The sequence below is a fragment of the Duganella sp. S19_KUP01_CR8 genome (genome assembly GCF_036688705.1).
GTDB lineage: Bacteria > Pseudomonadota > Gammaproteobacteria > Burkholderiales > Burkholderiaceae_D > Rugamonas.
The window spans coordinates 1-57210 of record NZ_JAQQPR010000036.1 but is presented as its reverse complement, the minus strand read 5'-3'; the positions used below and the strand labels follow the sequence as shown (position 1 = coordinate 57210).

General features: G+C 63.5%; 52 protein-coding genes (1 of these 52 only partly in view). 36 read left to right on the top strand and 16 right to left on the bottom strand.

Translation table 11 applies throughout. The annotated features are described in order from the left end of the window. The 11 genes from V6M89_RS27095 to V6M89_RS27045 form a co-directional block, all read left to right on the top strand. Positions 1–392 carry the 3' portion of a hypothetical protein gene (locus tag V6M89_RS27095; protein ID WP_332856126.1) on the top strand. Its footprint begins 190 nt before the window's first position, so the window shows 392 of its 582 coding nt (coding positions 191–582); its start codon lies off the left edge, out of view; the stop codon is at positions 390–392. Beyond that, positions 389–1228, top strand: coding sequence for a type II secretion system protein (locus V6M89_RS27090; RefSeq protein WP_332856125.1), 840 nt, complete (start codon positions 389–391; stop codon positions 1226–1228). Before V6M89_RS27095 ends, V6M89_RS27090 begins: the two co-directional genes overlap by 4 nt. After that, a complete protein-coding gene (locus V6M89_RS27085; protein ID WP_332856124.1) occupies positions 1225–1659 on the top strand; it encodes an agglutinin biogenesis protein MshP in 435 nt (144 codons plus the stop codon). Before V6M89_RS27090 ends, V6M89_RS27085 begins: the two co-directional genes overlap by 4 nt. 10 nt (positions 1660–1669) lie before the next feature. Further along, positions 1670–4813: a DUF6701 domain-containing protein gene (locus tag V6M89_RS27080; protein ID WP_332856123.1), complete on the top strand. Its 3144-nt coding sequence runs from the start codon at positions 1670–1672 to the stop codon at positions 4811–4813. Between the two features lie 149 nt (positions 4814–4962). After that, positions 4963–5901 carry an agglutinin biogenesis protein MshI gene (locus V6M89_RS27075; RefSeq protein ID WP_332856122.1) on the top strand — a complete coding sequence of 313 codons (939 nt, stop codon included), beginning with the start codon at positions 4963–4965 and terminating at the stop codon, positions 5899–5901. Next, complete coding sequence (locus V6M89_RS27070; protein ID WP_332856121.1) at positions 5898–6563, top strand: MSHA biogenesis protein MshI; 666 nt, start codon at positions 5898–5900, stop codon at positions 6561–6563. The genes V6M89_RS27075 and V6M89_RS27070 overlap by 4 nt, the downstream gene beginning before the upstream one ends. Beyond that, positions 6560–7366 (top strand): type II secretion system protein GspM, encoded by an 807-nt coding sequence (gene gspM, locus V6M89_RS27065; RefSeq protein ID WP_332856120.1) that lies wholly within the window; start codon positions 6560–6562, stop codon positions 7364–7366. The genes V6M89_RS27070 and gspM overlap by 4 nt, the downstream gene beginning before the upstream one ends. Continuing rightward, on the top strand, positions 7351–7734 hold the full coding sequence (locus V6M89_RS27060) for an MSHA biogenesis protein MshK (protein WP_332856119.1): 384 nt from the start codon (positions 7351–7353) through the stop codon (positions 7732–7734). Before gspM ends, V6M89_RS27060 begins: the two co-directional genes overlap by 16 nt. Next, positions 7731–9533 carry a pilus (MSHA type) biogenesis protein MshL gene (gene mshL / locus V6M89_RS27055; RefSeq protein ID WP_332856118.1) on the top strand — a complete coding sequence of 601 codons (1803 nt, stop codon included), beginning with the start codon at positions 7731–7733 and terminating at the stop codon, positions 9531–9533. The genes V6M89_RS27060 and mshL overlap by 4 nt, the downstream gene beginning before the upstream one ends. Next, positions 9534–10427, top strand: a complete 894-nt coding sequence (locus tag V6M89_RS27050) for an ExeA family protein (RefSeq protein WP_116990963.1) — start codon at positions 9534–9536, stop codon at positions 10425–10427. Next, positions 10424–11572 carry a tetratricopeptide repeat protein gene (locus tag V6M89_RS27045; protein ID WP_332856117.1) on the top strand — a complete coding sequence of 383 codons (1149 nt, stop codon included), beginning with the start codon at positions 10424–10426 and terminating at the stop codon, positions 11570–11572. The genes V6M89_RS27050 and V6M89_RS27045 overlap by 4 nt, the downstream gene beginning before the upstream one ends. Before the next feature lie 108 nt (positions 11573–11680). Here V6M89_RS27045 and V6M89_RS27040 read toward each other — a convergent pair whose 3' ends face one another. The 3 genes from V6M89_RS27040 to V6M89_RS27030 all read right to left on the bottom strand — a co-directional run bounded on the left by V6M89_RS27040 (position 11681) and on the right by V6M89_RS27030 (position 14396). Next, positions 11681–12670 carry an HD-GYP domain-containing protein gene (locus V6M89_RS27040; protein WP_332856116.1) on the bottom strand — a complete coding sequence of 330 codons (990 nt, stop codon included), beginning with the start codon at positions 12668–12670 and terminating at the stop codon, positions 11681–11683. Positions 12671–12686: 16 nt separating this feature from the next. Then, positions 12687–13877, bottom strand: a complete 1191-nt coding sequence (locus tag V6M89_RS27035) for a pyridoxal phosphate-dependent aminotransferase (RefSeq protein WP_332856115.1) — start codon at positions 13875–13877, stop codon at positions 12687–12689. 69 nt (positions 13878–13946) lie between these two features. Continuing rightward, positions 13947–14396 (bottom strand): putative toxin-antitoxin system toxin component, PIN family, encoded by a 450-nt coding sequence (locus V6M89_RS27030; RefSeq protein WP_332856114.1) that lies wholly within the window; start codon positions 14394–14396, stop codon positions 13947–13949. Between the two features lie 35 nt (positions 14397–14431). On the opposite strand from V6M89_RS27030, the gene yaaA reads away from it, so the two are divergent. Beyond that, on the top strand, positions 14432–15202 hold the full coding sequence (gene yaaA / locus V6M89_RS27025; protein WP_332856113.1) for a peroxide stress protein YaaA: 771 nt from the start codon (positions 14432–14434) through the stop codon (positions 15200–15202). 57 nt (positions 15203–15259) lie between these two features. Here the strand turns inward: yaaA and V6M89_RS27020 are convergent, their stop codons facing one another. Continuing rightward, the gene (locus V6M89_RS27020; protein ID WP_332856112.1) at positions 15260–16060 is read right to left on the bottom strand and encodes an outer membrane protein assembly factor BamD; all 801 of its coding nucleotides are present in this window, start codon (positions 16058–16060) and stop codon (positions 15260–15262) included. An 89-nt stretch (positions 16061–16149) separates the two neighbouring features. On the opposite strand from V6M89_RS27020, the gene V6M89_RS27015 reads away from it, so the two are divergent. Together V6M89_RS27015 and pgeF are read left to right on the top strand one after the other, a co-directional pair. Further along, positions 16150–17181 (top strand): RluA family pseudouridine synthase, encoded by a 1032-nt coding sequence (locus V6M89_RS27015; RefSeq protein WP_332856111.1) that lies wholly within the window; start codon positions 16150–16152, stop codon positions 17179–17181. Next, a complete protein-coding gene (gene pgeF / locus V6M89_RS27010) occupies positions 17181–17969 on the top strand; it encodes a peptidoglycan editing factor PgeF (RefSeq protein ID WP_332856110.1) in 789 nt (262 codons plus the stop codon). Before V6M89_RS27015 ends, pgeF begins: the two co-directional genes overlap by 1 nt. Before the next feature lie 17 nt (positions 17970–17986). On the opposite strand, the gene V6M89_RS27005 is transcribed toward pgeF, so the two are convergent. Continuing rightward, on the bottom strand, positions 17987–18211 hold the full coding sequence (locus tag V6M89_RS27005) for a hypothetical protein (protein WP_332856109.1): 225 nt from the start codon (positions 18209–18211) through the stop codon (positions 17987–17989). Between the two features lie 46 nt (positions 18212–18257). On the opposite strand from V6M89_RS27005, the gene phaC reads away from it, so the two are divergent. From phaC to V6M89_RS26965, 8 genes are all read left to right on the top strand, one after another. Then, the gene (gene phaC / locus V6M89_RS27000; protein WP_332856108.1) at positions 18258–19994 is read left to right on the top strand and encodes a class I poly(R)-hydroxyalkanoic acid synthase; all 1737 of its coding nucleotides are present in this window, start codon (positions 18258–18260) and stop codon (positions 19992–19994) included. Between the two features lie 201 nt (positions 19995–20195). Further along, entirely contained in the window at positions 20196–20759 is a 564-nt protein-coding gene (gene phaR, locus V6M89_RS26995; RefSeq protein ID WP_020706485.1) for a polyhydroxyalkanoate synthesis repressor PhaR, read from the top strand. A gap of 172 nt (positions 20760–20931) precedes the next feature. Beyond that, a complete protein-coding gene (locus V6M89_RS26990; protein ID WP_332856107.1) occupies positions 20932–22308 on the top strand; it encodes a GH1 family beta-glucosidase in 1377 nt (458 codons plus the stop codon). Between the two features lie 57 nt (positions 22309–22365). After that, on the top strand, positions 22366–23613 hold the full coding sequence (locus V6M89_RS26985; RefSeq protein ID WP_332856106.1) for an ABC transporter substrate-binding protein: 1248 nt from the start codon (positions 22366–22368) through the stop codon (positions 23611–23613). 3 nt (positions 23614–23616) lie between these two features. Then, a complete protein-coding gene (locus tag V6M89_RS26980) occupies positions 23617–24501 on the top strand; it encodes a carbohydrate ABC transporter permease (protein WP_332856105.1) in 885 nt (294 codons plus the stop codon). Positions 24502–24533: 32 nt separating this feature from the next. Further along, positions 24534–25472: a carbohydrate ABC transporter permease gene (locus V6M89_RS26975; protein WP_332856104.1), complete on the top strand. Its 939-nt coding sequence runs from the start codon at positions 24534–24536 to the stop codon at positions 25470–25472. A gap of 2 nt (positions 25473–25474) precedes the next feature. Then, positions 25475–26560, top strand: coding sequence for an ABC transporter ATP-binding protein (locus V6M89_RS26970; protein WP_332856103.1), 1086 nt, complete (start codon positions 25475–25477; stop codon positions 26558–26560). 155 nt (positions 26561–26715) lie between these two features. Next, positions 26716–29136, top strand: a complete 2421-nt coding sequence (locus V6M89_RS26965; protein ID WP_332856102.1) for a TonB-dependent receptor — start codon at positions 26716–26718, stop codon at positions 29134–29136. 31 nt (positions 29137–29167) lie between these two features. On the opposite strand, the gene V6M89_RS26960 is transcribed toward V6M89_RS26965, so the two are convergent. Together V6M89_RS26960 and V6M89_RS26955 are read right to left on the bottom strand one after the other, a co-directional pair. After that, a complete protein-coding gene (locus V6M89_RS26960) occupies positions 29168–31024 on the bottom strand; it encodes an alpha/beta hydrolase (protein ID WP_332856101.1) in 1857 nt (618 codons plus the stop codon). Positions 31025–31209: 185 nt separating this feature from the next. Continuing rightward, positions 31210–32214, bottom strand: a complete 1005-nt coding sequence (locus V6M89_RS26955; protein ID WP_332856100.1) for a LacI family DNA-binding transcriptional regulator — start codon at positions 32212–32214, stop codon at positions 31210–31212. A gap of 140 nt (positions 32215–32354) precedes the next feature. Between V6M89_RS26955 and rimO the strand changes: the two genes are divergently transcribed. The 6 genes from rimO (at position 32355) to V6M89_RS26925 (ending at position 39039) form a co-directional block, all read left to right on the top strand. Then, positions 32355–33746, top strand: coding sequence for a 30S ribosomal protein S12 methylthiotransferase RimO (rimO, locus tag V6M89_RS26950; RefSeq protein ID WP_116990945.1), 1392 nt, complete (start codon positions 32355–32357; stop codon positions 33744–33746). Between the two features lie 192 nt (positions 33747–33938). Next, positions 33939–35660 (top strand): response regulator, encoded by a 1722-nt coding sequence (locus V6M89_RS26945; protein ID WP_332856099.1) that lies wholly within the window; start codon positions 33939–33941, stop codon positions 35658–35660. A gap of 65 nt (positions 35661–35725) precedes the next feature. Further along, the gene (locus V6M89_RS26940; RefSeq protein WP_332856098.1) at positions 35726–36313 is read left to right on the top strand and encodes a response regulator; all 588 of its coding nucleotides are present in this window, start codon (positions 35726–35728) and stop codon (positions 36311–36313) included. A gap of 26 nt (positions 36314–36339) precedes the next feature. After that, positions 36340–37509, top strand: a complete 1170-nt coding sequence (locus tag V6M89_RS26935; protein WP_332856097.1) for a cystathionine beta-lyase — start codon at positions 36340–36342, stop codon at positions 37507–37509. Then, positions 37506–38570 carry a histidinol-phosphate transaminase gene (hisC, locus tag V6M89_RS26930; protein WP_332856096.1) on the top strand — a complete coding sequence of 355 codons (1065 nt, stop codon included), beginning with the start codon at positions 37506–37508 and terminating at the stop codon, positions 38568–38570. The genes V6M89_RS26935 and hisC overlap by 4 nt, the downstream gene beginning before the upstream one ends. 7 nt (positions 38571–38577) lie before the next feature. Continuing rightward, entirely contained in the window at positions 38578–39039 is a 462-nt protein-coding gene (locus tag V6M89_RS26925) for a hypothetical protein (protein ID WP_332856095.1), read from the top strand. Between the two features lie 3 nt (positions 39040–39042). Here V6M89_RS26925 and V6M89_RS26920 read toward each other — a convergent pair whose 3' ends face one another. From V6M89_RS26920 to V6M89_RS26910, 3 genes are all read right to left on the bottom strand, one after another. Then, the gene (locus tag V6M89_RS26920; RefSeq protein ID WP_332856094.1) at positions 39043–39411 is read right to left on the bottom strand and encodes a DUF4870 family protein; all 369 of its coding nucleotides are present in this window, start codon (positions 39409–39411) and stop codon (positions 39043–39045) included. Between the two features lie 73 nt (positions 39412–39484). Further along, positions 39485–40375 carry an alpha/beta hydrolase family protein gene (locus V6M89_RS26915; RefSeq protein WP_332856093.1) on the bottom strand — a complete coding sequence of 297 codons (891 nt, stop codon included), beginning with the start codon at positions 40373–40375 and terminating at the stop codon, positions 39485–39487. A gap of 10 nt (positions 40376–40385) precedes the next feature. Further along, the gene (locus V6M89_RS26910; RefSeq protein WP_332856092.1) at positions 40386–41354 is read right to left on the bottom strand and encodes an AraC family transcriptional regulator; all 969 of its coding nucleotides are present in this window, start codon (positions 41352–41354) and stop codon (positions 40386–40388) included. An 80-nt stretch (positions 41355–41434) separates the two neighbouring features. Here V6M89_RS26910 and V6M89_RS26905 point away from each other — a divergent pair, with 80 nt between their 5' ends. The 4 genes from V6M89_RS26905 (at position 41435) to V6M89_RS26890 (ending at position 44334) form a co-directional block, all read left to right on the top strand. Further along, positions 41435–41920 (top strand): YfbM family protein, encoded by a 486-nt coding sequence (locus tag V6M89_RS26905; protein WP_332856091.1) that lies wholly within the window; start codon positions 41435–41437, stop codon positions 41918–41920. 9 nt (positions 41921–41929) lie between these two features. Beyond that, complete coding sequence (locus V6M89_RS26900) at positions 41930–42406, top strand: low molecular weight protein-tyrosine-phosphatase (RefSeq protein WP_332856090.1); 477 nt, start codon at positions 41930–41932, stop codon at positions 42404–42406. 93 nt (positions 42407–42499) lie between these two features. Then, complete coding sequence (locus V6M89_RS26895) at positions 42500–43891, top strand: serine hydrolase (RefSeq protein WP_332856089.1); 1392 nt, start codon at positions 42500–42502, stop codon at positions 43889–43891. 14 nt (positions 43892–43905) lie between these two features. Then, positions 43906–44334, top strand: coding sequence for a GNAT family N-acetyltransferase (locus tag V6M89_RS26890; protein WP_332856088.1), 429 nt, complete (start codon positions 43906–43908; stop codon positions 44332–44334). Positions 44335–44347: 13 nt separating this feature from the next. Here the strand turns inward: V6M89_RS26890 and V6M89_RS26885 are convergent, their stop codons facing one another. Beyond that, positions 44348–45301 carry a retroviral-like aspartic protease family protein gene (locus V6M89_RS26885; RefSeq protein ID WP_332856087.1) on the bottom strand — a complete coding sequence of 318 codons (954 nt, stop codon included), beginning with the start codon at positions 45299–45301 and terminating at the stop codon, positions 44348–44350. A 235-nt stretch (positions 45302–45536) separates the two neighbouring features. Here V6M89_RS26885 and V6M89_RS26880 point away from each other — a divergent pair, with 235 nt between their 5' ends. Next, positions 45537–45869 (top strand): DUF3471 domain-containing protein, encoded by a 333-nt coding sequence (locus V6M89_RS26880; protein ID WP_332856086.1) that lies wholly within the window; start codon positions 45537–45539, stop codon positions 45867–45869. Between the two features lie 206 nt (positions 45870–46075). Here V6M89_RS26880 and V6M89_RS26875 read toward each other — a convergent pair whose 3' ends face one another. The 4 genes from V6M89_RS26875 to V6M89_RS26860 all read right to left on the bottom strand — a co-directional run bounded on the left by V6M89_RS26875 (position 46076) and on the right by V6M89_RS26860 (position 52308). Next, positions 46076–46735 (bottom strand): hypothetical protein, encoded by a 660-nt coding sequence (locus V6M89_RS26875; protein WP_332856085.1) that lies wholly within the window; start codon positions 46733–46735, stop codon positions 46076–46078. A 114-nt stretch (positions 46736–46849) separates the two neighbouring features. Continuing rightward, on the bottom strand, positions 46850–47692 hold the full coding sequence (serB, locus tag V6M89_RS26870) for a phosphoserine phosphatase SerB (RefSeq protein WP_332856084.1): 843 nt from the start codon (positions 47690–47692) through the stop codon (positions 46850–46852). Positions 47693–47763: 71 nt separating this feature from the next. After that, positions 47764–51216 (bottom strand): transcription-repair coupling factor, encoded by a 3453-nt coding sequence (gene mfd, locus V6M89_RS26865; RefSeq protein ID WP_442882004.1) that lies wholly within the window; start codon positions 51214–51216, stop codon positions 47764–47766. A gap of 135 nt (positions 51217–51351) precedes the next feature. Continuing rightward, a complete protein-coding gene (locus V6M89_RS26860; RefSeq protein ID WP_332856082.1) occupies positions 51352–52308 on the bottom strand; it encodes a 5'-nucleotidase in 957 nt (318 codons plus the stop codon). 199 nt (positions 52309–52507) lie between these two features. On the opposite strand from V6M89_RS26860, the gene V6M89_RS26855 reads away from it, so the two are divergent. Both V6M89_RS26855 and V6M89_RS26850 read left to right on the top strand, forming a co-directional pair. Further along, a complete protein-coding gene (locus tag V6M89_RS26855; protein WP_332856081.1) occupies positions 52508–53485 on the top strand; it encodes a choice-of-anchor A family protein in 978 nt (325 codons plus the stop codon). 121 nt (positions 53486–53606) lie between these two features. Continuing rightward, a complete protein-coding gene (locus V6M89_RS26850) occupies positions 53607–54740 on the top strand; it encodes a GGDEF domain-containing protein (protein ID WP_332856080.1) in 1134 nt (377 codons plus the stop codon). A gap of 16 nt (positions 54741–54756) precedes the next feature. On the opposite strand, the gene V6M89_RS26845 is transcribed toward V6M89_RS26850, so the two are convergent. After that, on the bottom strand, positions 54757–55347 hold the full coding sequence (locus V6M89_RS26845; RefSeq protein WP_332856079.1) for a DUF4337 domain-containing protein: 591 nt from the start codon (positions 55345–55347) through the stop codon (positions 54757–54759). A 167-nt stretch (positions 55348–55514) separates the two neighbouring features. Between V6M89_RS26845 and V6M89_RS26840 the strand changes: the two genes are divergently transcribed. Then, positions 55515–57210: methyl-accepting chemotaxis protein (locus V6M89_RS26840; RefSeq protein WP_332856078.1), on the top strand; the 1696-nt coding region annotated here is incomplete at its 3' end.

Below are 57210 nucleotides of genomic sequence, written 5' to 3'. Positions count from 1 at the left end.
GGCTGGCCCGCTACACGTTTTGCGATGGCAGCGATCCGAAAGCCGAGGATCCAACCACCGACAGCCCCGCCAAATGCGGAACGGCGGAAGGTGTGGGCCAGGAGGCCGGCAATAGCCGTCCCTACGACAACGTCAACGATTACGTGAACGCCTTCGGTACGCCGCTGGCCTACACCACGGACGCCACCGGCAACGCTTTCCCTGCCGGCTACACGGCCACCGTTTCCATCGTCCCGGACAACACCCTCGGTCCGGCCGGCGCCCAGATTGCATCCGATGCCACGGCAGCCAATATGAACGTGCTGCGCATCACCGTGACGGTCAGCTACAGCGGCGGCGACAACGTGGTGCTGGACAGCTATCGTACGCGCTATGCGCCGAGGTCGCCATGAACGGACTGCGAAGCGCGCGCGGTTTCACGCTGGTCGAAGCCATCATCGTCATGGTCGTCACCGGCATCCTGGCCGGCATGGTGGCGGTGTTCCTCAAGACGCCGGTGCAGAACTACGTCGACACGGCGGAGCGGGTCGACATGACCGACGTCGCCGACCTGACGCTGCGCCGCATGACGCGTGAACTGCGGCTGGCGCTGCCCAACTCCGTGCTGGTGTCGGCCGACCGCCGCACCCTGCAATTCCAGCTGACCAAAACCGGCGGCCGCTACATCGACGTTGGCGACTCGCCGCCGGCCACGCTGCTGCCGCTGGACTTCAGTCCGGCCGCCAGCCTGCAATTCGACATGGCCGGCGCCGCGCCCACCGGCCGCCAGCAAATCCTGGCCAACGACTGGATCGTGGTGTACAACGTCGGCGTGGCGCCGGCCGACGCCCGTACCTTTGGCAATGCCGCGCGCGTCACGGCGGTGGCCGGCACGCGCATCACGCTGGCCAGCAATCCATTCGCGACCGCGTCGCCATCGATGCCGTCGCCGAACTCCCGTTTCCAGGTCGTGAGCGGCACCGTCACCTATGTCTGCGTGCCGGCGGCGGGCGGTGGCGGCACGCTGACGCGCAGCTTCACCAACCAGATTATCGGTTTGAACGGACTGGGCGCGCCACCGTTCGGGGCCCCGGCGTTGCTGGCCAACCTGGTATCGAGTTGCAGTTTCGATTACACGGTGCTGGCCAATACCAACGCGGCGCTGGTCAGCTTGTCGTTGGCGCTGGCGCGCAGCAACGGCGAGAGCATCAACCTGGCACGCCAGGTTCACGTGGATAACACACCATGACGACGATCCGCACAGCGCCACGGCGCGCCACCGGCCTTTCCATCGTCACCGCGTTGTTCCTGGTGGTGGTGCTGTCGGCGCTGGCCGTGGCGATGATGACCTTGAACACCACCCAGCAGACCAGCTCGGCATTGGACTTGCTGGGCGCGCGCGCCTACGAGGCGGCCCGCTCCGGCGTCGAGTACGGCCTGTACCAGCAGCAGATCAACAGCAGTTGCGTGGCCAGCCGCAGCTTCACGCCCGGCGGGACCTTGTCGGCCTTTACCGTCACGGTGCAGTGCACCGTCAACGCCACCCCCGGCATGGGCGCCAGCATGAACCGGATCGTCGTCACGGCCACCGCCTGCAACCAGCCGGCCGGCGGCGCTTGTCCGAACGCCGCGCCCACCAGCCCGGATTATGCCCAGCGCACGGTCACGGTGCAGTTCTGAGGAGGCGACCATGCGAGCGACCATCCATTCCCCGAACCCCGCGCTGCGCTGGCTGGCCTGTCTGCTGGCGCTGCTGTGCTGGCTGGCCGCCGGCGCGGCGCGCGCCGATTCGCCGATCACCTTGTTCAAGAGCTTTGCCGGCAACGTCAGCTTCACCGGCGCCCAGACCACCATGCGCGCCAAGGACAACGACACCGATCCCTGCGCCCTCAAGAACGGCCAGCAGCAGCTGAAGTTGTCTGGCGTGCCGCACGGCGCAACCATCCTCAACGCCCAGTTGTATTGGGCCGGCTCCAGTTCGACCCCGGACTACGACGTGACCTTCGACGACGTCGCCGTGACCGCGCCCAGCAACCGCCGCTACACCTCGGCCACGGTAGGCTATGATTTCTTTGCCGGCGCGGTGGACGTGACGGCGCAGGTGATCGCCAAGGGCAATGGCAACTACAAGATCGACGACCTCAACATCAATAACGGCAGTCCCTACTGTGCGGTGCAGGGCGTGCTGGGCGGCTTCCAGCTGCTGGTGGTGTACTCGGATCCCACGGAAACGTTCCGGGTGCTCAACGTCTACGAAGGTTTCCAGTACATCCGCAATTCGGCCGTGACGCTGACGCTGGCCAACTTCAAGATCCCCACGCCGATCGGCAGCCTGACCGGCAAGATCGGCCACATCACCTGGGAGGGTGACACCACCTTGTCGGGCGGTGGCGAAATCCTGCGCTACAACAGCGTCGAGATGGTCGATGCGCTGAACCCGTCCGGCAACCAGTTCAACTCGGTCTCCAACATCGATGGCGACACCAAGTCCTACGGCATCGATTTCGACGCCTACACCGTCGCGTCGCCGACCATCAAGGCCGGCCAGACCTCGGCCCGCAGCGACTACCAGTCCGGCCAGGATCTGGTGTTGATGAACGCCGAGGTGATCGCCGCGCCGAATGTGCCGGCGGACGACCGCGCCGTCTCGATGACCTTGCAGACGCCGCTGCAGCCCTCGCAGGTCAGCAACTACATCATCAGCGTCAGCAACAACGGCCCGCTGACCGAGGGCGGGCCGACCACGGTGGTCGATGTGCTGCCGGCCGCGCTGATCTTTTCCAGCGCCACCGGCACCGGCTGGAATTGCAGCATGGCCGGACAAAAGCTCACCTGCACCTACAGCGGCGCGATGGCGGCCGGCGTCACGCTGCCGCCGATCACGCTGCGGGTGACCACGGCCGCCGCCGCCAGCGGCCTGGTGACCAACAGCGCCACCGTCAGCGGCCAGCTGTTCGACTACTACGACGGCAACGACACGTCGACCGTCAGCTCGCTGGTGGGCGCGTCGGCGTTCACGCCGAGCTATGTCTTCACCGACCTGCCATGTGAAAACGGCCTGGCGTTTGGCAATGCGGGACAACTGTGCAAGCTCATCGATTTCACCACCGTGCAATACCTGGCCAACAAAGACATCCCGGTGTACCTGACTTTCGTGGTGTCGAACGTGCCGACCGCGCTGTCGAACTCGGATAGCACGATCCAGATGAAATATGCCTTGTCCTGCCACGACCCGATCCAGGATGCCGGCGTGCGCGCCACCTTCGCCAAGGTCGGCGGCGCCGCCAGCACGCTGCCGCTGTGCGCCAGGTCCGGCGCGCTGCCGGCGCAGAACTCGTCCACCTGGACCGGCCTGAACAACGTGGTCATGACCGGCGGCAAGGCCAGTTCGGCCGACCAGTACAATTTCCACTACGCGGACGTGGGCCGCATCGAGTTCCTGGTCAGCGACAATACCGCCCGCTTTGGCACTAGCGGACCCTTCGTCGAGCGGCCCGAGCGGCTGGTGCTGGTGGCGCCGGCGTCCAACCTGGCTGGCACGCCGGCTTCTCCCACCGATCCCAAGTTCGTCACCGCCGGCACGCCGTTTAGCCTGACGGCCAGCGCGCTGATGTATGGCGGCGCGGCGGCGCCCAATTTCGGCAGGGAGAGCACGCCGGTGCAGATCCAGCTGATCACCAAGGCCGCCAAGGACCAGACCGGCGACCGGCTGGACGACATGCACGCCGGCCCCGGCGACCCGCCCAACTCGCTCGACCCCACCGATCCGGAGGCGGAGCTCGTTTTGAGCGGCAGCTTCGGCGCCTTCAGCGGCGGCAGCGCCAGCGGCAGTGCGTTTTCCTACGCCGATGTGGGGGTGCTGGAGATTACGCCGAAGATTCTCCCGCTAGCCCCTGCCACCACAGGGAACTATCTTGGCACTGGCGACGTGCAGTCGGTATCGATCAACGTCGGTCGTTTCGTGCCGGACCATTTCGATACGGTGCTGACGGGCCTGATGGCCTGCGATCCGGCCGGCATGAGTTGTCCGGCCTCGGTGAGCGGCATGGCGTATTCGCGCCAGCCGTTTGCGACGAGAGTGACGGCGTATAACTTGCAAGGCGCCGTCACGCTCAACTACCGGCGCACCCTGGCGCGCGCGGTGCAATTGTCGGCCTGGTCGGCGCCCGGCACCGCCACCACCGCCAACCCGCCTGCCGCGCCGGCCGGCTCGGCGCTGAGCGCCAACAACATCGCCGCCACCGATTTCGTCATGGGCGTGGCCAGCGCCAGCCCGCTCTACACCTTGCCCAACGCCTATGTCGCCACCGCGCCGTACGCCAACAACTGGGTGCCGCCGACCATGGTGTATGTGCGCGCCACCGAGACCGGCACGCCCAACGACGGCGTCAGTTCGCTGCGCACAGGGGCGGTTGAAGGCGGCGTGGCGGTGGTGGCCGGCCGCCTGTTCGTGCCGAATGCCTACGGCTCGTCCAGCCTGTCGGTGGCGCTGGCATTGGGCGCGCAATACTACGGCCAGAGCACCGTCGGCGGCGCCACCGTGCTGGCCTGGCGCAACAACGCCAGCGACAGCGTGACCGTGGTGACGCCGGCGACGAACTTCCAATACGCGAGTTGCCTGCTGGCCTGTCCGGCGCCTGCGCCCAATTCGGCGGCGTCGTTGACGATGCTGTCCGGTGCGGCCACCGCCGCGCTCAAGGCCGGCAGCACCACCGGCAAGAGCGGCGCCAACGTTACCGTCATCAACGGGCCGGTTTGGCTGCCGACCAGCCAGGGGCGGGTAACCTTCGGCGTTTATCGCAGTCCGGTGATTTTCTTGCGGGAAGTGTATTGAATCCGCGTCACTTTATTTGGGTTCCGAGCAATAAGAGGGCAAACTGGAGGCAAGGCTGGAAATTGACACGGTAGTGCAATGAAACTTGAATATAATCAACGATGTGCGGCGATTATTGAATCTCGTGCTTAATCATTTGAGACAGTCGGATGCGTTTATTTGGAAAAGCGGAGAAAAAGAATGGCTGGCTGGCGATCGGCCTGACGGCGGACGGCGTGCAGGCGGCGGCGATCGAGCGCCGCGCCGGCGGCTTGCCGCGCGTACTTCTGGCCACGTCCTACCCCGGCCAGGCCGACCAGGCCGGCGCCAGCCTGGCGCGCCTGGGCAAGGAATTGCAGGCCGGCCGCTATCGCTGCACCACGCTGCTCGGCGCCGGCGGCTACCAGCTGCTGATGGTCGAGGCGCCCAATGTGCCGGAAGCGGAACTGAAGACCGCGCTGGGCTGGCGTGTCAAGGACATGATCGATTTCCCGCTTGAGCAAGCCACCCTCGACGTGGCGATGGTGCCGCAAGCCAGCGGCTCGAACCAGGCGCGCCAGGCGTTCGCGGTGGCGGCCCGCAACAGCGTGCTGCAGCCGTACCAGCAGCTGTTCGCCGACAACAAGATCGCGCTGTCCGCCATCGACATCGGCGAAATGGCGCAGCGGAATATCTCGGCGCTGCTGGAGCCGGAAGGACGCGGCCTGGCGCTGCTGGCCTTCGACGCCGACGGCGGCCTGCTGACCGTCAGCTATCAAACCGAACTTTATCTGGCGCGCCGCATCGACATCACCCTGAACCAGCTGCTCGATCCCGACACGGACCGCGTGCAGCATCTGCACGACCGCATCACGCTGGAGCTGCAGCGCTCGCTGGACCACTTCGAGCGGCAGTTTTCGTCGGTCGCCGTGGCCAAGCTGATACTGGCGCCGGTGGGCGAGGGCGCCTTGCGCGCCTATCTGGCCAGCAATCTGTACCTGCCGGTGGAACAGCTGGACTTGGCCAGCGTGCTGGACCTGGAACAAGCGCCGGTGTTGCAGGACCCGGCGCAGCAGGCCGGCTTCCTGCGCACCCTGGGCGCGGCCCTGCGCGAGGAGGCGAGCGCATGAGCCAGCAAATCAACCTGTTCAGCGCCGCCAGCCAGCGCAAGACCAATTACGCCGGCACGCCGGTGCTGGTGGCCGGTCTCGGCGTGCTGGTGCTGGTCTTGACCGGCATGTCGGCGTTGGCCAAAGCCGAGCTGGCGGCGCTGGAGAGCGAGGCCGCCACCGTCAAGGCCGGACTGGACCGTGGCGAGGCGCGCCGGACCGCCGCCACCGCCGCCTTCGTGGCGCCGCGCAAGAGTGAAGCGCTGCAGCAGGAACTGGACCAGACCGGCGCGCAATACCGCAATCTGCAACAGGTGGCGGCGATATTGGAGCAGGGACAGCCGGGCGCGACACGCGGCTATTCGGCTTACTTCCGCGCCTTCGCGCGGCGCGGCGTGGAAGGCTTGTGGCTGACCGGCGTGACCATCCAGGGCAGCGGCGACGCGATCGGCCTGCAGGGGCGGGCGCTCAAGGCCAGCCTGCTGCCGGGCTATCTGAACGGCCTGGCCGGCGAGGCCGTGTTGCGCGGCAAGACCTTCGGCCAGCTGGTCATGAACGAACCCAAGCCTGAGGCCGCGGCCGCCGAGGCCGCTTCGGCATCGACGTCGGTGGCGCCGCGTTATGTGGAATTCAGCCTGCAATCGGCCGCCGCCGGCGAGCGCGGCAAGGTGGAGCAGCCATGAAAGCCTATTGGATCAGATTCGATACCTGGCTGATGGCGCTGAGCCAGCGCGAACGCCTGATGGTGGTGGGCGCCACGGCGGCGATGCTGGTGTACCTGGTGTTCCAGCTGGTGCTCGACCCGGCCTACACGCGCCAGCGCACTTTGCGCGCCACCATGCAGCAGCAGCGGGTGCAGATTTCAGGCATCGATTCCGAGCTAATGCAACTTGATGTGGCCGCGCGCCGCGACCCCGACCGCGAAGTGCGCGAGCGGCTGGCAACGCTACAGCGAGACAGCGCCGACTTGCGCACCAAATTGCGCGGCGCGCAAAAAGGCCTGGTCGCGCCGGACCGCATGGGCGCACTGCTGCAGCAGATGGTGCAAGGCCACGGCAAGCTGCGCCTGGTGTCCTTGAAGACGCTGCCGCCGCAAGGCACGGTGGACGGCACTTTCGCCGCGCTGGACGCGCCGGAGCCGGCGCCGGCGAAGGCAGCCCCGGCACCACAACTGACGCCAGCGGCCGTGTTGCAGGCGGCAGCGGCCTCGGCCAAGCAGCAGACCGCCGGCGCCGCTCCCGCCAGCACGCCAGCGGCAGCACCCGCAGCCCCAGCCGCGCCCACGCCGCTGCTGTACCGCCATGGCGTGCAGCTGGTGCTGCAAGGCAGCTACCTGGAGATGATCGATTACCTCGAAGCGCTGGAAGCCATGCCTACCCAGCTGCTCTGGGGTGCCGCCGCGCTCGACGCCGGACAATTTCCCCAGGCCCGGCTGACGCTGACCCTGTACACCCTGAGCCTGGACCAGAAATGGATAGCACTATGAACCGCCGGCTGACATGGCTGCTGCCGCTGATACTGCCGTTGATGCTGGCGCTGCCGGCGTCCGCGCAGAAGCTGGCCGACCCGACCCGCCCACCGGCCCAGATGGCCGCGCCCGAAAGCGAGGCCGCAGCGGAAGGCGTCGTGGCCGGACCGCGACTGCAATCGATCCTGATCGGCCGCGCGCCCGGCGGCCGCCGGCTGGCGGTGATCGACGGCGCCACCCTGCGCACCGGCGGCAAGGTGGGCGACGCGGTGCTCGAACGCATCAATGACAATTCGGTGGTACTCCGCCGTGGCAAGAATCTGGAAACCCTGACCCTGTTTCCCAAACCGGCCGAGGCCGCTGACCCGACAGGGAAAACTAAATGATCAAACGTAAACACGCCCTGCACCAATTGATGCGATGGGCCGGCATATTGGGCGCGGCCGCCGCGCTGGGTGGTTGCCAGACCCAGGCGCCGCGCGACACCTACAACACCATCGACCAGCAGGTGCGCGAGGCCGCCGCCAAAGCCCACGCCCAGTCCGCCAGTTCGGCGGCGGTGGAGGCGGCGCTGCTGCCGCCACCGGCCGCGACCATGGCGGCCGAGCTGCCCAAGGCGCGCACGGTGATGGAGGAGCGCTTCAATGTGTCGTTCAACCAGGTGCCGGTGCAGCAGTTCTACAATTCCATCGTGGCCGGTACGCGCTATAACATGCTGATCCACCCGGACGTCAGCGGCACCGTGACCGCCAACCTGAAAGACGTGACGCTGTTCGAGGCGCTCGACGCCGTGCGCGAGATGTACGGCTACGACTACAAGGTGGAAGGCACGCGCATCTACATCCGGCCGCTGACGATGCAGACCCGCATCTTCCAGGTCAACTACCTGAGCGCCTCGCGCAAGGGCACGTCCAATGTGCGGGTGTCGTCGACGTCGGTCAACACGGTGGGCTCGGTGGTGTCCGGCCAGAGCGGGCAGAGCGGCAGCGGCGGCAACAGCCAGGGCAACCAGCCGCAGCAGCCGGGGCAGGGCCAGCAATATTCAATGGAAGACTCCAGCAACGTCAAGACCTCGTCGGCCACCGATTTCTGGACCGAGCTGAAGGAGGCATTGGTGGCCCTGGTCGGCGGCGTCGGCGAAGGCCGCAGCGTGGTGATCAGTCCGCAGTCGGGCGTGGTGGTGGTGCGCGCCTTGCCGGAACAGCTGCGCAGCGTCGACCAGTATCTGAAGGCGACCCGCCTGGCCGTCGAGCGCCAGGTGATCCTGGAGGCCAAGATCCTCGAAGTCCAGTTGAACAGCGGCTTCCAGAGCGGCATCAACTGGGCCAGCTTCGCCTCGTTCGGCGGTGGCGGCAGCAATCGCTTGTCGGCTGGCTTCCTGGCGCCGGGCACCGGCCTGGCGCCGCTGCCGGCCGGCGGCGGCACGCCGGCGCCGCTGGTCAGCGGCGGCACGGCGGGTATCGGAGCCATCACCGGTTCCGCGCTGGCCAACGCCGCCAACAACGCCGGCTCGCTGTTCGGCCTGGCGTTCCAGACCAGTAATTTCGCCGCCATGATTTCCTTCCTGGAGTCGCAGGGCTCGGTGCACGTGCTGTCCAGCCCGCGCATCGCGACCATGAACAACCAGAAGGCCGTGCTGAAGATCGGCACCGACGAGTTCTATGTGACCGGGGTCAGCACCACCACCAACTCCAACGTCAGCGGCAACACCACCAGCCCGAACGTGACCTTGCAGCCGTTCTTCTCCGGCGTGGTGCTGGACGTGACGCCGCAGATCGACGACGAAGGCAACATCATGCTGCACGTGCATCCGTCGGTCAGCCAGGTGTCGACCGTGAACAAGATCGTCAACCTGGGCAGCGCCGGCTCGCTGCAACTGCCGCTGGCGGCGTCGAGCACGTCGGAGATGGACAGCATGGTGCGCGGCCAGGACGGGCGCATCGTCGCCATCGGCGGCCTGATGCGCCAGTCCAGCGTCGACGACAACAGCCAGGCGCCCGGCATCAGCAGCCTGCCGGTGGTCGGCGCCTTGTTCCGCAACACCGAGCGCAGTACGCAGAAGCGCGAGCTGGTGGTGTTGATCAAGCCCACCATCGTTGATGGCGCGGCCAGCTATGCGCAGGATCTGGACGACGCCAGCCGCCGGGTCCAGCAACTGGCGCCGCCTGCCGGAGGAGGCAAATAAATGTACCAGGCCCATTTCGGCTTGGGCGAGATGCCGTTCGGGATCACGCCTGACACCAGCTTCTTCTTCACCAGCCCGCATTCGCAGCAGGCGCTCAACACGCTGCTGGTGGCGGCGCGCAGTGGCGAGGGCTTCATCAAGATCACCGGCGAGGTCGGCACCGGCAAGACGCTGCTGTGCCGTAAATTCATGGCGACCCTGGGGCCGGGTTTTGTCACGGCCTACATCCCCAATCCCTACCTGGAGCCGCGCACGCTGATGCTGGCGCTGGCCGATGAACTGGAGTTGCCCTTGCAACGCGACGTCGACCAGCATCAGTTGCTGAAGTCGCTGACCTTGCGGCTGATGGACCTGGCGCGCGAAGACAAGCAGGTGGTGATGTGCCTGGACGAGGCGCAGGCGATCCCGCTGGAGAGCCTGGAAGCCTTGCGCCTGCTGACCAACCTGGAAACCGAGAAGCGCAAGCTGTTGCAGATCGTGCTGTTCGGGCAGCCGGAGCTGAACCAGCATTTGCAGACCAACTCGATCCGCCAGCTGGCGCAGCGCATCACTTTCCACTACCACCTGGGGCCGCTCAGTCGCGACGATCTGGAATATTACCTGGCCCATCGGCTGCGCGTGGCGGGCTATACCGGCAGCCGCTTGTTCAGCCGCAGCGCCATCGGCCGCCTGTTCAAGGCCAGCGGCGGCATACCGCGCTTGGTGAACATTATGGCAAACAAGTCGTTAATGCTATGCTTCGGCGAAGGCAAGCAGCAGGTGACGCGGCGTCATGTGGATATGGCGGCGGTCGATACCGTGCCGTCGAGGGCGGGCTTGCGGTGGCAATGGCTGATGGCCGGCGTCAGTTTGCTGATCGCCGCATGCGGCCTGACTTGGGCGTTGACGAAATGAGTTTGATTAATAAAATGTTGCAGGACCTGGATGCGCGCGGCGGGGCGGGCGATGGCGCATTGCGCCAGCAGCAATTGCTCGCGGTGAGCGGACAGGTGCGCGACAAGCGGCCATTGATCATCGGCGGCGTGCTGGTTTTGGTGACGGTGGTGGTGGGCGGAGGCTGGTATGGCTGGGAATATTGGCAGGCCCATCGCGCTGCGGCGGCACAGCCCGCTGCCGTGACTGCCGCGCCGGTCAAGGCGCCCGAGCGCGCGCCGGCTCCTGCAACCGCACCAGTCCAGGCTAGCGCGCCAGCGCCGGCCGAGGCGCTGAATCCAGTGCCAGCGCCAGTGGAAGCGTCGGCGCAGGCTCCGGCTGGCCACACGGCCCCGGCGGCTCCTGCTGGCGAGCGCGTGTCGTCAAGTGCACCTGCGGCGGCGAAAGTCAAAGTCGCGGCGATGCCGGATATGGAAGCGGCCGAAGCCGCGCCACGCAAGCCCGCCGCAGCGCCGGTCGAACGCAAGCCGGCCCGCCAGGCAACCACCCGCAGTGCCGACGATACGGTCGGCGTGGGCACGATCACGCACGACATCAGTCCGCAGCAGATGGCGGAAAACACCTATCGCCGCGCGCTGGTGGCCTTGCAGGAAGGCCGCATCAGCGCCGCGCTGGCCGACCTCGACCGTGCGCTGGAAATCGATCCGCGCAACGAAGCGGCGCGCCAGACCAACATCAGCCTGCTGCTGGAACAGAAACGCAATGACGACGCCGTGCGCCAGTTGCGCCTGGCGTTGGGCATCGATCCGCGTCAGCCCGGGCTGGCGATGGTGTTGGCGCGTTTGCAGTTGGAGAAGGGCGGTCCGGCGCTGGAAACCCTGATGACGACCTTGCCGTACGCCGGCAGCAGCGCCGAGTACCAGGCCTTCCTGGCCGGTGTGCTGCAACGCGAGCAGCGCCACACCGAAGCGGCGCAATATTATCGCGAGGCGCTGAAGCTGGCGCCGCGCAACGGCGTCTGGTGGATGGGCCTGGGCATTTCGCTGCAAGCCGACATGCATCTGCCGGAAGCGCGCGAAGCCTATCGCCGCGCCCGCGCCTCGAACGGCCTGTCGCCGGAGCTGCAAGCCTTCATCGACCGCAAGATCGATTCCCTGTCGCGTTAGCTTGTCGTTCCCGCGCAGGCGGGAATCCATGCTGAGACTGCTACAGAGGCGTTCTATGGGTTCCCGCTTTCGCGGGAAGTCATTCCCCTCAGTGAGGGGAATGACAGGTCAGAGACTGGCTTGCTGGCCCCAGATCTGCTTCATGCTGAAGCGGATCGACGCCTCATCCTCGCTTAAGGCCTCGGCTATCGCGCCGGCCTGGTCGGCGGCGCTGCGCAGCGGGGCCGGCGTCAGCACCGCCCCCGACGGATCGCGCAGGCAGTGGATCAGCACGCCACCGGCGGCGCCCGGACGGCGGCAGATCACGCCGATCTCCCCGCTCTGCAAACGTACCAGCGAGCCCGGCGGGAAGTCGCCCAGCTCGCGCTGGAACACCTGTACCAGCATGGCGTCGACCGGCGCCGCCTTGTCCTCGATCAGGTTGCGCAAAGCCAGGTTGGGCAGGATGGAACGGCGGTAATTGCGCGCCGACACCTGCGCGCAATAGCGATCGGCCAGGCTCAGCAGCTTGGCGTTCTGCGTCACTTCGGGACTGGCGACGCCGGCCGGATAACCGCTGCCTTCGTCATTCTCGTGGTGCAGCAGCACGCAGGAAATCCACTCGTCGTCCTCGATGCCGGCGGATTTGAGCATGTCCACGCTTTCCTCCGGATGGCGGCGGACAATGGACATTTCCTCGCTGCTCAGCGGGGTGTTCTTGTTCTGGAAGGTGTCGTTATGGCGCAGCATGCCGACGTTCATCGTCAGCGCGGCGGCCGTCACGGTCAGCGTTTCGGTCGCGCTCTTGTTGAGGCTGTGGGCGATCACCACCACCACCACGGCCGTCTCGATGCAATGGCGCACCGCGTAGCTGCCGGCGATCTGGCACAGGAAGATGCAGGCCAGCGCGATATCGGGATGGAGCTCGACCGCGTGGATCACGTCGCGCGCGATGTCGCGCAATTCGCTCTCGGCGTTGTGTTCGTTGCGCAGGTTTTGCAGCAGCCGCTCCAGCCGGCGGTTGGACTGGTTGAGCAGATGCAGCACAGATGGCGGCGGCTCTTGTTCCGCGAACTCGCCCGCTATCAGCGGCGCGTCCGCCTGGTTGGTATCGGCCATGATTCTTGTCCCCGAATTAAACTTTGCCCAGTCGCTCCAACGCGAGTGCCAGGGTCTCATCTTTCTTGGCAAAGCAGAAGCGGACGATGCCCGATTCCTTGCCTTGCTGGTAAAACGCCGATACCGGTATCGCCGCCACCTTGATCTCGGTGGTCAGCCATTCCGCAAACTCCGCTTCCGTTTGCGATGAAATTTTGTCGTAGCGCACGCACTGGAAATAGGTGCCGTCGGCCGGCAGCAGCTCGAAGCGCGAGCCCTTCAGGCCTGCGCGGAACAGGTCGCGCTTGCGCTGGTAGAAGGCCGGCAGTTCAAGGTAGGGCTTGGGATCGGCCATGTAGCTGGCGATGCCGTGCTGCATGGGCGTGTTGACGCTGAAGACGTTGTACTGGTGCACCTTGCGGAACTCGGCCGACAGCGCGGCCGGCGCGGCGACGTAGCCGATCTTCCAGCCGGTGACGTGGTAAGTCTTGCCGAAGCTGGAGACGACGAAGGCGCGCGCCGCCAGTTCCGGATGGCGGCACACCGATTCGTGGCGCTGGCCGTCGTAGACCATGTGTTCGTAGACTTCGTCCGACAGGATCAGCACGTCCGTGCCGCGCACGATGTCGGCCAGCGCTTCCAGGTCGGCCGCGCGCAGCACGCTGCCGGTCGGGTTGTGCGGGCTGTTGATGACGATCAGGCGGGTCTTGCCGTTGACGGCGGCCGCCACGGCGGACCATGGCACGGTGTAGCCGTCGGCGTCGGCCTGCATCTGCACCAGCACCGGCACGCCGCCGGCCAGCGTAATCGCCGGCACGTAGCTGTCGTAGCTCGGTTCGATGACGATCACCTCGTCGCCCGGATGCACGCAGCACAGGATGGCGGTGGTCAGCGCCTGGGTGGCGCCGGCGGTGACGGTGATGTCGGTGTTGACGTCGTACTGGTGGCCGTAGATGGCGTCGATCTTGGCGACGATGGCGTGGCGCAGCGCCGGCGCGCCTATCATCATCGGGTACTGGTTGAAATCGGCCTGCATGGCGTCGTTGACGGCTTGCAGCAGGCTGCGCTCGCAGGAAAAGTCAGGGAAGCCCTGGCCCAGGTTGACGGCGTTCGCTTGCGCGGCCAGCGTCGACATGCGGGTGAACACGGTGGTGCCGACCGCCGGCAGGCGGCTGGTCAGGATGGGCGTGGACGGCGTGCTGTTCGGCAGATTATTGCGGCTATTCATGGCGGCTGTGTAGTGGACAGATAGCCTATTCTAGCTCAGCGCGCCGGGTTTGGTGTGGTGAAAAAGACCTTAACTTTCCGGGCTCCACGCCTCTGGCACCATGACCTTGAACATGCCGGCCTTGGCCAGCCGGCGCGCCAGTTTCAGCAGCGCCTTGTCCTTGGTGATGAGGATGGCGGCGTTGGCGTCGCGCGCCACTTCGAGGAACTTCTGGTCGTCCTTGTCGGTGCAGACCGGCAGGCGGATGCCGGACTCGGGCGGGGCGACCACCTTGATCAGCGCGTCAAAGCGGGCGGCGGCCAGCGGGCGCGAGTCGTCGTCCAGCGGCAGGTGCTTGTAGTGCAGCACGATGTTGTACTCGTCGCGGCAGTCGGAGCGGGTGATGGCTTCGACCGTGCCGTCTTCCAGCGCGGCCAGCAAGGCGGCCCAGCGCGGGTCCTTGAACACGAACAGGTCGAGGCAGACGTTGGTATCGATAACGATGCGCGTCGGTGTGAGTTTCTCTGGAACAGGTATCATGTGCTTAGTTCGTAAAAATGTTTATCTGGAATCTTATGCTGATAGTGCTTTCGCCTGCAAAAAGTCTCGACCTGGAGACCCCTCCGACCACCAAGTTGCACTCCCAACCTGATTTTCTCGACCACTCGGCCCAGCTGATCACCCGCCTGCGCGAATTTTCGCCGGTGCAGATCGGCGAGCTGATGGACCTGTCCGACAATCTGTCGGCGCTCAACGTTGCCCGCTACGCATCGTGGACCGCCGACACCGCCGAGGGCCGCCAGGCCGTGATGGCCTTCAACGGCGACGTCTACGGCGGCCTGGACGCGCGCAGCCTCAAGCCGGGCCAGCTGGACTACGCGCAAGCGCGCATCCGCATCCTGTCCGGCCTGTACGGCATGCTGCGCCCGTTGGACCTGATCCACCCGCACCGGCTGGAAATGGGCACCCGCCTGGCCAATCCGCGCGGCAAGGACCTGTACGCCTTCTGGGGCGAGACCATCACCCAGGCGCTCAACAAGACTGCGGCCGAGCAGGGCGCCGAGACGCTGGTCAACCTCGCGTCCGAGGAATACTTCAAGTCGGTCAAGCCCAAGCTGCTGGACGTGCCGGTGATCACGCCGCAGTTCGAGGACTGGAAAAACGGCAAATACAAGATCATTTCGTTCTACGCCAAGCGGGCGCGCGGCCTGATGGCGCGTTTCGCCGCCGTCAAAGGCATCACCGATCCGCAGAAACTGAAGAAATTCAACGTCGACGGTTATGCCTTCGACAAGAAGGATTCGGACGACAAGACCTGGATTTTCCGCCGCCGGGTCGAAGCGTAAAATGGGGTAAATAATAAAAAACCGGGACCTGGGTCCCGGTTTTTGTCAGCTTTTAACTTAATTCCAGAGTTTCCACCAGTGACGTTCGGCTTTTTTGCCTTCGTCCAGGAACTTGCTGGCAGGGTAGTTCAGCTTGAACACGCGCATGGTGTCGTCGCGCAGTTCGGTCATGCCCAGCTTGTCGTAGCTGCGGATCATGATGAACAGCGCTTCTTCGATCGCCGGCGAGTCGCGGTAGTCGTTCATGATGCCCATGGCGCGGTTGGCCGCTGCCAGGTAGGCGCCGCGACGGTAGTAGTAGCGCGCCACGTGCACTTCATACGAAGCCATCGCATTGATCAGATAACGCATACGATCCAGCGAATCCGGCGTATACTTGCTGTTTGGGAATTTGTCCACCAGCTGTTTGAAGGCCGCGTAAGCTTCGCGCGTGGCTTTCGGGTCGCGTTCGGTGGCGTCCTGCTCGTAGATGAAGTTCAGGAAACCGATCTGGTCGTTGAAGTTGATCAGGCCGCGCAGGTAGTACATGTAATCGACGTTGGCATGGTTCGGGTGCAGCTTGATGAAGCGCTCCACGGCTGCCAGCGCCTGGGCCTGGTCCTGCGATTTGTAGTATGCGTAAGCGATCTGCATTTGCGCCTGCTGGGCGTAAGTGCCGAACGGATAGCTCGATTCCAGCTTCTCGTACAACTGAATTGCGCGTTCGTAGTGCTGGCCATCCAGCTCTTCGCTCGCCTCCGAGTATAATTTCGTAGCGCTCCAACCTTTAGTCTCGTCGATTTTCTCCGAGAACAAACCGCAAGCGGACAAACTAAGCAGAACCAACGTTGCTGCGACTACTTTCAATTTTTTTTGCATATGTTTTGCAAGAAGCTGTTTAACCAAAGTTTTACAATAGGCTGATTATAGCCGATGGGAATGCCGTGATATTAACTCCAAAGCCGAATTTGGCCGAATCTTCCTCCGAACATGACTCCGACGCCGACCTGCTGCACATCGAGGACGCGCAGGACGGCGATTTCGGCGAAGACGACGGTCTGGCTCCGATCCAGCTGGAATTGACCCCGGAAGTCTGCGGTCAACGCCTCGATAAAGTCATTTCGCACCTGGTCCCGCAATTTTCGCGCGGCCGCCTGCAAATGTGGATCACCGACGGCTTCGTCACTGTCGATGGCAAACCGGCCAAAAGCACCAAGGACACCGTCTACGGCGACGAGAAGATCGTCATTCTGCCCCAACCGGCGCCGGAAGACGAGGCTTTTAAACCGGAACCGATGGAACTTAACATCGTTTACGAAGATGAGCACCTGATGGTCATCAACAAACCGGCCGGCCTGGTGGTCCATCCGGGCGCCGGCAACTGGTCCGGCACGCTGTTGAACGGCCTGCTGCACCACTGCCCGCAGCTGTCGGGCGTGCCGCGCGCCGGCATCGTCCACCGCCTGGACAAGGATACCAGCGGCCTGATGGTGGTCGGCAAGACGCTGCCGGCCCAGACCGACCTGGTGCGCCAGCTGGCCGCGCGCACCGTCAAGCGCGAGTATTTCGCCATCGTGTGGGGCATGCCGCGCATCAGCGGCACGATCGATTCGTCGATGGGCCGCCACCCGAAAGACCGCATCAAGATGGCGGTGTCGACCGGCATGGGCTCCAAGCCGGCGATCACCCACTATCAGGTGCTGGGCGGCGGCAAGCTGGGCGAAGGCCGTCCCGTGACCCTGGTTCAGTGCCGCCTGGAAACTGGCCGCACCCACCAGATCCGCGTGCACATGATGTCGATCGGCTTCCCGCTGGTGGGCGACACCACCTACGGCAAGCAACACCTGGCCGATTACTTCCCGCGCCAGGCACTGCAGGCGCGCCGCCTGGGGCTGGTTCATCCTGCCACCGGCGAGCAATGCGAATGGACCGTGCCGCTGGCCGACGATTTTGCCGAGTTGCTGGCCCGCGCCGGCATCGAGGTACCGGAAGGTATTTGATGTCCACCCCGTCACATTGGCTGACCCCGCATTGGCCTGGCTTGCCGGGCAATGTGGGCGCGCTGTCGACCACGCGGCGCGGCGGCGTCAGCCCGGCGCCGTATGACGACGGCATGGGCGGCGGCGGCCTGAACCTGGGCACCCATGTCGGCGACCAGCCGCACAATGTGGCCCGCAACCGCGACATCCTGCGCGCCTTGCTGCCGGGAACGCCGGCCTGGCTGTCGCAGGTGCACGGCACGGCGGTGGTCGATGTGGCCCGGATCGGCGCGCAGGACGTGCCGGAGGCGGACGCCAGCTTCTCCACCGTGCCGGGCAAGGTCTGCGTCATCATGACGGCCGATTGCCTGCCGGTGCTGTTCTGCGATGTCGAGGGCAAGACCGTGGGGGCCGCGCATGCGGGCTGGCGCGGACTGGCCGCCGGCGTGCTGGAAAATACCGTGGAATCGATGCGCGCGGCAGGCGCCGGCGAGTTGATGGCCTGGATGGGCCCGGCGATCGGCGCCTACCAGTTCGAGGTGGGGCCGGAGGTCAAGCAGGCTTTCCTGAGTGGTGTGGTCGATGCGTCGGGCGCGCGCCACGTGGAAGCGGCGTTTACGTCCATCGAGGGCAAGCCCGGCAAGCATCTGGCCGATATTTACGCGCTGGCGCGCTACGTGCTGCATCGGGCAGGGGTGATGCAGGTGCATGGCGGCGAGTTCTGCACCGTGTCCAATTCCGGCCGCTTTTACTCCTACCGGCGCGACGGCGTCACCGGACGGCAGGCCGCTTTGATCTGGCTCAAATGAATCACACCGGCGTTGGCTTAGTCTTCCGCTTCGGTTTGGGCGGCGGCCTGGCGGGCCTGGTGCGCCGCCAGTTCGGCCGCGCGGCGCCGGGCTTTGCGCTTGCCGGTGCCCGAGATATAGATCAAAGTGCCTAATGGCAGCACGCAGTAGAACAAAAACGTTACAATTCCCGCAACGACGGTAGGCTCGGTCAGAGCCATCAGTCCGACCACGTAGATCCAAGCAATAGCAACAATCAGCATCAGCAGCCCAAGTAAAGATATTTAAACTATTTTTAGGGAATCAAACATGAATTTGCCAGATCCTCAAGCCATTGCCAACGCCTGGATGTCGCAGATGAGCGACCCCGGACAGTGGCAATCCTGGTTCAATATGGCGCCCACCACGGACGCCAATCCGCTGGCCGCCATGATGCAGGATGTGGGCGCCTCGGTGAAGCCGGAGGCCATGGAGCAGCTGAAAAACCAGTATCTGCAAGATTTTGGCGATTTGTGGCAGGAGTTTTTGGCCGGCAAGTCGCCCGATGTGGCCGACCGCCGCTTCACTTCCAACGCCTGGCAGGGCAATCCCATGTCGTCCTTCAATGCGGCATCATACCTGCTCAACGCCAAATTCCTGAATGCCATGGTCGACACGGTGGAAACCTCCGGCCAGCAAAAGCAGAAAATCCGCTTTGCCGTGCAGCAGATCATCGACGCCATGTCGCCGGCCAATTTCCTGGCCACCAATCCCGAGGCGCAGCAAAAGCTGATCGAAACCAAGGGCGAGAGCCTGACCAAGGGCCTGGCCAATATGCTGGCCGACATGAACAAGGGCCATATCTCGCTGTCCGACGAATCGGCGTTCGAGGTGGGCCGCAACCTGGCCACGACCGAGGGCACGGTGGTGTATGAAAATCCGCTGTTCCAGCTGATCCAGTACAAGCCGGTCACGGCCACGGTGCACCAGCGTCCGCTGCTGATGGTGCCGCCTTGCATCAACAAATTCTACATCCTGGATTTGCAACCGGAAAATTCGCTGGTGCGCTATGCGGTGGAGCAGGGCAACAGCGTGTTCCTGATCTCGTGGAGCAATCCCGACCAGTCGCTGGCGGGCACCACCTGGGACGATTATGTCGACCAGGGCGTGATCGAAGCGATCCACGTGGTGCAGGACATCAGCGGCCAGGAGCAGATGAACATGCTGGGCTTCTGCGTTGGCGGCACGCTGGTCTCGACCGCGTTGTCGGTGCTGGCGGCGCGCGGCGAAAAGCCGGCCTCCAGCCTGACGCTGCTGACCACCTTCCTTGACTTCAGCGACACCGGCGTGCTGGACGTGTTTGTCGACGAAGCCCAGGTATCGATGCGCGAGCAGCAACTCAAGGGCGGCGGCCTGATGCCGGGCCGCGACCTGGCCAGCACCTTCTCCAGCCTGCGTCCGAACGACCTGGTGTGGAACTACGTGCAGTCCAACTACCTGAAGGGCAATGAACCGCCGCCGTTCGACCTGTTGTACTGGAACTCGGACAGCACCAACCTGCCGGGCCCGATGTTCTGCTGGTATCTGCGCAACACCTACCTGGAGAACAAGCTCAAGACCGGCAAGCTGAAGGTGGCGGGCCAGAAGGTCGACCTGAGCAGCATCGACGCGCCGGCCTTCATCTACGGCTCGCGGGAAGACCACATCGTGCCGTGGATGTCGGCCTTCAGCTCGATGAACATCCTCAATCCGGGCAAGGTCAAGGCCAACCGCTTCGTGCTGGGCGCATCCGGCCACATCGCGGGCGTGATCAACTCGCCGGCGAAGAACAAGCGCAGCTACTGGACCAACGACAAGCCGCTGGGCCGCGCAGCCGCCAAGCCGCAGGATGGCGAGGCATGGATGGCCGGTGCCACCGAGAATCCCGGCAGCTGGTGGCCGGAGTGGGCCGCTTTCCTGGCCGAGCACGGCGGCAAGGACGTCAAGCCCAAGGCCAAACCCGGCAATGCCCGTTACCAGGCCATCGAACCGGCCCCTGGCCGCTACGTGAAGGTACGTGCAGATTAATTTCAGCAGGGAAAAAGCATACTATTGTCGATCTGTAAATTTGGTTGCGTTGCAATAAAACCTAAAAGTTATATCAGATTGTGCAAGACATGCTTTTTCCCCTCTATAATAGAAAAAGTAGGCTAGTGGGAAAGCGGACCGAAGTTCGCTTTTTTTTCGAATTGTTAGAGTACGCGCTGCGGCGCAATAAGTGGACTTGTGATGAGTAGTGCGAAAAAAAATGCTGAACGTCTGATTAAGAAATACCCGAATCGCCGTCTGTACGACACGCAGACCAGTTCCTACATCACGCTGACGGACGTCAAGCAGTTGGTGCTGGACAACGAAGAATTCACCGTGGTCGACGCCAAGAGCAATGAAGACCTGAGCCGCAGCATCCTGCTGCAGATCATCCTGGAAGAAGAGGCCAGCGGCGCGCCGATGTTCTCCAGCGACGTGCTGGCGCAGATCATCCGCTTCTACGGCCACGCCATGCAGGGCATGATGGGTTCCTACCTGGAAAAGAACGTCCAGGCCTTTACCGACATCCAGCGCAAGTTCACCGGCACCACCGCCGGCGGCCTGGAAGGCAAGCCCTTCAGCCCGGAAATGTGGACCCAGTTCATGAACGTCCAGGGCCCGATGATGCAGGGCATGATGAACAACTACATCGACCAGAGCAAGAGCCTGTTCGTGCAGATGCAAGAGCAGATGCAAAGCCAGAGCAAGAACATCTTCGGCACCTTCCCCTTCGTCCCGGGCGTGCCGCCGACCGACAAGAAGTAATCCTTCACGGTCAGCAGCATTAAAAACGGCACAGCCACTTCGGTCGCTGTGCCGTTTTTGTAGCCAAGTTACAAAAACTCCAGAATTTCGTTGACACCAGAATTTCTTCAGTAGTACTATCGACAACATCAGTGGAAGCGCTTCCACTTCACGAATAGACGAAGGAGTTGCTGTGGTTGTTGATGCATCAGTTGCACTGGAAGAGACGTTCTCGCCACCGGCCGATTCGGTCCTGTGGAACAAGGATTTCCTGCTGGGCGCCGCCACCGCGGCCTATCAAATTGAAGGCGCCATCGCCGAAGACGGCCGCATTCCCTCGATCTGGGATACCTTCTCGGCCACGCCGGGCAAGACGCTGGCCGGCGACACCGGCGACGTCGCCTGCGACCATTATCACCGCTGGCCGGAGGATGTCGAACTGCTGGCCAGCCTGAACGTCGGCGCCTACCGCCTGTCGATCTCCTGGCCGCGCGTGATGACGGCGGACGGCCAGCCGAATCAAAAGGGCATCGCCTTCTACCGCAAGCTGCTGACGGCGCTGCGCGACCAAGGCTTGAAGACCTACGTCACGCTGTACCACTGGGACCTGCCGCAGCACCTGGAAGACAAGGGCGGCTGGGTCAACCGCGACACCGCCTACCGCTTCGCCGAATATGCCGACATGATCAGCAAGGAGCTGGCCGGCCTGGTGGACGCCTGGGCCACGCTGAACGAGCCGTGGTGCTCGGCGATGCACGGCTACGGCACCGGCCACCATGCGCCTGGCAAGCAGGACGTGGTGTTCGCCACGCAGGCCATGCACCATCTGCTGCTGGGCCACGGCCTGGCGGTGGCGCACCTGCGCGCCAACGACCCGGCGGCGCAAGTGGGCATCGTCGCCAACGTCGGCCGCGGCACCAGCACCGGCAGCGGCGACGCCGACCAGCGCGCGGCCTGGCTGTTCGAGCTTCAGCACAATAACTGGGTCCTCGATCCGCTGTTGAAGAAATCCTATCCATCGGCGCTGTGGGAACTGTGGCCGGGCGCCGAGCCGCTGGTGCTGGCCGGCGACATGGACATCATCGGCAGCAAGCTCGATTTCCTCGGCATCAATTACTACTTCCGCACCAATGTCGTCAGCGACGGCAAGCACGGTTATCACGAAGTCGACCTGGAAGGCGTGGAGCGCACCCAGATGGGCTGGGAAGTCTACCCGGACGGCCTGCGCCACCTGCTGGTCGGCTTCCACCGCGACTACCCGAACCTGCCGCCGATCTACATCACCGAGAACGGCATGGCCACCGACGATGAGGTGATCGACGGCGAGGTCGACGACCGCCAGCGCATCTCGTTCCTGAATCGCCATCTGGAGGCGGTGAACCAGGCGGTGAAGGCCGGCGTCGACGTGCGTGGCTACTTTATCTGGTCATTGATGGACAATTTTGAATGGGCCTTCGGATACGAGCGCCGTTTCGGTATCATCCATGTGGATTATGCGACCCAGAAGCGCACCTTGAAGCGCAGCGCCAGGCTGGTGGCGGATTTCCTCGCTAAACGGGACGCCAAATAATTGAACTTCCGGCAGCCATCCGAATAAAATGGGCGCTCGACGCCCACAGGAGACAGAATGATTAAGGCTACAAAACTGGGAAGCGCCATCGCGCTCGCCCTGGCCGCATGCGGCGCTGTGCAGGCGCAAGCTCCGGCACCGCTGAAGGCGACCGTGATCCACTGGTGGACGTCGGGCGGCGAATCCCAGGCGGTCAAGCAGTTCGCGGATGCGTACAACAAGGCCGGCGGCCTGTGGATCGACAACGCCATCGCCGGCGCCGACCAGTCGCGCGCCACCACCATCAACCGCATCGTCGGTGGCAATGCGCCGACGGCCGCGCAGTTCAACACCTCCAAGCAGTTCCGCGACTTCGTCGAGCAGGGCTTGCTGAACAACGTCGACGACGTGGCTGCCGCCGGCAAGTGGGACCAGATCATGCCGCCGTCGATACTGGCCGCGATCAAGATCAACGGCCACTTCTACGCCGCACCGGTGGACATTCATATGCCGGCCTGGTTCTTCTATTCCAAGGCCGCGTATAAAAAAGCCGGCATCACCAACGAGCCGCAGACCTGGGACGAATTCCTGGCGCAGCTGGCCAAACTGAAGGCCGCAGGCCTGGTGCCGCTGGCTTTCGGCGGCCAGGTGTGGCAGGAGAAGATCACCTTCGACGCCATCTTCGCGATGGTGGGCGGCTCCGACCTGTACCTGAAGGTGTACCGCGACCGCGATCAAAAGGCCGTGATGTCGCCGGCCTTCAAGCAAGTGCTGGTCGACTTCAAGAAACTGAAAGCCTTTGTGGATGCAGGCTCCCCGGGCCGCAACTGGAACGACGCTACCGCGATGGTCGTCAGCGGCAAGGCCGGCGTGCAGATCATGGGCGACTGGGCCAAGGGCGAGTTCTCGTCGGCCAAGCAGGTGGCGGGCAAGGACTTCGGCTGCTTCCCCGGCTTCGGTCCGAAAGCGCCATACATCGTCGCCGGCGACGCTTTCGTGTTCCCGAAAACCACGGACGCCAACACCATCAAGGCGCAGAAGCTGCTGGCGACGGTGGTCACTTCGCCGGCCGCGCAGGTGGCCTTCAACTCGCGCAAGGGCGCGATTCCGATACGCGGCGACGTCGATGAATCGACGCTGGACATCTGCGCCAAGCAGGGCCTGGCCATCATCAAGGACAAGAGCCGCCAGCTGCCGAACGCCGAAATGCTGGCGACCCCGGACACCACCGGCGCCTTGCAGGACGTGCTGACCAGCTACTGGAACAAGAACCAGTCGGCGGACGACGCGCAAAAAGCCTTTGCCCGCGCGCTGAAGGATCAATAAGCCATGGCCAAGAAGCGTCAAAGCGTTTCCATCGCAGCCTACTTCGCCATGATCCCGATGGCATTGACGGTGCTGCTGGCCTACCTGGGCACGATGCTGTGGACCGCCCGCGTGTCGGTCAGCAGCTCGCGCACCTTCCCGGCCAGCGACTTTGTCGGCGCCTCGCAGTACATTCGCTTGTTTAACAACGAGCGCTGGCTGCTGTCGCTGCAAAACGTCGCCGTGTACGGCGTGTTGTTCATCGCCGCCTGCCTGGTCATCGGCTTCCTGCTGGCCGTGTTCATCGACCAGAAGGTGATGGCCGAAGGCGCGCTGCGCACCATCTTCCTGTATCCGTATGCGATGTCGTTCGTGGCCACGGGCCTGATCTGGCAGTGGATATTGAATCCCGAACTGGGCATCCAGGAAGTGCTGCACAAGCTGGGCTTCGCCGACGCCAAGTTCGACTGGATCGTCGACCAGGACATGGCGATCTACACCATCGTCATCGCCACCGTGTGGCAGGCTTCCGGCCTGGTGATGGCGCTGATGCTGTCCGGCCTGCGCGGCGTCGACGAGGAACTGTGGAAGGCCGCCCGCATCGACGGCATCCCGCGCTGGCGCGTCTACGTCAGCATCGTGTTGCCGATGCTGGGCGCATCGGTGTCCACCGCCTTCGTGCTGCTGTTCGTCATGGTCGTCAAAGTATTCGACTCGGTGGTCGCGATGACGCAGGGCGGCCCGGGCACGGCCAGCGAAGTGCCGGCCAAGTTCATCATGGATTACCTGTTCGGCCGCGCCAATATCGGCCTCGCTTCGGCGGCGTCGATCGTGCTGCTGTCCACGGTGCTGGCCATCGTCGCGCCGCTGTACTATGTGCGTAACCGTCGCGCCGCGAAGGGGGCATGATGGGACAGGTCGTCAAACTCGAGAAGGCAGGAATGGAAAAAGCAGCAGGGCTGGCGCCGGGCGCCGCCGCCAACGACAGCATAGCCGGCGCGGCACCGGCCATCAGGCCGCGCCGCAAGCTGGCGTGGACACCGGCCCGCATCGGTGTCTACGGCTTCCTGATCATTGCGGCGCTGTTCTTCCTGCTGCCGCTGTATGTGATGCTGGTGACGTCGGTCAAGCCGATGGAAGAGATCCGCCTCGGCACGCTGTTCGCGCTGCCGATACACGCGACCCTGGAGCCCTGGCTGCAAGCGTGGCAGTCCGCCTGCACGGGACTGGAATGCAACGGCATACGCGGCGGCTTCTGGAACTCGGTCGCCATCGTGGTGCCGAGCACCATGCTGTCGATCGCCATCGGCGCGGTCAACGGTTATGCGCTGTCGTTCTGGCGGCCGCGTGGCGCCGGCCTGCTGTTCGCGATCCTGATGATGGGCGCCTTCATTCCGGTGCAGGTGATGGTGTATCCGCTGGTGCGCGTGCTGGCTGCGGTGAACCTGTTCAGCTCATTGCCCGGCATTGTGCTGATCCATACCATCTTCGGCATGCCGGTGATGACGCTGCTGTTCCGTAACTACTACGCGGCGCTGCCGATGGAGTTGTTCAAGGCCGCCCGTATCGACGGCGGCGGTTTCTGGCGCATCTTCCTGCAGTTGATGCTGCCGATGTCGACGCCGGTGATCGTGGTCGCCGTCATCATGCAGGTCACCGGCATCTGGAACGACTTCCTGCTTGGCCTGGTGTTCGCGGGTTCCGAGCACCTGCCGATGACGGTCCAGCTGAACAACATCATCAACACCACCACCGGCGAGCGCCTGTACAACGTCAACATGGCTGCGACCATCCTGACGTCGGTCGTGCCGCTGGCTCTCTATTTCATTTCCGGCCGCTGGTTCGTGCGCGGCATCGCCTCTGGCGCTGTGAAGGGTTAATAATGTCTAACGTAGCTATTCGTAATCTGCAAATCCAGTTGGGTGGCAACAAGGTCATCGAGTCTCTGAACCTGGACGTGAAGGCAGGGGAGTTCGTTGTGCTCCTCGGCCCATCGGGCTGTGGCAAGTCCACGCTGTTGCACAGCATCGCGGGACTGATCGACACCACCTCCGGCCAGATCGAAATCGGCGGCAAGGACATGACCTGGGCCGACCCGAAGGACCGCGGCATCGCGCTGGTGTTCCAGTCGTATGCGCTGTACCCGACCATGAACGTCGAAGCCAATATGTCCTTCGGCCTGCGCATCAACGGCACGCCGAAAGCGGAAATCGCCCGCCGCGTCGCGCGCGCTTCGGACATGCTGCAACTGGGGCCGCTGTTGAAGCGCAAGCCGGCCAACCTGTCCGGCGGCCAGCGCCAGCGCGTGGCGATCGGCCGCGCCATCGTGCGCGAAGCGGACGTGATGTTGTTCGACGAGCCGCTCTCCAACCTGGATGCCAAGCTGCGCACCGAGCTGCGTCGCGAACTGAAGCAGCTGCACAAGCAGCTCGGCGCCACCATGATCTACGTGACCCACGACCAGGTCGAGGCGATGACGCTGGCGCAGCGCATGGCCGTGATGAAGGGCGGCGTGGTGCAGCAGTTCGACACGCCGGCCAATATCTACAGCGAGCCGGCCAACCTGTTCGTGGCGACCTTCCTCGGTTCGCCGGGCATGAACCTGTTCAAGGGCAAGCTGGAACAGGAGGGCGGCCGCACCGTGTTCCGCAACGATCATATGTCCGTCGACGTGACGGATTATCCATTCAAGCAGCAGCCGACAGGCAAGCACGAATGTGTGCTGGGCGTGCGGCCTGAAGACATCGACGTCGGCAATTGCGACGGCGCTGAAAACGTGGTGTGCGCATCGGTCTCGTTGATCGAGGCGATGGGCGCGCACCGCGTGTTATGGCTGGACTTCCACGGCACCCAGGTCGCGGGCATCGTGCAGGACCAGCAGCATCTCGAAACCGAGAAAGACATCAGCTTCTCGATCCGCACCAAGCGCGTTTCACTTTTCGACGGGGCCAGCGAACAGCGGCTCTGACACCGTAGTAGCAGCTGTGTTTTAGTACCGGGCCGCCGCGGCATGGCCCGTTGCATCGGTGCGCCTTGTGGTGGCACCGGTTCCACTCGTGTATAAACTGTCGTAGAGAACAGGGCACGCCAACTTAAATGATGGAAGAAGCGAGGATAGACAAAATGAAGAAAACGATTTTAGCCTTGAGTATTGCGCAGATCGCGCAGTTCGCATTCGCCGGCGGCGCCCTGGCGCAGCAGGCCGCACCGGTGGCGCAAGCTGGCGGAGAAGTGGAAAAGATCATCGTCACCGCCACCCGCCGCGATACGCTGGTGCAGGACACGCCGCTGGCGATCACCGCCTACACGCAGGACACGCTGGCCAACAACCAGGTCAAGGACCTGGCGACGATGACCGCCATGGTGCCTAGCCTGGTGGTGGAACCGCACAGCGACTCGGGCGGCGTGCACGTCTACATGCGCGGCGTCGGCTCGGCCAACCACACTGAATTGGGCGACCCGGCGGTGGCGTTCTACGTCGACGGCATCTACGTGCCGCGCCCCCAGGGCGCGACGGCGCTGATGTATGACCTGAACCACGTCGAAGTCGCGCGCGGTCCGCAGGGTACGCTGAACGGCCGTAACTCCACCGCCGGCGCGGTCAACCTGGTGTCCGGCGCGCCCAGCACCGCCAAGACTTTCGGCTCCGCCAGCATCACGCTGGGCGACTACCATCATATCCAGACCCAGGCCATGATGAACATTCCGCTCAGCGAGGACATCGCGCTGCGCATCGCCGCCATCAAGGACCAGCATGACGGCTACGTCAACTTCCTCAAAGGTTCGAACGTCCAGCCGGGCACCAAGAAATACGGCGCCGGCGACCAGCAGGGCGCGCGCGCCTCGCTGCTGTGGAAGTTCTCGCCCGATTTGAAGGCCACCTTCATCGGTGATTACTACAGCGACACCGGCGCCGGCAACATCTACCTGTCGGCCGAACCGAAGCCGGGCCAAGACCTGCGCTCGGCGCTGATCGACACGCCGGGCACGCTGGACCAGTCCATCATCACCGCCAAGGCCAAGGTTGAATGGCATCCGATGGACGGCCTGGCGACGCAGTACCTGGGCGCGTGGAGCCGCTTGAAACGCACCAACGGCAGCGACGCCGACGCCGGTTTCTACCCGGGCTTCAAGGCCGAGAACCGCACCGAGTGGAGCCAGTTCGACAGCGTCTCCAACGAGATCCAACTGCGCTCGGATTCTGAATCGCCGCTGCAATGGGTGGGCGGTCTGTTCTTCTTCCGCGAGAAGAACAAGATCCGCTTCGACATCGACCGCAGCCAGATTTCGCAGGCCATGCTGGATCAGGACATCGCCAGCGGCAGCGTGATCTTCGTGCAACCGACCGTGGGCCAGTACGCGTCGGCGATGTCCTTCATCCAGGGCGACCGCGAGCTGCATTCGAAAGCCGTGTTCGCGCAGGCCAGCTACGACATCGATCCGCTGTGGAAGGTCACCGGCGGCGCGCGCTACACCAAGGACCACAAGTTCGACATCGGCGGCCAGAACTGGGCCTGCCCGAACTGGCCGGACAACGCGCCGCGCGGCACCGTCAACCTGACGCCGAACCAGATCGCGCAGCTGGTCACGCCGGGCGTGGGCACCATCAACACCCACAACATCGGCCCCGGCGGCGTGGTGAACCAGCAGACCTGCGGCAATACCTACGGCGACAACACGGCCGACCTGAAATACGGCCAGTCCACCTGGCTGGGCCGCGTCGAGTACAAGCCCACCAAGGATATCCTGACCTTCGCCTCGGTGACCACAGGCTTCCACTCGCCGGCCATCGGCGACGGCGGCGCCACCACCAAGCCGGAGAAGCTGACCAGCTATGAAGTCGGCTTCAAATCGGACCTGTTCGACCGCAAGCTGTCGCTGAACCTGGACGCGTTCTGGATGAAGTACAAGGACAAGCTGGAATCGCAGGTGGTGAACAACACGCTGCAAAACTTCAACGCGGCCGGCGCCTCGGTGAAGGGCGTCGAAGCGGAATGGAGCTATCGTCCGACCAGCGCCGACCGATTCAGCGGCAACGCCACCTGGCTGAAGGCGCGCTATGACGCCTTCCTGTCCTGCGACGTGGATGCTGCGCGCGCCAACAACCAGGCTTGCGGCACGACGGCGCCTACCGTCAATGTCGGCGGCGCGGTATTGAAGCACGCGCCGACGTTCGCGGCGACGCTGATGGTCGAGCATGACTTCGACACCGGCAAGGGCCGCATCACGCCGCGCGCTTCGGCGCACTACGAGTCGGAATCGTTTGTCGGTTCGGGTGCGTTCAATACCGATGTGCCGGGCCATCCGGGCGTGAAGCAGCAGAAGGCCTACACCACGCTGGACCTGAGCGTGCGCTACGAACCGCTGAACAAGGCTTACACGGCGGAGCTGTTCGTCAACAACGCCACCGACAAGGCGGTGAAGTATGACGCCATCGAAGTCTGCACGCAGGTCGGCGCGCCATGCCAGCCGACGCAGCAGATCTGGGCGGCGTACTACAACAACCCGCGCACTTTCGGCGGCCGCGTGTCGATGAAGTTCTAATAGGCAGGCCGGCAGCGATGCCGGCCTTTTCCTAGCTCCAGCGCAGCACTTCCAGCACGATGACTACGTAGAAAAGCAAGGCCGTTGCGCTGAAGTGGCCAGCCGCCCACGACATGCGCGCGCCCAGCCATATGACCATAAATATGAGGAAGGCCCACAGCGTCCAGGTCAGGTAACGCGAATAGTACTCGAGGATTTGCCAGTTCCACGCGCGGTCTTTCACGGAGTCGATCGCATGCGGTGTCGTCGGCGATTGCCCGATGGCCGGTATCAGGAACTGGACGATGGGAGTAATCTGATCAAGAAAGGCGGCGTGGCCGCCGCTGATGTACTTGACGTTTTCCACCGCCAGGTTGCCGGTTCCGGAATCGCCGGCATCGAAGCCGTTGAAGCCCGCGCTGCCTACGTCGTTCTTCAACCAGGCCACAGGCCACGTTTCGAAGAAGCGCGGGAGCAGCGCCACCACCCAGTCGTCCTGCGCGACATAATTGCGTACCTGCTTGACTTGGCCACGGCTGAAAATCTCTTTCCAGTCGTACTCCTTCCTGGCGACACTGCCGCCCAGTACCAGATGATCTATCTGCATGGATTTGTATTCGTGCAGCGCGCTGGTCAGCAGATAGGTGCCATTGCTGTGGCCGATAAAATGGATCTTGGTGGCTTTCGGGTAGCGCGCCAGTGTTTCGGTGTACTGATCCATGAACCATCGAACATACTTCTCGCGGTCGCGCCTCAACAGAAACTGGCCCATGCCGAAGTAGCCGTAGCGTACCGACGCGATGGCAAGTTTTTCGCCGGGCGGCCCATTGCGCACCTGCTGCTGCAAACTGGTCTCGAACTGCGACGACCATTCGCCCAGGTCGCGGATGCCGTGCATGATGAAGACGATTTGTGTAACGTCCGTGTCCCGGGGCGGCGGCAGCTCCTCCGACTGCTGCTTCAGCATGGCAAAGGGCTGGTCCACGGCGGCGAGGAACTTGCCGTAGCGGTAGTTCTGGATCGTCGGCGTTTCGTCCTTGACCGGTGGCGCCATGTCGAGGATGTCCGCGTGTCCTGTCCCCCTGACCTTCAACCAGACGAAATTATCGCCGCCGGTAACGCGCAGGTCTTCGTTGTCCGCCGGGCCGACCAGATCGTCGATATCGCCCAGCAGTTGCACGACTTCCGGCTCGCCGCGAGTGCTTTTCAGTTCCCTGGTCCAGCGCATCCACTCCAGTCGCAGGTCGGCCACAAACGGCGAACCTGTCTGCATGCCGATCAGCAGCTGGCCGTGGTGGGTGAGGTTGCCGTACCAGGTCGCCAGCGCATAGAAGCCATAAGCGTACCAGCGCATGTCGCCCGGCTTTTGGCCGGACAGATCCCAGCCGCGGTTCATGCCTGCCAGCAGTATCAAGCGCTTGACGCTGGTGGACCATGGTGACGCCGTCCCTTGCCAGGCGGGGTGCTGGGTGGTTTGTCCGGTGGTTTTTCCAGCCGAGTACAGCATGGCTTTGCGGGCCAGCAGCGCCCCCATGCTATTGCCGACGACGACCACCCCGGTGTATTGTTTCTGTTCCCACTGCGCCTGCACGCGCGAGCTGATGGCAATGGCGATGGCGTCGGGATCGGCGTTGGACATCGTGTGTGCAGGATAGCTGAGTGTGGCGACGTCACCGTATCGCAGCAACAGCGTGCGGATTGTTTGCCAGTAAGCTTGTTGTTCCTCTTTCTGTGCGTCCAGCCCGTGTACCAGCACGTACAGTATGGCCTCCTTCGATCCCGTGGCGACGCAGATCTCGACCGTGGGATTCTTGCTGTCGGTGTCGTAACGCGGCGCAAACTTGCCCCATATCGCGCCGGCCAGCAGCAGCATGAGCAGGGTTAGGGGGAGGTAAGCTAGCAGTTTCATGAGCGTATCCATGGCTGTTTCGAGTGAGGTCAAGTTATCAAAATTAACACTGATAATGATAAATTTACAGCAGGAAATAGTCTGAAAGTGCGCGCATTGTCACACCGCGCTATTTTGGCCGCCCGCATACAACAACGGCCGCCCCTGCGGGCGGCCGTTGTTGTATGCGGATGGCGGGTGGCGGGTTAGCGCGGGGCGACGGAGCCGCGCATGGTTACCGTGACGGGGAACTCGCGGATGATTTCGTGCTGGGTGCCGTAGCACAGGTTGAGCAGCCAGCGCACGGCGTTCTGCGTCAGCTGCTGCATCGGGATATGCACCGACGTCAGGCCCGGCGACGAGTACTCGGCCGAGTAGTCATCGTCATAGCCGATCACGGACACCTCGTTCGGCACGCTGATGCCGGCGCGGTGGAAGCAGGACAGGGCGCCGACCGCCATTTCATCGTTGGCGCAGAACAGGCCCGTGAACTTGCGGTCCTCGTTGATCAACTGCTGCGTGGCGCTGAAGCCGCCCTCGCGCGAGAAGTCCGATTCGATCAACCGCACCGCCGAACGTTCAATGCCACTGCGCTGCAGCTCGGCGAAGAAACCATCCAGGCGCTCCTTGTTATCGGACGTGAAGGCCGGGCCGGAGATCACCGCCAGTTCGCGATGCCCCGCTTGCAGCAAGGTCCGCGCCGCCAGTTCGCCGCCGTGAAAATGGTCGGGACAGAACGAGGCATCCGGCAGCTGCGGGCTGCGGCGGTTGAGGAAGGCCATCTTTGGATGCATCTTCTGCAGCGAGATCAGGTCCTCGTCATACAGGTCATGGCCCAGCACCACGATGCCGTCGCAATCGCGGCCGATCAGGAACTTGACCGCTTCCACCGCCTCGTCGCGCGGCGAGCCGTCGCCGCAGCCGGTGGCCACGACCACGTGCCGGCGCATGGCGCGCAGCTCAACGTCGGTCTGTTTGAGGATGGTGCCATAGTAGGCGCCGAAGAAGGAGGGCGTGAATATCCCGATCATGCCCAGCGACTGCGCCGACAGCGAGCGGCCGATGGACGAGGGACGGAAATTGAGTTGTTCGATCGCGGCCTGGACTTTCTTCATCGCCTCGGCCGATACCGGACCGGCGCCGGAAATGGCGCGCGATGCTGTCGACATGCCTACACCGGCGAGCACTGCGACGTCTTTCAGCGTTGCCACGAATTCTCCTGAACTGGGTGATGAAAGCGGCGCCGATGCGGGCCACTGGGTTAGCCTCTATCCTATCATGATCTCCCTATGGCGAATGGGGTATAATGTTCGATTGCTCGTAATTTTCATGGCGTATAAAGCAACCTATCATGCAATCGCAACCACTCAATCGTCTCCCCAAGCCCGCAACCGGCGCACCTGCGCCTAAAGTCGGCTTCGTCTCGCTCGGCTGCCCTAAAGCGCTGGTCGACTCCGAACAGATCCTGACCCAGCTGCGTGCCGAAGGCTACGAGACTGCCAAGTCCTACGACGGCGCCGATCTGGTCATCGTCAACACCTGCGGCTTCATCGATGCCGCGGTGCAGGAATCGCTGGACGCCATCGGCGAAGCGCTGGCCGAAAACGGCCGCGTGATCGTGACCGGTTGCCTGGGCGCGAAAAAAGACGCCGCCGGCGACGACATCATCATGAAGGTGCACCCGAAGGTGCTGGCCGTGACCGGCCCGCACGCGCTGGCCGAAGTGATGGATTCGGTCCACCTGCACCTGCCCAAGCCGCACGAGCCTTTCCTCGACCTGATCCCGGCGCAGGGCATCAAGCTGACGCCTAAGCATTACGCCTACCTGAAGATTTCCGAAGGCTGCAACCACCGCTGCTCGTTCTGCATCATCCCTTCGATGCGCGGCGACCTGGTGTCGCGTCCGATCGGTGAGCTGATGCTGGAAGCGGAGAACCTGTTCAAGTCCGGCGTCAAGGAACTGCTGGTGATTTCGCAGGACACCTCGGCCTACGGCGTCGACGTCAAGTTCCGCACCGGTTTCTGGAACGGCCGCCCGATCAAGACCCACATGACGCAGCTGATGGAAGCGCTGGGCGAGCTGGCCAAGTCGTACGGCGCCTGGGTGCGCATGCACTACGTGTACCCATACCCGCACGTCGACCAGGTGATCCCGATGATGGGCGAGCATATCCTGCCTTACCTGGACATCCCGATGCAGCACGCGCATCCCGATGTGCTGAAGCGCATGAAGCGTCCGGCCAGCGGCGAGAAGAATCTGGACCGCATCCTGGCCTGGCGCGCGATGAATCCGAACCTGACCATCCGCTCGACCTTCATCGCCGGCTTCCCAGGCGAGACCGAGGCCGAATTCGAATACCTGCTGGACTTCCTGAAGGAAGCGCAGATCGACCGCCTGGGTTGCTTCGCCTACTCGCCGGTCGAAGGCGCCACCGCCAACGAACTGGCCAATCCGGTGCCGGAAGAAGTGCGCGAAGAGCGCCGTGGCCGCGTGATGCTGCTGCAGGAAGAAATCTCGAAAGCGCGCCTGAAGGCCAAGGTCGGCACCACCGTGCGCGTGCTGATCGATGAAGTCAACCGCAGCGGCGGCGTGGGCCGCTCCAGCGCCGACGCGCCGGAAATCGACGGCGTGGTGTACGTCAAGCCGCCGTATGAGCCGCACAAGAAGCTGGCGGTCGGTCAGTTCTTCGACGTCAAGATCACCACCTCCGACGCCCACGACCTGTGGGGCGAGGCGCAATAAGCCAGTAGCAGTTGGCACGGAAAAAGCAGACCGGGGAAACCCGGTCTGCTTTTTTTTTTGGCCTGCTTCGACGTGGGCGCCCGTAAAGCGCATTGACTGATTGGCAAGTACGAAAGTCTCGTTTGACAGGATAGTCACAATAGTCTACATTGGGATCATGGTGTTGCCACTTGGCAATGTCGAAGTGCTGGCATGCCGACGGTGGTGATGGCGGGGCGCTGGCCGAAAGGAATTACCATGAATCAAATGATTGCCAGCAATGCACCGAACGCCGCCGCAAAGTCCGTCAATTGGACCGACAAGCACTATCTGGTGATCGACGATTGCGCCAGCATCCGTCAGTTGCTGCGCGAGAGTCTGCGTAACATGGGCGCGAAATCCGTCGACCAGGCGACGGATGGGGGCGAAGCGATCGCCCTCATCAGCAACAAGCGCTACGACGTCATTTTGTGCGACTACCACCTGGACGGTGGGAGGAATGGCCAGCAAATCCTGGAAGAGGCACGCAGCAATAATTTGCTCAATCCCAGCTGCATATTCGTCATGGTGTCGGCCGAGAAAGGCGCCGATTCCGTGATGGGCACGGCCGAATATCATCCCGATGCCTATCTGATCAAGCCGATCACCGAGGGCATGTTGAATACGCGCCTGAATCGCATTTGGCAAAAGAAGCAGGTTTTCAAGAGCATCGACCTGGCCTACGCGCGCAAAGACTATGCCGGCGCGGCCGCGCTGTGCGACATTCAGATCGTCGGTAACAAGCTGCACGAAAATGATTTGCTGCGCATGAAGGCCAATCTGTTGCTCAAATGTGGAGACCGTGACAAGGCCCGCGCCATCTACGAAAACATATTATGCCAACGCGATTGCGCCTGGGCCAAGGCCGGGCTGGCCAGGTTCTATGTGCAGGACGGTGATTATGCCGGGGCCTGCCAGATGCTCCAGCATGTTATCGATGGCAACAGCCTGTACCTGGAAGCCTACGATCAGCTCGCTGCTGCGCACAAGCTGCTGGGGCAGCAGGAACAAGCCGGAACGGTACTGGAGCGGGCCGCCAGGTTGTCGCCCAACTCCGTGGCGCGCCAGAAGACGCTGGGCGAGGTCTCGCTAGGGCTGGGTAATGTCGCGGCGGCGGAGAAGGCTTTCCGCAAATGTATCAGTGTCGGCGAACACTCGGTCAGCAGAACCGCGGATCCCTATTTTGCACTGGCGCGGGTATGCGGCATCAAGAAGGCGCCCAAGGAGGCGATGCAGATCCTCGCTACGGTGCAGAAAAAATTCGCCTGCGCCGCCAGCGATCTTCGCGCCAGAATCACCGAAGGACTGGTGTACCTGGATAATCAGGATCAACGCGCCGCAATGGTTATCGCCGACGAATTCGAGGCGATGCTGTCCGCGGCGACCGCGGCTGACCTGCCTTCCGCCAATATCTGCATGGATATCGCGACATTGCTGCTCGAAGTGGGCATCAAGGAACCTGCGGTCAAGCTGCTGTGCCACATCATCCAGAACAACGATGACGACAAGAGCGTGCGCGACGCGGTGGAGAAGGTCTTCGCCTGCGCGCAGATGGGCGACGAGGGCCTCGTGTTGATTGAAAATGCGCGCAAGGAGGCGACCGATATCATGAATCGCGGGGTGCTGTTGTGGAAGACCGAAAAGTTGGAGGTGGCGGTCGAGTGGATGCGCGCCGCGCGCCTGAAGATGCCGGGAAATCTGCGCGTTCTATTCAATACGGCGCAGATACTGATTTCGCACGTGCAAAAGCGCGGCTACGATCCAGCGCTGTTGGCCGAGGCGTCCGAGGTGCTGGCGCTGATCGACCGGATGGCGCCCGGCCAGCCGCGCCACGTCGAACTGCGCCTGCAACTGGAGAGCATCATGCCCGACCCGCTTGCGGTGGGCGGGGTGTGACGCGGATTGCCAATTCAGATCAAACTGACTATCCTGCAAAAAAGAACTTGATACAGGACGAGCGCATGGAAGACGTATTGACCACAGGAGAGGCCGCGCGCATTTGCGGAGTTAATTTTCGAACCGTACTGCGTTGGATAGACCGCGGGCTATTGCAGGCGTATAAATTGCCGGGCAGAGGCGATCGCCGGGTCTTGCCAGGCGAGCTGCATCGCTTCATGCGTGAGAACGGCATCCCCGACCGTTCGCAAGCGAGCGCCGTGCCCAGGCGCGTGCTGATCGCCGATGACGAACCGGCCATGGCGCGCGCGATCGAGCGCGTGCTGCGCGGGGCGGGCTTTGAAACAGCGATCGCGACCAACGGATTCGAAGCGGGCGCCATGCTGTCGACATTTAAGCCCTCGGTGATGACGCTGGATTTGTGCATGCCCGGCCTCGATGGCTTGGACGTTCTGCGTTTCCTGCAAAGCAACGAGCTTTTTGCGCCGTCGAAGACGCTGGTGGTGTCCGCCGACACCGAGGAGCGTCTGCGGGCGTCGCTCACATTGGGGGCGCATGGCGTGGTACGCAAGCCGTTCGAGAACGACGAGCTGTTGGCGGCGGTGGAGCAAATGCTGTCGACCCCGGCCAGCCGTGGCCTGCTTAAGGTTTGATCGCGCAAAGCGTTTATAATCGGGCCATGACCATCAAAAAATCCCCGCAGACCGCACTCGTACATACCGATTACCAGGCCCCGGAAGGCTTCGCCGCTTTCCCCGGCGCCATCCACCATGCCTCGACGGTGCTGTTCAAGAACGTGGCGGCCATGCGCTCGGGCGACTGGAAAGAGAAGAACGCCTATACCTACGGTCTGCACGGCACGCCGACCACCTTCACGCTGGAAGCGCGCCTGGCCGAGATCGAGGACGGCAAGTACTGCCTGCTGGCGCCGAGTGGCCTGGCGGCGATCGCGATGGTCGACTTCGCGCTGCTCAAATCCGGCGACGACGTGCTGTTGCCCGATAACGTCTACAACCCCAACCGCGAGCTGGGGCGCTGGCTGTCGGCCGATTACGGCATCACCGCGCGCTACTACGATCCGCTGATCGGCGAGGGCATCGCCGCGCTGATCCAGCCGAACACAAAGCTGATCTGGACCGAGGCGCCGGGTTCGGTGTCGATGGAAGTGCCGGACCTGCCGGCCATCTGCAAGGCGGCGCACGAGCGCGGCGTGATGGTCGCGTTGGACAACACCTGGTCGGCCGGCCTGGCGCTGCGCGGCTTCGAGCTTGGCGTCGACATCATCATGCAGGCGCTGACCAAGTACCAGTCAGGCGGTTCGGACGTATTGATGGGCGCAGTCATCGTGCGCGATCCGGCGCTGCACGAAAAGCTCAGTCTCTCGCATATGCGGCTCGGCATGGGCGTCGGCGCGGACGACGCCTACCTGGTCGCGCGCGGCCTGCCGACCATGCGTTTGCGCTTCGACGCGCACGACGCGGCGGCGCGCAAGCTGGCCGCGTGGTTGCAGGCCCGCCCGGAAATCACCAGGGTGCTGCATCCGGCCTTTACCGATTGCCCTGGCCACGAGATCTGGAAGCGCGACTTCAACGGCGCCGGCGGTTTGTTCTCCGTGCTGTTCGACGCGCGCTATACCGAGCAGCAGACCGACCGCTTCGTCGACGCGCTCAAGTTCTTCAAGATCGGCTACAGCTGGGGCGGCGCCAACAGCCTGGTGATGCCTTACCGGATACAGCACATGCGCAAGGATTGGCAGGATAAGGGCATACTGGTGCGCTTCAACGTGGGCCTGGAGGATGTCAACGACTTGATCGCGGATGTCGAACGCGCGCTGGGAGAACTGCAATGAGCCGCTTCTGGAGCGATGTGGTCCACGGCCTGACGCCGTACACGCCGGGCGAACAGGTGCAGATGCCCGGCCTGGTCAAACTGAACACCAACGAAAACCCCTACGGCCCGTCGCCCAAGGCGATAGCGGCGATGCAGGCCGCCGTCGGCGACCAGCTGCGCAAGTATTCCGATCCCGGCAACGCCGTTGTGAAAGACGCGGTGGCGCGCCGCTTCGGCCTGACGCGCGAACAGGTCTTCATCGGCAACAGCTCGGACGAGGTGCTGGCGCATACCTTCCACGCCTTGCTCAAGCACCAGCTGCCGCTGCTTTGCCCGGACATCAGCTACAGTTTTTATCCGACCTATTGCAGCTTGTACGGCATCACGGCGGTGCAGGTGCCGCTGAACGAGCGCTTCGAGATCGACGTCGAGGATTATCGCCAGCCGTGCGGCGCCATCATCATCGCCAACCCGAACGCGCCGACCGGCATCGCGCTGCCGCTGGAGCGGATCGAAGCGCTGGTGGCCGCCCATCCCGAGCAGGTGGTGGTGATCGACGAGGCCTATGTGGACTTCGGCGGGCAAAGCGCGATCGCGCTGCTGGGCCGCTACGATAATCTGCTGGTGATCCATACGCTGTCCAAATCGCGCTCGCTGGCCGGGCTGCGGGTTGGCTATGCCGTCGGCCATCCGGACCTGATCGCGGGCCTGGAGCGCGTGAAGAACAGCTTCAACTGCTATCCCCTGGGGCAGGTGGCGCAGGCCGGCGCGGTGGCGGCGCTCGACGACCTGGCCTACATGGAGCAGACTTCGCAAGCCATCATCGCCACGCGCGCGTGGTTGGCCGCGCAGATGCAGGCGCTGGGCTTCGAGGTGCTGCCGTCGGCGGCCAACTTCATCTTCACCCGCCACCCCGGCCACGACGCGGCACAGCTGGCGGCGGGCTTGCGCGAGCGGGCGATCCTGGTGCGGCACTTCAAGCAGCCGCGCATCGACCAGTTCCTGCGCATCTCCATCGGCACGGACGAAGAGTGCGCGAAGCTGGTCGATGCGCTGAAAGCGATACTGCCAACGGGGTGAGGAAGTGATGCCGGAATTTTTTGAATTCGGTCAGCTGCTGGGGGCGGAGGAAGGATCTCCCGCCTTCGCGAATCTGCTTGCCCTCATCGGCAGTCCGGCGTCAGTGAGCGAGGACCCGGACGACCATGACGACCCGGTCGGGAAAACCCGGTACTACAGCTTCCGCGCGAACGGCATCTTGATGGGTGTTCGCGGCGGCGTACTGAAATATGTCTTTTTCTACTTCGAGAATGAAGAGGGCTATCGGCCCTATTCAGGTCCCTTGTGCGCTGGCGTGGCCGCCGGCTGGAGCCGGGCCGCCATTGACACGGCATTGGGGGCGCCGCAGAAGTCCGGCGGCGGCAAGCCCGATCCGCTGATGGGCTACATACATCATTGGGCGACCTACGGCGTCAATGGCTACAAGGTCCGGTTTGAGTTCGGCAAAGCGGGCCACCTGCGCATGGTGTCGCTGATGCCAATGGCCTAGGCACTAGTTGGGAACGGCGGCAGGCTCGTTGCGGTTGAGGCGTTGTACGCCGACGATCAGGCGATAGGCCTTCCACAGCCAGGCGCCCAGCCAGACCAGGTAGGCCAACGGGATGCCGATGATCGTGACAAACAGCAGCGCGCCCACCACGACGAACGCCACATACCACCAGAACGAGCGGATCATCCAGCTGTGATGGCTGTAGACGAAGGTGCCCTCGGTGGTCGGCCGTTGCAGGTAGTTGAGCGCCAGCGGAATGACGGAAAACAGGCCCAGCGAAAAGAGGAAGCTCACCGCATGCACGATATAGAGCCACCAGGCGGTGGTCTTGGCCGATTCGAGTCGGCCGTCCAGAACCAGTTCTTGCGACATGATCAGTCCTTTGCTTGAATAGTGGTTTTCAGTATAGCCACAGAGCGGAATCTGCGGCGCACGTAGCAAAATATCATCTTTGGCCGGAGCCTGCCAGTGTGCGCCGTAAAAAGGCCGCGATGTCGGCGAACAGCTCCGGCTGGACGGCGTCGCGGTCGAAGCCCGGCGGGTCCTGCGAAGGCTTGAAGTTCGGCCGCGTCATCTCCGGTGGGAACTTGCTCATGAAGGCGAAGTGCCCGGCGCCCGCTATCTCGCGGTGCTCTACCAGCGCGGCATCGGGCACGCCGGCGATGATTTTCTCCGCATGTTCGGCTGGCGTGATGTCGTCCTTTTCGCCGGTGCGCATCAGTATCGGCACGTGCACCTCATGCAACGAACCGGCGATGAACCAGAACGTGGCGGGATTGAGCAGCACCAGCGCCCGCACGCGCGCGTCGGCCCGCACCGGCACCGGTTGCGGCTGGCCATCCTTGCTTTCGCGCGGTCCGGACCAGGGTTGGCCGCCGGCCACCGCCAGCGCCGTATAACCGCCGATCGAATGGCCGATCACGGCCACGCCGTCGGCGGCGATATGGCGTTTGAGCACAGGGTCGGCCAGCGCAGCATCGATGGCGAGCGTGATATGGCGCGGCCGGTTGGCCAGGTTGGCGGCGGTGCCGGCCAGGCTGTTGTCGTGGCGCGTATTGCCCGTATGCGCGGGCAGCGCCACCACAAAGCCGGCCTGCACCAGGTGCCTGGCCATTTGCCGGTAGGCCCACGGCGTACCGGAGTTGCCATGCGAGATCAACACCAGCGGATGCGCGCCGGCGGCCGGCGGCGCATCCCTGGCGACGCTCACGGCGTATGGGCCGAAGTGTTCTTCCGCTTCGACGCCGTCGGCGGGATAGAACAGCGCCAGCGGCACCACCGCACCCTGTGCCGCGTCATCGATGTCGACCAGGCGACAGCCACATACGTGAACCATGGTTTGCTCCTTACAGCGGTCGAACGGGAATGCAGATGTCCAGCGTCATCGCACAGCTCTTCGGGTCCATCGCCAGGTCGGGCCTGAACATTTCGAAGCAAGGGCGGTCGTCGCACTGCAAGCCGCTGGAGGGCAGCCAGTTGCGCGTCATCCAGGTCCAGGCGTCGCTGATCTCGGCGGGCTGGCCTTCGAAGTGGGCCACGGCGTAGCGGCCGCCGGGCAGGGTGGTGATGTCGGCCGAGCCGGTGGCGGTGAAGCTTTCCGGCACGGTGACGCAGGCATCGTAGCGGCACTTGTCGGGCGGCGTGATGCTCGGGTCGTCGTAGCTGACGCCGTAGCACACCTGCTGGTCCAGTCCATGCGACTGTATCCACGGCGATACCGTGCCGCGCCAGAAGGCGCCGATGCCGGGGCCGTAAGGGCCGAAATGGCGATGATAGGCGACACGCGCGGCGGGTAGATCGATCACTTTAACGTCCATGTTGAAATCTCCTGGTTCGTGGTTGGAGATGTCATCGTCGCCGATGGCGGTTTGCGGCGTCTGATCGTAGTTGCTCAACACCTGATCCAGATTGCTCTCCGCGCGGCGGCTGCCGCCCAGCGCCTGCGAGGCCAGCCGCTCCTGGGTGTCGCGGCGCCACTCGGTCGGCGTGCAGCCGAACCGGAGCTTGAAGGCGCGCGCGAACGCCTCGCCGGAGCCGAAGCCGGTGGCCAGCGCAGTCTCCAGCACCGATTCGGGCGGCGTGCAGCTCAGGCGGAACGCGGCTTTTTCCAGCCGGCGGCGGCGCGCGTAGTCGCCCAGGGTTTCACCCATCCACGACTGGAAGATGCGGTGAAAGTGGAAGCGCGAGAAATTGGCGACATCGGCCAGCTGGGCCAGTTCCAACGGCTGGTCCAGATGGGCGTCGATGTAGTTCAGCACGCGGTTCATGCGCCGCGCATACTCGGCGCGCGGGGACTGGTCGTTGGAGAGGCTCATTTATTTTGCCGGCGCGACGCCGGACCTGAATGAAAATCTATAAAATACAATCATGTTGATTATATAAGGAGTGTGCTCCCATGGGTATGGCCGGATATTTTGTCGCAGTGAATGCGGAACAGATCGCCGAGTTCAAGGATGACCCGGACTCCCTCGCCGATTTCCTCTATCCAGCCGAAGAGGAGCCGAAAAACTCCATCGACGTCGACAAGGCCTGGCATGCGATCCACTACATGCTGAACGGCGCGGCCGGGCCGGAAGAGGGCCAGTTGGCGCCGGCGATCTTCGGCGGCGAACCGGTCGGCGAGGAGATGGACTACGGCCCCGCGCGCATACTCAGCCCGGAAGATACCCGGGCTGTGGCTGCCACGCTGGCCACCATCGACGAAGCAGCCATGCGCGCGCGCTATGCTCCCGAGGCCATGGCCGAAGCGCAGATCTACCCCGATACCTGGTTGGGCGACGACGAGGCGCTCGATTATGTGATCCACTATTATCTGCGCATGGCGCAGTTCTACGCCGACGCCGCGAAGCGTGGCGATGGCGTGGTTCTTTTCCTCGCTTAGGACGTGCCAATGGCTGCAAAAACTTCGGTGCTGTTTGTCTGCATGGGGAATATCTGCCGCTCGCCGACGGCGGAGGGCGTGTTCCGCCAGCGTGTGGAGGCGGCCGGCCTGGCCGACCGCTTCCTCATCGATTCGGCCGGCACCCACGGTTACCACGTCGGCGAACCGCCCGATGCGCGGTCGATGGAGCATGCCGCCAACCGTGGTTACGATTTGTCGGCGCAGCGCTCGCGCAAGGTGGCGGCCAGCGACTTCGAAACCTTCGACCATGTGCTGGCGATGGACCACGATAACCTGCGCCTGCTGGAGGCGGCCTGTCCGCCGCAGCACCGCCACAAACTGGGGCTGTTCATGGCGCATGCGCGCCGCAGCGGATCCGATGTGGTGCCCGATCCTTACTACGGCGGCGGCCGCGGTTTCGACATGGTGCTGGACTATATCGAAGACGCATCCGATGGCCTGATCGCTGCGCTGAGCGAGAAATAGAGCGACTGCGAAAGCGATTGCGAAAAAGATAAGTTGGTGGCAGCATACGGCGGTTGATCGCCAATTGAGAGCGATCCGCATCGGGAGAAAAATATGTCGCAACACCGCAAGTGGATGCTGTCCCTGGGCCTGGCTACGGCCGTGCTGTTGGGTGGGACTGTGCAGGCGCAGGATCTGAAACGCCTCGAAACGCTGGTCGACAAGGCCGTCGCCCAGGATCATTTTTCCGGCGCGGTGCTGGTGGCCAAAGGCGACCAAGTCTTGCTGGACAAGGGCTACGGCTCCGCCAACTTGGAGTGGAACATCCCCAATTCGCCGAACACCAAGTTCCGCCTGGGCTCCGTGACCAAGCAGTTCACGGCCGCCAGCGTGCTGCTGTTGCAGGAGCGCGGCAAGCTGGTCGTCTCCGACCCGGTCAGCAAATACCTCGGCGGCCTGCCTGCCGCGTGGAGCAAGGTCACGATTTTCCAGCTGCTGAACCACACCTCGGGCATCGCCAATTTCACGTCGACCAAGGAATACCAGGCGATAGAGCCGTTCAACAAGAAGCCGGAGGAATCGGTGGCGCTGGTGCGCGACAAGCCGCTGGAGTTTGAATCCGGCTCCCGCTTCAACTACAGCAATACCGGCTATGTGCTGCTGGGCGCCCTGATCGAGAAGGTCAGCGGCCAGACCTACGACGCCTTCGTGCGCCAGAACATCTTCGAGCCGCTCGGCATGAAGGACAGCGGCTACGACTGGAACGCCACCGTGCTGCCGAACCGCGCCGCCGGTTATGCTCGCGGCAAGAACGGCATGAGCAACGCCGGCTTTATCAACATGAGCGTCCCGCACGCCGCCGGCGCACTGTACTCCACCACCGGCGACCTGCTGCGCTGGCAGCGCGGCCTGTATGAAGGCAAGCTGCTGTCGCCGGCGTCGCTGGAGGCGATGACCACGCCGTACCACTCCGGCTACGGCTTCGGCCTGGGCATACAGCAGAAGGACGGCGGCAAGGAAGTGGGCCACGGCGGCGGCATCGAAGGTTTCGCCACCGAGGTGCGCTACCGCATGGCCGACAAGGTCAGCGTGATCGTGCTCAGTAACGTCGAAGGCAGCCAGCTGGAATCGCTGACCGCCGGGCTGACCGCCACCGCCCACGGCGGCACCTATCTGATGCCGGCGGAACGCAAGGACATCGCTTTGTCGGCCGAACAGATGGCCGCCATCGCCGGCACCTACACGATGCCGGACGGCCGCCGCCTGTGGCTGCGCACCAGTAACGGCGGCATGACGACGCAGCTGCAAGGCCAGGCGTCGCTGCCGATTTATGCCGAGTCGGCGGACAAGCTATTCCTGCGCAAGGTCGATGCGCAGCTCGTGCTGCATCGCGACGCGGCCGGCAAGGTGGAGGCGGTAACGCTGCTGCAAGGCGGCCGCAATATGCGCATGCCGCGCGTGGACGAAGCGCCGCCCGCCGATGACAGCCCGGCTGCCGGCCAATAACCGGTCGCATGATCATGAGCGCACATATCGTCCAACTGGAAGAGTCGCCCGACGGCGGCGACATGCAGGCGCTGGTCAAGGGCCTGACCGCCTACAACGCGGCGCAAGCCAACGGCGAAACGCCGAACTACCTGGTCGCCACCGTCAAGGACGACGGCGGCAAGCTGGTTGGCGGCCTGTTGGGCGCCACCTACCTTGGCTGGCTGCAGATCCAGGTGGTGTGGCTGGACGACAGCGTGCGCGGGCAGGGCTACGGCAGCGAGTTGATGGCGATCGCCGAGCGCGAGGGTTTGCGGCGCGGCGTACGGAATGTGTTCGTCGAGACGCTCAGCTTCCAGGCCTTGCCGTTCTATGAAAAGCTCGGCTACACCGTGTTCAGCCGCCTCGCCGATTTCCCGCCCGGCGGGGCGCGCTATGCGCTGACCAAAAAGCTGGACGGCTGATAGCCGTAGCCAGTTACGGCTGCTTCGCTCCATGCGAGGCGGCGAACACCGGGCCGCCCAGATACGAGTAATAGAAGCGCCGCTGAGCGGTCGACAGCAGTACGCGGTGAGCGCGCAGGAAGTCGCGTCCCAACACCATCTGATGATCCCTGGTGTCGATGTCGCCGTCCACCGACTCCATGACGGTGAGGCGCGGATGAGCGATCTGTTCCTCGCCGATGGCGAAGCTGTCGAAAGTGGTGATCCATGATTGCCGGGTTTTGTCGTTGAGGCCACGCAGCTTGTTGCCCTTGCGGGTGTCGGCGGCCGCTGGGTCGAAGCCCAGGCGTTCGGCGGTGCGCTGGTCGACCACCGAGATGGTGGCGCCGGTGTCGATCAGGGCCATCAGCTTGGTGCCGTTGAGCGTCACCGGCACCATCGCGCGGCTGTCGCGGTATGGTATGTCCAGCGGCACGTCCATTGCTTTGACGTCCCAGTAGGCCAGCGACTTGTCGTCGCAGCCGGCGCCTCGGAAGAACTTGAGTTGCTTGTCCGCCAGCGCGATTTCCAGGTCGGCTTGCAGCAGGTAGTCGGCGCCGATGATGCCGCCGTAGCCGGGATAGTCAAGGCCCTCGACCACGGGGAACCAGGTCTGGCGCACTCGCGCCGGGCCGATGATCACTTCTTTCGGACGGGCGTTAAACATCGCCGCGCGCCCACCCACGCCATTCACGATCTCGCGAGAACGGGTGAGGGTCACTTTCTGGCGGTCGAGTTCAGCGCGCGTCAACAGGGTTTTGAAGGCGCCGGTGTCGATCAGCATGTGCACCGACTTGCCGTTGATTTGCGCGTCCAGGTAAGGCGTGTCGGAAAAACGTTCGTCCACGTTGATGTCCAGCGCGGCCAATTCGGTGTAGCGGCATTCGGTGGCGGCCTGGCTGGCGACCGCGGCCAGCAGCAGCGGCATGCAAAGGAGGAAGCGGATCATGGATAGCAAGAGCTGTAGATAAAAATCAATATTATCATTTTTGATAATTTTCGTGTTTGATATCGACGGTATCTGCCACGCCGCCTTGCACGTTCACACCCCCATAACAACCGTTCGTCCGGCGGCAGCCACTGTTTGTCGGATGCTCCGTGCAAAAGGTGGTCTTTTGTCTAGAGTGTAGCCATTGCCATCCACATTGTGAGCGATGGCGATATCTACTTGGATGGGAAATATCATGCGTACTTTTGTGTGGGCACTATTGCTGGGCTGCTGCATTCCCGGCGCAGCGGGCGCGGCCGAGAAACCGCTGCAGGAGGCGGACTTGCAGGAATTTAGGGGCCAGTACGATCTGGCCGACGGCCGGACCTTGACGGTCACCGAGCATCGCAAGAAGCTGTTTGTGCAGATGAACAACGGCCCCGTGGTCGAACTGGAGCCGGCCGGCAAGGGCGCATTCATCACGCGCTGGGGCGGGCTGCGCGTGGAGTTCGACCAGCGCGACAACGGCAACGTGGCCGGAGTGAGCCTACACGGCCCGGATCAGATGGTGGCCCGCAGCGTCAAGTAAAGGCAGGGCGCGATCGAGATCGCGCTGTTGCAGCAGCAGGTGGTCGCCGTCGAAGGTCGACACCACGAAGATGCCGATGCCGCCGCGTATCTTGTTCCAGCGTGATCTGATGCATGACGGCTCCTTCAGTGAGCCGCCAGCATAGAGTCCGTCACGCGATTAGTACAGTGAACGATTTTGATTGCCCATTCACTGTGCTAATGCGATCAGGTTTCGCGGGCTGCCCTGCGCTTCGCTACTAACAAACAGAGGAAACCAATCCCGATCAAGAGCGCCATATTCGGCTCTGGAACAGCGGGTATCGGCGATAGCGGTTTGATTTCCGTCACGCTACCCCAATTCCCATAGAACATACCGTTTGAAAGGCCATAATCAAGGTATAGCGAGCTAGATATAGGTGTCTGGCTGGAAAAGAGACGATCGATAGGCGTATCGATCGCGGCGCGCTGAAAATCAAAACTTAGCTGCAATCCTTCTATTGCATAGCCTGCCGGAGCCTGCGTTTCCGAAATCGAGCCGCCCGTATTCCATCGGCCTCCTCCGAGCATTACTACTTCAGTGATGTTCGCGTAGTTATTGGTGACGTAGACCAGGCTGTCGGCGAACTTTATTGCGTTGTTTCCAATAAGAATAGATCCACTGAAGGCGCCGTAAGTGTAGCGGCTGTTTGTATAGTCGGTAGAGGACAGGCTGTCGTCCAACTGGAATTTGCCCGTTATTGTCGTTCCGTCAGGATAAACCCTCGTTGCATTGACCGCGTTATCCGGTACCAACACGCTCTTGAATGTGTACTGATGTAGTTCTGCGTTTGCTTGAGATGCGAGCGATAGCGTCGCCAATACGAGTACCAAGCGGAAGATATTCATGTAGTCCCCATTAATTACCTAATCGATAATCATGGCACACCACATGAAAAAATGCATATTTATCTACTAATGAAGAGCAATAATAGTTGTTTTAACACCAATCGCTAGCGCCTATCAGGTCAGCAGCGGAAGAATGCCGTCCAGGCCGACAAAGTTGAGCGCCACGTTGGCCTGCTCGCGCACCACCGGCTTGGCGCGGAACGCCACCGACATGCCGGAGATGCTCATCATTTTCAGGTCGTTGGCGCCGTCGCCCATGACGATCGCCTGCGAAGGCTCGATGCCCAGCTCCGCGCACACGCGTTCCACGGTGCGCTGCTTCTCTTCCGCATCGACGATGCCGCCGACCACGCGGCCGGTCAGGCGGCCGTCGACGATTTCCAGCTCGTTGGCGTGGGTGTAGTCCAGGCCCAGGCGCTCTTTTAAGCGCGAAGTGAAGAAAGTGAAGCCGCCCGACACCAGCAGCGTTTTCAGGCCGGCCTGCTGCACCGCCTTGAGCATGGTCTCAGCGCCCGGCGACAGTTGCAGGCGTTCGTTATACACGCGCTCCAGCGCCGACGCCTCCAGGCCTTCCAGCAGCGCCACGCGGCGCTTCAGGCTCTCGGAGAAATCGAGCTCGCCGCGCATTGCCGCCTCGGTGATCTCGGACACCTGCGGCTTGAGGCCTTGCATGTCGGCGATTTCGTCGATGCACTCGATGGTGATCAGCGTCGAGTCCATGTCCATCGCGACGAGCTTGAATTCGCTCATCTTGTGCATGCCGATGGAATAGGTGGCGTCCAGCTGGGCCGCCTGGGCGGCCACTTCGATGGTCTGGCGCAGCGCCGGCGAGAAGGTGATGCCTTCGCAGCGCAGCGCGCGTTCGTTCAACCAGGTGATGTTTTTCGGCGCCGTCAGCGCCGCGATGCGTTCCAGCCGGGCCTTGCAGTCGTCCAAACCTTGCAGCACGAGATTCATAGTATTTTTTGCAGTCTTCATAAATGCGTATAGCGTTTTTTGGGCTAAGCGCCCAAGTTACTGGTTATGGCTCATGTGGTCAACTGTTTGATCGCACCTTTGATCTGGGCGACACGCGCCGCCAGGTCGGGCATGGAGGCGGTGATCTTCAGTTTGTCCTGGCCATTGAGCTTGATCTGGCGGTTCTTCTGTATCAGCTCGATGATGCGCATCGGGTCGATCGGCGGCTTGGCCATGAACTGCAGGGTGGCCGCTTCGCCATGGGCGTCGATCTTGACGATGCCCACGGTTTTGGCGGCGATGCGCAGACGGTGGGTCTCGATCAGCGCCTTGACGGGATCGGGCAGTTTGCCGAAACGGTCGATCATCTCTTCCTGCATGTCGTCGATCTTGTCCTGGACGTTGCAGTTGGCCATGCGTTTGTAAATGGACAGCCGTTCGTGCACGTCGCCGCAGAAATCGGCCGGCAGCAGCGCCGGCACGTGCAGGTTGATCTCGGTGGTGGTGGCCAGCGGCGCCGCCAGGTCCGGCTCCTTGCCGGCCTTAAGCGAGCGCACCGCCTCGTTCAGCATGTCCGAGTACAGTTGGAAGCCGATCTCGGTCATCTCGCCGGACTGGTTGTCGCCCAGGACTTCGCCGGCGCCGCGGATCTCCAGGTCGTGCATCGCCAGATAGAAGCCGCTGCCCAGTTCTTCCATCTGCTGGATCGCGTCCAGGCGGCGCTGCGCCTGTTTGGTCAGTCCTTGCACGTCGGTCACCAGCAGGTAGGCATAGGCCTGGTGGTGCGAACGGCCGACGCGCCCGCGCAACTGGTGCAGCTGCGCCAGGCCGAACTTGTCGGCGCGGTGCATGATGATGGTGTTCGCGGTAGGCACATCGATGCCGGTTTCGATAATCGTGGTGCACAGCAGGATGTTGTAGCGCTGCGCCACGAAGTCGCGCATCACTTTTTCCAGGTCGCGCTCGTGCATCTGGCCGTGGGCCACGGCGATGCGCGCCTCCGGCAGCAGCTCGGTCAGCATCGCCATGCGGTTCTGGATGGTCTCGACCTCGTTGTGCAGGAAGTAGACCTGGCCGCCGCGCTTCAATTCGCGCAGGCAGGCTTCGCGGATGATGGATTCGCCCTCGCTGCGCACGAAGGTCTTGATCGCCAGGCGCTTTTGCGGCGCGGTGGCGATGACGGAGAAGTCGCGCAGGCCTTCCAGCGCCATGCCCAGCGTGCGCGGAATCGGCGTGGCGGTCAGCGTCAGCACGTCGACCTCGGCGCGCAGCGATTTCAGGGTTTCCTTCTGGCGCACGCCGAAACGGTGTTCTTCGTCGATGATGACCAGGCCGAGGCGGGTGAACTTGACGTCGTCCGACAGCAGCTTGTGGGTGCCGATGACGATGTCCAGCGTGCCGTCGGCCATGCCCTTGATCGCCTGCGTGATCTCCTTGCCGGTGCGGAAGCGCGACATTTCGGCGATGCGCACCGGCCAGTCGGCGAAGCGGTCGGCGAAGGTTTGCGCGTGCTGCTCGGCCAGCAGCGTGGTCGGCGCCAGGATCGCCACCTGCTTGCCGCCCATGACGGCGATGAAGGCCGCGCGCAGCGCCACCTCGGTCTTGCCGAAGCCGACGTCGCCGCACACCAGCCGGTCCATCGGCTTGCCGGAGGTCATATCCTTGATGACGTTGTTGATCGCTTCCTGCTGGTCCGGCGTTTCGTCGAAGCCGAAGCTGTCGGCGAAGCGCTCGTAGTCGTGCGCCGAATATTCGAACGAATGGCCCTGGCGCAGCGCGCGGCGGGCGTACAGGTTCAATAGCTCGGCGGCGGTGTCGCGCACCTGTTCGGCGGCGCGGCGCTTGGCTTTCTCCCACGCGCCGGAACCCAGCGCATGCAGCGGCGCGTCTTCCGGCGAGGCGCCGGAGTAGCGCGAGATCACGTGCAGCTGCGATACCGGCACATACAGCTTGGTGTCCTTGGCGTATTCCAGGTGCAGGAACTCGGTCTCGCCTTCGCCCAGGTCCATGCTGGTCAGGCCCATGTAGCGCCCGATGCCGTGGTTGATGTGCACCACCGGATCGCCGATCTTCAGCTCCGACAGGTCGCGCACCATCGATTCGACCTGGGTGACGGCTTCCTGCTTCTTCTTGCCGACGCGGCGGCCGGAGCCGGCATACAGCTCGGTCTCGGTGATGAAAATCAGGTTTTCGGTCGGCGTCGACAGCTCGAAGCCGGCGTGCAGCGGCGCCACGCCCAGCATCAGCTTCGCGCCGGAGGTGGCGAAGCCTTCGTAGCCTTCGACCGGCGTCAACGCCAGGTCGTATTCGGTGAAGTACTGCTGCAGCGTCTCGCGGCGGCCGTTCGATTCGGCGCAGATCATCACGCGGCGGCCGGCAGGCAGCAGGTAGGCGCGCAGATTGGTCAGCGGGTCGTCGCTGTGGCGGTTGACGGCGATGTTGGGCACCGGCGCCGACAGCTCGGAGGCGCCGCTGTCCGCATCTTTCGAGATCACCAGCCGGCCGTAGGGCTTGGCCAGTGTGAAGAACTGTTCGTCCGACAGGAACAGCGCTTCCGGCGCCATGATGGGGCGGTCGCGGTCGGACTTGAGGAAGCGGTAGCGCGAGCCGGTGTCGGTCCAGAAGCGCTTGATGGCGGCGTCGATGTCGCCCACCAGGGCCAGCGCCGCGCCCTGCGGCAGGTAGTCGAACAGCGTGGCCGTCTCTTCGAAGAACAGCGGCAGGTAGTACTCGATACCGGCCGAGGCGATGCCGCTCTTGATGTCCTTGTACACCACCGAGCGCGATGGATCGCCCTCGAACTGCTCGCGCCAGCGGTTGCGGAAGGTGGTGCGCGCCGCTTCGTCCATCGGGAACTCGCGGCCGGGCAGCAGCCGCACCTCGTTGACCGGGTACAGCGAGCGCTGGGTGTCGGCGTCGAAGGTGCGGATGGTTTCGATGGTGTCGCCGAACAGGTCGAGCCGGTAGGGCAGGGCGGAACCCATCGGGAACAGGTCGATCAAACCGCCGCGCACCGAGTATTCGCCGGGCGACATCACCTGCGCCACGTTGGTGTAGCCGGCCAGCGTCAGCTGCGCCTTCAGGCGCGCTTCATCGAGCGACTCGCCTTTTTTGAAGAAGAAGGTGTAGGCCGCCAGGAACGACGGCGGCGCCATGCGCACCAGCGCCGTGGTGGCCGGCACCAGCATCACGTCGCACTGGCCGCTGGAGATTTCGTGCAGCGTGGCCAGGCGCTCGGACACCAGGTCCTGGTGCGGCGAGAAGGCGTCGTAGGGCAGGGTTTCCCAGTCCGGCAGCAAATGGCAGCGCAGCTGGTCGCCGCCGAACCATGGGATCTCGTCCAGCAGGCGCTGGCCGTCGCTGGCGTTGGCGACGATCACGGCCAGCATCTGGCCCTGGGATTTGAGTTCGAGCGCGGTAAGCGCCAATGCGTAGGCGTCCGACGAGCCGTGCAGCGCAGGCAGGGCGAAGCGGGTGCCGGGTTTTGGTAGGGAGTTTTTTAAGACCAGGGACACAACACACATTCACTGTTAAGGCGCGTCGCCAGAGTGGCAATGCCGCTGCCGACATTATAGACGAAGCCCAGTCTTCGAGTGAACGGCGCGCTACCCCGGTGAGGCTGGGGTCAGACCCCGGGCGGGGTCAGACCCCGGGCGGGGTCAGACCCCTTCGGGCCGCAGTGCGGGGGCAGCCGGCCGGTTGGCGATGCCGAAGGGCACGTGGACCATCGGTATGTTGCCGCCGGCCGACTTCAGGTGGCTGAGCTGGTCGTCGAAGAAGATATGCGGCTTGAAGATGCCCAGCACCCGGGCTTTTTCCATGCCGCCCAGGAAAAACGTCTCGTTGGCGGACACGCCCCAGCTCTTCAGCGTGGTGACCACGCGCTCGTGCGACGGCGCGCTGCGGGCGGTGATGATGGCGATGCGCAGGATGCGCTTGTACGACGGATCGCGGCGCTGGGCGCGTTCCTCCAGCCGCTGCATCAGCGACAGCTTTTGGAACAGGTCGGCCAGCGGGCCGGGCTGGTGGGGGATGGCGACCCGCTCGCGCTCGTGCGCATGGAACTCGTCGACATCGTTGTTGCGCTTGAAGACGGTCTCGGATTCGTCGTCGGCGATCACGCCGTCGAAGTCGAAAGCGACCCGCAATTCCTCGTCGTCATCGTCCTCGGTGCGCGAGGGCAGCACCAGGCCGGCCGGATAATTGGCCTCCAGCGCGTTGCGGACGTCCTCCTCGTTGGCGCTCAGGAACAAAGAGGTATTGAAGGCCGGCAGGTAGCTGTACGGCGATTTGCCGGTGACGAAGCAGGCGCGCGAGATGTCCAGCCCGTAGTGGGCGATGGAATTCATCACCCGCAGCCCGGTTTCCGGCGAATTGCGCGACATCAGCACCACTTCCACCGGCGCCGACTGGGCGTAGTGCTTGTTGATGTTGAGGAAGCGGCGGATGAAGGGGAAGGCCACGCCCTTGCCCAGGATCACGTCGATATGCTGTTCCTGGTACTTGCGGTACTCCTCGGCGCCGCCCTCCAGGTAGATCTTGTGCGATTCGGTCAGGTCAAACAGCGCGCTGGAGGCGATGCCGATCACCAGTTTATGCTCGATAGGATAGGCCATGGTTTAGTCGGTGGATTGCTATAAGCATCACTTTACCCGATACGCCCGCATAGCGTGCGGCATATTATTGGTATGTAATTGGTTATATAGTGCGGATATTTTTCTTATCAATAATATTATTCTTGTTGTTGATGAGATATAATTCAGCCCTTGCTTGAGGGTTTTTCCTGTTTCCTAACGAACATACCAATTACATACCATGACCATTTCCACTCTGATGCACCGCATTTTGCCGCTGGTGCTGGGCGCGGCTGCCTTGTGCAGCGCCCAGGCCGCGGCGCCTAGTTTCAACCTGGGTCCGGCGTCGGACTACAGCGCCTATTTCTACGGCAGCGCCAGCAGCTTCACCGATATCGAAGGCCGCATGGCCGTCGGCGGCAGCGTCAACACCTCGGGCGCATCGATCGGCTACCGCACTCCGTTCGGCGTCACCGCGCCCAGCCTGGTAGTCGGCGGCAATGTCAGGCTGAACGGCGGCGACATCTACGCCGCGCCGCTGGCCAATGTGAACACCAACGCCTCGATCGGCCCGATCACCGAATACACCAAGAATTACAACGGCTTTGGCGTGTACGGCGGCGCGAACAACTCGTCTTCCTACCTGACGCTGAACAAAGCCAATATTTCGACCTACACCGACTTCGCCGCGGCCAAGACCCAACTGACCGGCCTGTCGAGCACGCTGAACAGCCAGGCCGGCAACGGCGCGGTCAACTTCGTCAACGGCGGCATCGAGCTGGTCGGCAACAATAGCTCCGGCCTGCAAGTGTTCAACGTCGGCACCCACGACCTGAGCAACCTGACGCTGAGCAACGTGAAAGACGGCGCCACCGTGGTCATCAACGTGAACGGCACGGGCGACGTGGTCTTCGGCGGCGGTCAGGGCGGCCTGCTGGAGCAGATGCGCGCCAACGTGCTGTTCAACCTGAACGACGCCACCGGCGTCAAGGTCAACACCTTCGTCTGGGGTTCGGTGCTGGCCAACAACGCCGTGGTGTCCGGCGCCGGCCACCTGGAGGGCAGCGTTGTGGCCCGCGCCCTGGTCAGCGCGGTCGAGATCGGCTACGAGCCGTTCAAGGGCTACATCGCCACCCCGGTGCCTGAGCCGGAAACCTATGCCATGCTGCTGGGCGGCCTGGCGCTGATGGGCGTGGTTGCACGCCGCCGCAAGGCCTGATACCGGCCGGCGTCGCGAAAAAAGCTGTCTCGGCAGCTTTTTTTGTTTCTTTTTTACATGTGCGATTGCCACTGGCCGTGCGCTGGGATACATTGAGGCATCCCTCAAGGCGGAATCCGGCGTGCTCAATCTCGACACTCTATTGTTGGTACAGGTCTGCGTCACATTGCTGACGACGGCGCTGCTGGTCGCCTCCGCCTGCTATTCGGGCAGTCCGCCCGAGTTGCGCTGGTGGGCGCTGGGCAATCTGGTGGTGTCGGTCGGCCTGGCCATGACCAACCTCGATGACCTGCCTGCCATCCTGCACATGGTGGTCGGCTACGGCGTGATGGCGTTCGGCCTGGGGCTGGTGCTGCGCGGCCTGCGCGTGCACTGCTCCGATACGTTGAGCTGGCGCGGCGTGGCCATCATCACCGTGCTGGCGCTGCTGGTCTCCACCTACTTCAGCCTGATCGTGCCCAGCCTGCGGGCGAGGCTGTGCTTTAGCGGTTTCTATTTTGCGCTGCTGAACTGGCTGTGCGCGGTCACCATCGCCCGCCACGGCGGTTGGCGCGGCATCATCATCAGCGTGACCGGCTTTTCGGTGCTGGGGCTGGCCTTGTTCGTGCGCGGCGTGCACATGCTGTTCCATGGCGATCCGGCCGACGTGCCGAGCTCACTGGTGATGGGGGCCAGCATGCTGGTGATACCGCTGGCCCAGGTCTGCATCGCGTTCGGCCTGATCCTGATGGTGATGTGGCGCTACGCCGAACGGCTGCGGCGCCTGTCGACGCTCGATGCGCTGACCGGGGCGCTGAACCGGGCCGGCCTGGAAATCCACGGCAAGCGGGTGGCGCTGCGCGCGCAGCGCGGCCGCCGCAGCTTGGCCGTGATCATGATCGACGTCGACTTCTTCAAGACCATCAACGATACCTACGGCCATCCGGTCGGCGACGAGGTGCTGCGCCATCTGGCCGGCATACTCAAGCTGGAGCTGCGGCCCTACGATTTGCTGGCGCGCTTCGGCGGCGAGGAGTTCGTGCTGGTGCTGGACGGCTCGGATCTGCCGTCCGCGGCCAAGGTGGCCGAGCGGCTGCGCGCGCGCATCGAGCTGGAACTGGTGGAGATCGATGCGCTGTCGGTGCGCTATACGGCCAGCGTCGGCGTGGTCTCGTCGGACCAACATGGCTATGACTTGATACGCCTGATCTCCGCCGGCGACGCCGCCATGTACGAAGCCAAGCGCACTGGCCGCAACCGCGTGATCGGCGGCTAAGCTCCGGCCGCCGGCGTCAGGACAGCAGCGCGATCAGCGCGGCCGGGTGCAGGCTCCAGCCGGCCAGGCCGGATAATCCCATCAGCACGCCGAACGCGGTCGGCACCAGCGCCGCGAAGTACAGCGCCCACAACTGGGTCAGCGCGGTGATCGCCAGCAGCGAGATGGCGATCGCCAGCAGCGCGTCCGACAGGTCGAACTGATCGTCCTTGAAGTTGGCGGCGTCGTAGGTTTTCTGGTCCTGCTCGGCCTGGGCCCTGGCTTCGGCCTTCTTGCTGTCCTGGTCCTGGACCACCTTCTCGTACTGCTTGATCGCTTCCTGGTAGGCAGCCTGCTCGGTCGCCGGCTTGCCCGCCGCGGCAAGGCGCAGCTGCACCACGGTCGACTTGGCGACTTCCTCGCGCACGTTGCGGGCCTGGTAGAAGGCCCAGTGGTCGACCCGGTTGGCCTGCGCCTGCTGCATGCTCTGGTTGATGTTGTCGTCCTTGACCTTGCAGATGCCCATGAAGGTGGCCAGCAGCGCGACTGTGATGGCGACGGTGGCATTGAGCTTGCGGCCGGCGGCGGGAGTGTCGGCCTGGGTATCGACGATGTCTAGTGCTTCCATTTTCGGTAGGGGGGCGGTGTAAAAACCGCAAGCTTACCCTACAACTGTGCGCGCGGCACCACAGACTGAAAGAATCTGATTGACGCTGCCATGCCCGGACAGCATATTGGGCCTAAGGGAATTGTCACACATTCTCTCCTCGATTTCACCACTTCAAGGGATACCGGATGTTCAAGAATTTACTCATCAAGTGGAAGCTCGCCGTGCTGGTGGCGATCATGATGCTGGCGCTGCTGGTGGTGGGCGCGGCGGGCTACACGGGCATTGTCAAGGTGGGCGGCGCCGTCAACGAAATCGGCGTGGTGCGGCTGCCGTCGATCCAGGGTTTGCTGGCGATGAGCGAGGGCCAGACCGCGGTGGCGGCGGCCACGCTGTACACGGCGGTCTACGAAAACGACTATCACTCGCAGGACAAATTCAACGAAGCGCAGGAGCTGCGCAAGAAAGCCTGGGCCAACATCGATCGCGGCTGGAAGCGCTACGAGCCGCTGCCGCAAACGGCCGAGGAGGAGGTGCTGTGGAAGCAGTTCACCGGCGAATGGGCCGCGTGGAAAGCGGTGGACGACAAGATCGGCTCCATCGTCGGCGCCATGGCAGGCAACAAGGACGAGCAAAAGCAGAAGGATTTGTTTGTCGATTTCTTTGCGCAGTACCAGCTGTCGCGGCCCTTGTTCCTGAAGGCCGAGGCGACGCTGATGAAGATAGAAAAACTCAACGAGGACATCGCGGCCACCAGCGTGCAAGAGGGCGCGGCGGCGATCTCGCGCGCCGAGTGGGCGATGGTGGCGTCGGGCGTGATCGCGGCGCTGGTGGCGATCGGCTGCGCGGCCTACATCACGGGGGCGATCACCACGCCGATCAATGAGGCGGTGCGCGTGGCGCAGACGGTGGCGTCGGGCGACCTGACCAGCCGGATCGAGGTCGAGACCACCGAGGAAACCGGACAGCTGCTGCAGGCGCTCAAGGACATGAACACCAGCCTGATACGCATCGTCGGCCAGGTGCGCGGCGGGACGGAGACGATAGCGGCGGCGTCGACGCAGATCGCCAGCGGCAACCTGGATCTGTCCTCGCGCACCGAGGAGCAGGCCAGTTCGCTGGAGGAGACCGCGTCGTCGATGGAGGAGCTGACGTCGACGGTGCGGCAGAATGCGGACAACGCGCGCCAGGCCAACCAGCTGGCGGCGTCGGCGTCCGGCGTAGCGGTGCGCGGCGGCGACGTGGTGTCGCGCGTGGTGGATACGATGGAGTCGATCAACGCGTCGTCGTCCAAGATCGTCGACATCATCAGCGTGATCGACGGAATCGCGTTCCAGACCAACATCCTGGCGCTGAACGCGGCGGTGGAGGCGGCGCGGGCGGGCGAGCAGGGACGCGGCTTTGCGGTGGTGGCGTCGGAAGTGCGCAACCTGGCGCAGCGTTCGGCCACGGCGGCCAAGGAGATCAAGGAATTGATCGGCGATTCGGTCGACAAGGTCGGCGCCGGCAGCAAGCTGGTGGCGGAGGCCGGAGCGACGATGGGCGAGATCGTCTCCAGCGTGCAGCGTGTGACCGACATCATGGGCGAGATCACCCTGGCGACGCAGGAGCAGAGCGTGGGCATCGACCAGATCAACATGGCGGTGGGCCAGATGGACACGGTGACGCAGCAGAACGCGGCGCTGGTGGAGGAAGCCGCAGCGGCGGCGGCCTCGCTGCAGGAGCAGGCGGCGGCGTTGGCGGAAGTGGTCAGCGTGTTCAAGCTGGACCAGGCGATGGCGCCGCGTCCGCAGGCGATGGCGCGGCGCCAGACCCGCGTGGCGGCAGCGCCGGCGCGGGTTGCCGTCGCGGCGCCGGCCGCGCGTCCGGCGTTGAAGGCTGCGG

Coding starts and splice junctions, on each gene's coding strand:
- V6M89_RS26920 (WP_332856094.1), bottom strand. CDS start 39,411: ATGTCGCAAGAACTGGTTCTGGACGGCCGACTCGAATCGGCCAAGACC.
- yaaA (WP_332856113.1), top strand. CDS start 14,432: ATGCTGATAGTGCTTTCGCCTGCAAAAAGTCTCGACCTGGAGACCCCT.
- V6M89_RS26845 (WP_332856079.1), bottom strand. CDS start 55,347: ATGGAAGCACTAGACATCGTCGATACCCAGGCCGACACTCCCGCCGCC.
- V6M89_RS27035 (WP_332856115.1), bottom strand. CDS start 13,877: ATGAATAGCCGCAATAATCTGCCGAACAGCACGCCGTCCACGCCCATC.
- V6M89_RS26925 (WP_332856095.1), top strand. CDS start 38,578: ATGCCGGAATTTTTTGAATTCGGTCAGCTGCTGGGGGCGGAGGAAGGA.
- V6M89_RS26970 (WP_332856103.1), top strand. CDS start 25,475: ATGTCTAACGTAGCTATTCGTAATCTGCAAATCCAGTTGGGTGGCAAC.
- V6M89_RS26905 (WP_332856091.1), top strand. CDS start 41,435: ATGGGTATGGCCGGATATTTTGTCGCAGTGAATGCGGAACAGATCGCC.
- V6M89_RS27080 (WP_332856123.1), top strand. CDS start 1,670: ATGCGAGCGACCATCCATTCCCCGAACCCCGCGCTGCGCTGGCTGGCC.
- V6M89_RS26895 (WP_332856089.1), top strand. CDS start 42,500: ATGTCGCAACACCGCAAGTGGATGCTGTCCCTGGGCCTGGCTACGGCC.
- V6M89_RS26900 (WP_332856090.1), top strand. CDS start 41,930: ATGGCTGCAAAAACTTCGGTGCTGTTTGTCTGCATGGGGAATATCTGC.
- V6M89_RS26910 (WP_332856092.1), bottom strand. CDS start 41,354: ATGAGCCTCTCCAACGACCAGTCCCCGCGCGCCGAGTATGCGCGGCGC.
- pgeF (WP_332856110.1), top strand. CDS start 17,181: ATGTCCACCCCGTCACATTGGCTGACCCCGCATTGGCCTGGCTTGCCG.
- V6M89_RS27045 (WP_332856117.1), top strand. CDS start 10,424: ATGAGTTTGATTAATAAAATGTTGCAGGACCTGGATGCGCGCGGCGGG.
- V6M89_RS26975 (WP_332856104.1), top strand. CDS start 24,534: ATGGAAAAAGCAGCAGGGCTGGCGCCGGGCGCCGCCGCCAACGACAGC.
- V6M89_RS27085 (WP_332856124.1), top strand. CDS start 1,225: ATGACGACGATCCGCACAGCGCCACGGCGCGCCACCGGCCTTTCCATC.
- V6M89_RS27075 (WP_332856122.1), top strand. CDS start 4,963: ATGCGTTTATTTGGAAAAGCGGAGAAAAAGAATGGCTGGCTGGCGATC.
- V6M89_RS26935 (WP_332856097.1), top strand. CDS start 36,340: ATGACCATCAAAAAATCCCCGCAGACCGCACTCGTACATACCGATTAC.
- V6M89_RS26940 (WP_332856098.1), top strand. CDS start 35,726: ATGGAAGACGTATTGACCACAGGAGAGGCCGCGCGCATTTGCGGAGTT.
- phaC (WP_332856108.1), top strand. CDS start 18,258: ATGAATTTGCCAGATCCTCAAGCCATTGCCAACGCCTGGATGTCGCAG.
- phaR (WP_020706485.1), top strand. CDS start 20,196: ATGAGTAGTGCGAAAAAAAATGCTGAACGTCTGATTAAGAAATACCCG.
- mfd (WP_442882004.1), bottom strand. CDS start 51,216: ATGTGTGTTGTGTCCCTGGTCTTAAAAAACTCCCTACCAAAACCCGGC.
- V6M89_RS26860 (WP_332856082.1), bottom strand. CDS start 52,308: ATGGCCTATCCTATCGAGCATAAACTGGTGATCGGCATCGCCTCCAGC.
- V6M89_RS27060 (WP_332856119.1), top strand. CDS start 7,351: ATGGATAGCACTATGAACCGCCGGCTGACATGGCTGCTGCCGCTGATA.
- V6M89_RS26945 (WP_332856099.1), top strand. CDS start 33,939: ATGCCGACGGTGGTGATGGCGGGGCGCTGGCCGAAAGGAATTACCATG.
- V6M89_RS27030 (WP_332856114.1), bottom strand. CDS start 14,396: ATGATACCTGTTCCAGAGAAACTCACACCGACGCGCATCGTTATCGAT.
- V6M89_RS27070 (WP_332856121.1), top strand. CDS start 5,898: ATGAGCCAGCAAATCAACCTGTTCAGCGCCGCCAGCCAGCGCAAGACC.
- V6M89_RS26985 (WP_332856106.1), top strand. CDS start 22,366: ATGATTAAGGCTACAAAACTGGGAAGCGCCATCGCGCTCGCCCTGGCC.
- V6M89_RS26980 (WP_332856105.1), top strand. CDS start 23,617: ATGGCCAAGAAGCGTCAAAGCGTTTCCATCGCAGCCTACTTCGCCATG.
- V6M89_RS27090 (WP_332856125.1), top strand. CDS start 389: ATGAACGGACTGCGAAGCGCGCGCGGTTTCACGCTGGTCGAAGCCATC.
- V6M89_RS27020 (WP_332856112.1), bottom strand. CDS start 16,060: ATGCAAAAAAAATTGAAAGTAGTCGCAGCAACGTTGGTTCTGCTTAGT.
- V6M89_RS26890 (WP_332856088.1), top strand. CDS start 43,906: ATGAGCGCACATATCGTCCAACTGGAAGAGTCGCCCGACGGCGGCGAC.
- V6M89_RS26880 (WP_332856086.1), top strand. CDS start 45,537: ATGCGTACTTTTGTGTGGGCACTATTGCTGGGCTGCTGCATTCCCGGC.
- V6M89_RS27005 (WP_332856109.1), bottom strand. CDS start 18,211: ATGCTGATTGTTGCTATTGCTTGGATCTACGTGGTCGGACTGATGGCT.
- V6M89_RS26960 (WP_332856101.1), bottom strand. CDS start 31,024: ATGAAACTGCTAGCTTACCTCCCCCTAACCCTGCTCATGCTGCTGCTG.
- mshL (WP_332856118.1), top strand. CDS start 7,731: ATGATCAAACGTAAACACGCCCTGCACCAATTGATGCGATGGGCCGGC.
- V6M89_RS26885 (WP_332856087.1), bottom strand. CDS start 45,301: ATGATCCGCTTCCTCCTTTGCATGCCGCTGCTGCTGGCCGCGGTCGCC.
- rimO (WP_116990945.1), top strand. CDS start 32,355: ATGCAATCGCAACCACTCAATCGTCTCCCCAAGCCCGCAACCGGCGCA.
- V6M89_RS26965 (WP_332856102.1), top strand. CDS start 26,716: ATGAAGAAAACGATTTTAGCCTTGAGTATTGCGCAGATCGCGCAGTTC.
- serB (WP_332856084.1), bottom strand. CDS start 47,692: ATGAATCTCGTGCTGCAAGGTTTGGACGACTGCAAGGCCCGGCTGGAA.
- hisC (WP_332856096.1), top strand. CDS start 37,506: ATGAGCCGCTTCTGGAGCGATGTGGTCCACGGCCTGACGCCGTACACG.
- V6M89_RS26855 (WP_332856081.1), top strand. CDS start 52,508: ATGACCATTTCCACTCTGATGCACCGCATTTTGCCGCTGGTGCTGGGC.
- V6M89_RS27040 (WP_332856116.1), bottom strand. CDS start 12,670: ATGGCCGATACCAACCAGGCGGACGCGCCGCTGATAGCGGGCGAGTTC.
- V6M89_RS26875 (WP_332856085.1), bottom strand. CDS start 46,735: ATGAATATCTTCCGCTTGGTACTCGTATTGGCGACGCTATCGCTCGCA.
- gspM (WP_332856120.1), top strand. CDS start 6,560: ATGAAAGCCTATTGGATCAGATTCGATACCTGGCTGATGGCGCTGAGC.
- V6M89_RS26915 (WP_332856093.1), bottom strand. CDS start 40,375: ATGGTTCACGTATGTGGCTGTCGCCTGGTCGACATCGATGACGCGGCA.
- V6M89_RS27050 (WP_116990963.1), top strand. CDS start 9,534: ATGTACCAGGCCCATTTCGGCTTGGGCGAGATGCCGTTCGGGATCACG.